The 57,671-nt window shown below is 64.3% G+C and carries 44 protein-coding genes and 5 pseudogenes (1 of these 49 running past the window's edge); 25 read left to right on the forward strand and 24 right to left on the reverse strand.

Going from position 1 to position 57,671, the window contains the following annotated elements; all coding sequences use genetic code 11:
* Positions 1 to 638: GntR family transcriptional regulator (locus MKK49_RS16150; protein ID WP_409565090.1), on the reverse strand; the 638-nt coding region annotated here is incomplete at its 3' end.
* 198 nt (positions 639 to 836) lie between these two features.
* On the opposite strand from MKK49_RS16150, the gene MKK49_RS16155 reads away from it, so the two are divergent.
* The 5 genes from MKK49_RS16155 to MKK49_RS16175 all read left to right on the forward strand — a co-directional run bounded on the left by MKK49_RS16155 (position 837) and on the right by MKK49_RS16175 (position 6,415).
* On the forward strand, positions 837 to 2,012 hold the full coding sequence (locus MKK49_RS16155) for a pyridoxal-phosphate-dependent aminotransferase family protein (RefSeq protein ID WP_244030213.1): 1,176 nt from the start codon (positions 837 to 839) through the stop codon (positions 2,010 to 2,012).
* Positions 2,013 to 2,357: 345 nt separating this feature from the next.
* Positions 2,358 to 3,650: an MFS transporter gene (locus MKK49_RS16160; RefSeq protein ID WP_244030215.1), complete on the forward strand. Its 1,293-nt coding sequence runs from the start codon at positions 2,358 to 2,360 to the stop codon at positions 3,648 to 3,650.
* 188 nt (positions 3,651 to 3,838) lie between these two features.
* The gene (locus MKK49_RS16165; protein ID WP_244030217.1) at positions 3,839 to 5,065 is read left to right on the forward strand and encodes a CaiB/BaiF CoA transferase family protein; all 1,227 of its coding nucleotides are present in this window, start codon (positions 3,839 to 3,841) and stop codon (positions 5,063 to 5,065) included.
* Positions 5,062 to 5,862 (forward strand): enoyl-CoA hydratase, encoded by an 801-nt coding sequence (locus tag MKK49_RS16170; RefSeq protein ID WP_244030218.1) that lies wholly within the window; start codon positions 5,062 to 5,064, stop codon positions 5,860 to 5,862. Before MKK49_RS16165 ends, MKK49_RS16170 begins: the two co-directional genes overlap by 4 nt.
* A gap of 25 nt (positions 5,863 to 5,887) precedes the next feature.
* The gene (locus MKK49_RS16175; protein ID WP_244030220.1) at positions 5,888 to 6,415 is read left to right on the forward strand and encodes a gamma carbonic anhydrase family protein; all 528 of its coding nucleotides are present in this window, start codon (positions 5,888 to 5,890) and stop codon (positions 6,413 to 6,415) included.
* Positions 6,416 to 7,064: 649 nt separating this feature from the next.
* Here MKK49_RS16175 and MKK49_RS16180 read toward each other — a convergent pair.
* Together MKK49_RS16180 and MKK49_RS16185 are read right to left on the reverse strand one after the other, a co-directional pair.
* Complete coding sequence (locus tag MKK49_RS16180) at positions 7,065 to 7,475, reverse strand: FadR/GntR family transcriptional regulator (protein WP_244030222.1); 411 nt, start codon at positions 7,473 to 7,475, stop codon at positions 7,065 to 7,067.
* A gap of 237 nt (positions 7,476 to 7,712) precedes the next feature.
* Positions 7,713 to 7,964: pseudogene (locus MKK49_RS16185) on the reverse strand (IS630 family transposase); the annotation flags it as partial.
* A 249-nt stretch (positions 7,965 to 8,213) separates the two neighbouring features.
* Between MKK49_RS16185 and MKK49_RS16190 the strand changes: the two are divergent.
* Positions 8,214 to 9,290, forward strand: a complete 1,077-nt coding sequence (locus MKK49_RS16190) for a sulfotransferase family protein (protein WP_244030224.1) — start codon at positions 8,214 to 8,216, stop codon at positions 9,288 to 9,290.
* Between the two features lie 15 nt (positions 9,291 to 9,305).
* Here the strand turns inward: MKK49_RS16190 and MKK49_RS16195 are convergent, their stop codons facing one another.
* The 4 genes from MKK49_RS16195 to MKK49_RS16210 form a co-directional block, all read right to left on the reverse strand.
* A complete protein-coding gene (locus tag MKK49_RS16195) occupies positions 9,306 to 10,703 on the reverse strand; it encodes an HlyD family type I secretion periplasmic adaptor subunit (protein WP_244030226.1) in 1,398 nt (465 codons plus the stop codon).
* Between the two features lie 340 nt (positions 10,704 to 11,043).
* Positions 11,044 to 12,783: a type I secretion system permease/ATPase gene (locus MKK49_RS16200; RefSeq protein ID WP_244030229.1), complete on the reverse strand. Its 1,740-nt coding sequence runs from the start codon at positions 12,781 to 12,783 to the stop codon at positions 11,044 to 11,046.
* A gap of 218 nt (positions 12,784 to 13,001) precedes the next feature.
* Positions 13,002 to 14,684, reverse strand: a complete 1,683-nt coding sequence (locus MKK49_RS16205) for a beta strand repeat-containing protein (RefSeq protein WP_244030231.1) — start codon at positions 14,682 to 14,684, stop codon at positions 13,002 to 13,004.
* A gap of 273 nt (positions 14,685 to 14,957) precedes the next feature.
* Complete coding sequence (locus MKK49_RS16210) at positions 14,958 to 16,004, reverse strand: hypothetical protein (protein WP_244030233.1); 1,047 nt, start codon at positions 16,002 to 16,004, stop codon at positions 14,958 to 14,960.
* A 107-nt stretch (positions 16,005 to 16,111) separates the two neighbouring features.
* On the opposite strand from MKK49_RS16210, the gene MKK49_RS16215 reads away from it, so the two are divergent.
* The 5 genes and pseudogenes from MKK49_RS16215 (at position 16,112) to MKK49_RS16235 (ending at position 21,256) form a co-directional block, all read left to right on the forward strand.
* On the forward strand, positions 16,112 to 17,305 hold the full coding sequence (locus MKK49_RS16215; RefSeq protein ID WP_244030235.1) for a glycosyltransferase: 1,194 nt from the start codon (positions 16,112 to 16,114) through the stop codon (positions 17,303 to 17,305).
* Between the two features lie 77 nt (positions 17,306 to 17,382).
* Positions 17,383 to 18,177 (forward strand): 2OG-Fe(II) oxygenase, encoded by a 795-nt coding sequence (locus tag MKK49_RS16220; RefSeq protein ID WP_244030237.1) that lies wholly within the window; start codon positions 17,383 to 17,385, stop codon positions 18,175 to 18,177.
* 214 nt (positions 18,178 to 18,391) lie between these two features.
* On the forward strand, positions 18,392 to 19,036 hold the full coding sequence (locus MKK49_RS16225) for a hypothetical protein (RefSeq protein WP_244030239.1): 645 nt from the start codon (positions 18,392 to 18,394) through the stop codon (positions 19,034 to 19,036).
* A gap of 117 nt (positions 19,037 to 19,153) precedes the next feature.
* Positions 19,154 to 20,239 (forward strand): hypothetical protein, encoded by a 1,086-nt coding sequence (locus MKK49_RS16230; RefSeq protein WP_244030241.1) that lies wholly within the window; start codon positions 19,154 to 19,156, stop codon positions 20,237 to 20,239.
* A gap of 203 nt (positions 20,240 to 20,442) precedes the next feature.
* Positions 20,443 to 21,256: pseudogene (locus tag MKK49_RS16235) on the forward strand (IS5 family transposase).
* A 48-nt stretch (positions 21,257 to 21,304) separates the two neighbouring features.
* Here the strand turns inward: MKK49_RS16235 and MKK49_RS16240 are convergent.
* Positions 21,305 to 22,186 (reverse strand): hypothetical protein, encoded by an 882-nt coding sequence (locus MKK49_RS16240; RefSeq protein ID WP_244030243.1) that lies wholly within the window; start codon positions 22,184 to 22,186, stop codon positions 21,305 to 21,307.
* Positions 22,187 to 23,092: 906 nt separating this feature from the next.
* On the opposite strand from MKK49_RS16240, the gene MKK49_RS16245 reads away from it, so the two are divergent.
* The 7 genes from MKK49_RS16245 (at position 23,093) to MKK49_RS16275 (ending at position 29,880) form a co-directional block, all read left to right on the forward strand.
* On the forward strand, positions 23,093 to 23,326 hold the full coding sequence (locus MKK49_RS16245) for a hypothetical protein (protein ID WP_244030245.1): 234 nt from the start codon (positions 23,093 to 23,095) through the stop codon (positions 23,324 to 23,326).
* A gap of 376 nt (positions 23,327 to 23,702) precedes the next feature.
* Positions 23,703 to 24,380, forward strand: a complete 678-nt coding sequence (locus MKK49_RS16250; RefSeq protein ID WP_244030247.1) for a hypothetical protein — start codon at positions 23,703 to 23,705, stop codon at positions 24,378 to 24,380.
* A gap of 91 nt (positions 24,381 to 24,471) precedes the next feature.
* Positions 24,472 to 26,559, forward strand: coding sequence for an AAA family ATPase (locus MKK49_RS16255; RefSeq protein ID WP_244030250.1), 2,088 nt, complete (start codon positions 24,472 to 24,474; stop codon positions 26,557 to 26,559).
* Between the two features lie 180 nt (positions 26,560 to 26,739).
* Entirely contained in the window at positions 26,740 to 27,060 is a 321-nt protein-coding gene (locus MKK49_RS16260) for a DUF6634 family protein (protein WP_244030252.1), read from the forward strand.
* A gap of 58 nt (positions 27,061 to 27,118) precedes the next feature.
* The gene (locus MKK49_RS16265) at positions 27,119 to 27,910 is read left to right on the forward strand and encodes a 3'-5' exonuclease (protein WP_244030254.1); all 792 of its coding nucleotides are present in this window, start codon (positions 27,119 to 27,121) and stop codon (positions 27,908 to 27,910) included.
* A 299-nt stretch (positions 27,911 to 28,209) separates the two neighbouring features.
* Positions 28,210 to 28,809: a hypothetical protein gene (locus tag MKK49_RS16270; protein ID WP_244030256.1), complete on the forward strand. Its 600-nt coding sequence runs from the start codon at positions 28,210 to 28,212 to the stop codon at positions 28,807 to 28,809.
* Positions 28,810 to 29,244: 435 nt separating this feature from the next.
* Entirely contained in the window at positions 29,245 to 29,880 is a 636-nt protein-coding gene (locus tag MKK49_RS16275; protein WP_244030304.1) for an SAM-dependent methyltransferase, read from the forward strand.
* Between the two features lie 194 nt (positions 29,881 to 30,074).
* Here the strand turns inward: MKK49_RS16275 and MKK49_RS16280 are convergent, their stop codons facing one another.
* Entirely contained in the window at positions 30,075 to 31,436 is a 1,362-nt protein-coding gene (locus MKK49_RS16280) for an APC family permease (RefSeq protein WP_244030258.1), read from the reverse strand.
* Positions 31,437 to 32,083: 647 nt separating this feature from the next.
* On the opposite strand from MKK49_RS16280, the gene MKK49_RS16285 reads away from it, so the two are divergent.
* Both MKK49_RS16285 and MKK49_RS16290 read left to right on the forward strand, forming a co-directional pair.
* Complete coding sequence (locus tag MKK49_RS16285) at positions 32,084 to 32,326, forward strand: hypothetical protein (RefSeq protein WP_244030259.1); 243 nt, start codon at positions 32,084 to 32,086, stop codon at positions 32,324 to 32,326.
* A 20-nt stretch (positions 32,327 to 32,346) separates the two neighbouring features.
* Positions 32,347 to 32,994, forward strand: a complete 648-nt coding sequence (locus tag MKK49_RS16290) for a class I SAM-dependent methyltransferase (protein ID WP_244030262.1) — start codon at positions 32,347 to 32,349, stop codon at positions 32,992 to 32,994.
* Between the two features lie 54 nt (positions 32,995 to 33,048).
* Here MKK49_RS16290 and dinB read toward each other — a convergent pair whose 3' ends face one another.
* On the reverse strand, positions 33,049 to 34,155 hold the full coding sequence (gene dinB, locus MKK49_RS16295; protein WP_244030264.1) for a DNA polymerase IV: 1,107 nt from the start codon (positions 34,153 to 34,155) through the stop codon (positions 33,049 to 33,051).
* A 135-nt stretch (positions 34,156 to 34,290) separates the two neighbouring features.
* Here dinB and MKK49_RS16300 point away from each other — a divergent pair, with 135 nt between their 5' ends.
* Positions 34,291 to 34,536 (forward strand): DUF1005 domain-containing protein, encoded by a 246-nt coding sequence (locus MKK49_RS16300; protein WP_244030265.1) that lies wholly within the window; start codon positions 34,291 to 34,293, stop codon positions 34,534 to 34,536.
* A 91-nt stretch (positions 34,537 to 34,627) separates the two neighbouring features.
* On the opposite strand, the pseudogene istA reads toward MKK49_RS16300, so the two are convergent.
* A pseudogene (gene istA, locus MKK49_RS16305) lies at positions 34,628 to 35,599 on the reverse strand (IS21 family transposase); the annotation flags it as partial.
* A 104-nt stretch (positions 35,600 to 35,703) separates the two neighbouring features.
* Here istA and MKK49_RS16310 point away from each other — a divergent pair.
* Positions 35,704 to 35,907, forward strand: a pseudogene (locus MKK49_RS16310) (IS5/IS1182 family transposase); the annotation flags it as partial.
* Positions 35,908 to 35,938: 31 nt separating this feature from the next.
* Here MKK49_RS16310 and MKK49_RS16315 read toward each other — a convergent pair.
* From MKK49_RS16315 to MKK49_RS16340, 6 genes and pseudogenes are all read right to left on the reverse strand, one after another.
* The gene (locus MKK49_RS16315; protein ID WP_244030267.1) at positions 35,939 to 38,179 is read right to left on the reverse strand and encodes a family 16 glycosylhydrolase; all 2,241 of its coding nucleotides are present in this window, start codon (positions 38,177 to 38,179) and stop codon (positions 35,939 to 35,941) included.
* A 203-nt stretch (positions 38,180 to 38,382) separates the two neighbouring features.
* Positions 38,383 to 39,800: pseudogene (locus tag MKK49_RS24825) on the reverse strand (phosphomannomutase).
* A 261-nt stretch (positions 39,801 to 40,061) separates the two neighbouring features.
* Positions 40,062 to 41,516, reverse strand: a complete 1,455-nt coding sequence (locus MKK49_RS16325) for an oligosaccharide flippase family protein (protein ID WP_244030269.1) — start codon at positions 41,514 to 41,516, stop codon at positions 40,062 to 40,064.
* Positions 41,513 to 42,367 (reverse strand): glycoside hydrolase family 16 protein, encoded by an 855-nt coding sequence (locus MKK49_RS16330; RefSeq protein ID WP_244030273.1) that lies wholly within the window; start codon positions 42,365 to 42,367, stop codon positions 41,513 to 41,515. The genes MKK49_RS16325 and MKK49_RS16330 overlap by 4 nt, the downstream gene beginning before the upstream one ends.
* 24 nt (positions 42,368 to 42,391) lie before the next feature.
* Positions 42,392 to 43,738, reverse strand: coding sequence for a polysaccharide biosynthesis/export family protein (locus MKK49_RS16335; protein WP_244030275.1), 1,347 nt, complete (start codon positions 43,736 to 43,738; stop codon positions 42,392 to 42,394).
* A 16-nt stretch (positions 43,739 to 43,754) separates the two neighbouring features.
* Complete coding sequence (locus MKK49_RS16340; RefSeq protein ID WP_244030277.1) at positions 43,755 to 44,762, reverse strand: glycosyltransferase family 8 protein; 1,008 nt, start codon at positions 44,760 to 44,762, stop codon at positions 43,755 to 43,757.
* Between the two features lie 306 nt (positions 44,763 to 45,068).
* Between MKK49_RS16340 and MKK49_RS16345 the strand changes: the two genes are divergently transcribed.
* Both MKK49_RS16345 and MKK49_RS16350 read left to right on the forward strand, forming a co-directional pair.
* Positions 45,069 to 46,193: a hypothetical protein gene (locus MKK49_RS16345; protein ID WP_244030279.1), complete on the forward strand. Its 1,125-nt coding sequence runs from the start codon at positions 45,069 to 45,071 to the stop codon at positions 46,191 to 46,193.
* Position 46,194: 1 nt separating this feature from the next.
* Complete coding sequence (locus tag MKK49_RS16350; protein WP_244030281.1) at positions 46,195 to 48,852, forward strand: GMC family oxidoreductase; 2,658 nt, start codon at positions 46,195 to 46,197, stop codon at positions 48,850 to 48,852.
* Positions 48,853 to 49,046: 194 nt separating this feature from the next.
* On the opposite strand, the gene MKK49_RS16355 is transcribed toward MKK49_RS16350, so the two are convergent.
* From MKK49_RS16355 to MKK49_RS16385, 7 genes are all read right to left on the reverse strand, one after another.
* On the reverse strand, positions 49,047 to 50,246 hold the full coding sequence (locus MKK49_RS16355; RefSeq protein WP_244030283.1) for an IS256 family transposase: 1,200 nt from the start codon (positions 50,244 to 50,246) through the stop codon (positions 49,047 to 49,049).
* Positions 50,247 to 50,316: 70 nt separating this feature from the next.
* The gene (locus MKK49_RS16360; protein ID WP_244030285.1) at positions 50,317 to 50,994 is read right to left on the reverse strand and encodes a thioesterase domain-containing protein; all 678 of its coding nucleotides are present in this window, start codon (positions 50,992 to 50,994) and stop codon (positions 50,317 to 50,319) included.
* Positions 50,995 to 51,245: 251 nt separating this feature from the next.
* Positions 51,246 to 52,916 carry a tyrosine-protein kinase domain-containing protein gene (locus MKK49_RS16365; protein WP_313899179.1) on the reverse strand — a complete coding sequence of 557 codons (1,671 nt, stop codon included), beginning with the start codon at positions 52,914 to 52,916 and terminating at the stop codon, positions 51,246 to 51,248.
* On the reverse strand, positions 52,913 to 53,899 hold the full coding sequence (locus tag MKK49_RS16370) for a glycosyltransferase family 2 protein (protein WP_244030288.1): 987 nt from the start codon (positions 53,897 to 53,899) through the stop codon (positions 52,913 to 52,915). Before MKK49_RS16370 ends, MKK49_RS16365 begins: the two co-directional genes overlap by 4 nt.
* Before the next feature lies 1 nt (position 53,900).
* Positions 53,901 to 55,121 (reverse strand): glycosyltransferase family 4 protein, encoded by a 1,221-nt coding sequence (locus MKK49_RS16375; RefSeq protein WP_313899180.1) that lies wholly within the window; start codon positions 55,119 to 55,121, stop codon positions 53,901 to 53,903.
* Positions 55,121 to 56,197 carry a glycosyltransferase family 4 protein gene (locus MKK49_RS16380; RefSeq protein ID WP_244030290.1) on the reverse strand — a complete coding sequence of 359 codons (1,077 nt, stop codon included), beginning with the start codon at positions 56,195 to 56,197 and terminating at the stop codon, positions 55,121 to 55,123. Before MKK49_RS16380 ends, MKK49_RS16375 begins: the two co-directional genes overlap by 1 nt.
* A gap of 37 nt (positions 56,198 to 56,234) precedes the next feature.
* Positions 56,235 to 56,927 (reverse strand): sugar transferase, encoded by a 693-nt coding sequence (locus tag MKK49_RS16385; protein WP_244030292.1) that lies wholly within the window; start codon positions 56,925 to 56,927, stop codon positions 56,235 to 56,237.
* Between the two features lie 454 nt (positions 56,928 to 57,381).
* On the opposite strand from MKK49_RS16385, the gene MKK49_RS16390 reads away from it, so the two are divergent.
* Positions 57,382 to 57,671, forward strand: partial view of a glycosyltransferase gene (locus tag MKK49_RS16390; RefSeq protein ID WP_244030294.1) — the beginning only. The gene runs 808 nt beyond the window's last position; 290 of the gene's 1,098 nt are visible here — the first part of the coding sequence; the start codon lies at positions 57,382 to 57,384; its stop codon lies beyond the right edge, outside the window.

The following is a 57,671-nucleotide window of genomic DNA, read 5'->3' on the forward strand; positions in this document are numbered from 1 at the left end:
CCGGCCCGGCGGTGCAGGGCGTCGAGGATTTCCTCGTGCTCGCGCATGGCCTCACCCCAGCGATCCCGGTCCTTGTCGAGGTTGGCGGCGTAGCGCACCCGACGCAAGCGCCCGGCGAAATTGGCGTAGGTCGTCGCCAGGGGCTCGTTGTCGGCTGCCTGGACGATCCGGTCGTGGATGGTTTGGTTGGCGGCGAAGTACCCGTGGAGGTCCCGGCGCAGATACGACGCGTACATGGCGTGGTGCAGGCGCTCGATCTCGGCATAGGCCGTCTCGGTGATTTCCTCGCAAGCGAGCCGGCCGGCCAGGGCCTCAAGGCCGCCCATGACGTCGAAGAGCGCGACCATCTCGCCGGCATCGAGCTGGCGCACCCGGGCGCCGCGATTGGGCAGAAGGTCGATCAGCCCTTCGGAGGCCAGGACCTTGAGGGCTTCCCGCAACGGCGTGCGCGAAATGCCGAAGCGCTCGCACAGGGCCCGCTCAGGCACTCGCGCGCCGGGGGCGAGATTTCCCTCGACGATGTAGTCGCGCAGTTGCGCCAGCAGCGTGCCGTGCAGGGATGCGCTCGCCAACGCAACCGGCGGCGCGACGGCGCTCTCATCGGCCACCGCGGTATCTAGGACGGTATCCAGCATCATCGTTCCACATCTACCAGCCTGCCGAGACCGGGTCGAGCGGCATCGTTCGCAAAATAATGCTTGTGTCGACAAAAAATGAATGCAAATTCTTGGTCGACCAATACAGCGGCGCCATGAATCGCCGACGATCGCACGCGGATCGACGGTAATCGGCCGTCACGCGACGCCACGCTGTAGCCCCATGCCCGCGAGGACCCGATGACGACACGGACCGGACGCCACTTCCTGCACATTCCGGGGCCGAGCCCTGTGCCCGAGCGCGTCCTGCGGGCCATGGACATGCCGGTGATCGATCATCGCGGACCGGATTTCGCCAAGCTCGGCCGGGCCGTGCTGGAGGGGGCGCAGGCCGTGTTTCAGACCCGCGCGCCGGTGATCCTCTATCCGGGCTCGGGCACGGGCGCCTGGGAGGCGGCCATCGTCAACACCCTCTCGGCGGGCGACCGGGTGCTGATGTTCGAGACCGGCCACTTCGCCACCCTGTGGCGGCAGATGGCGGCGCGTTGGGGCATCGAAGTCGAGTTCGTGCCGGGCGACTGGCGCCGCGGCGTCGACCCGGCCAAGGTCGAGGCGATCCTGGCCGAGGACCGCGCGAAGTCGATCAAGGCCGTGATGGTGGTCCACAATGAGACCTCGACGGGCGCGACGAGCAGAATCGCCGAGATCCGCAAGGCCATCGACCGGGCCAATCACCCCGCCCTGTTCCTGGTCGACACCATCTCGGGCCTTGGTTCGGCCGAGTACGCCCACGACGATTGGGGCGTCGACGTTTCGGTGAGCTGCTCGCAGAAGGGCCTGATGCTGCCGCCGGGGCTCGGCCTCGTCGCCCTTTCGGACAAGGCCCTGGCCGCGACGAAGACCGCCACCCTGCCGCGCTCCTACTGGGACTGGCAGGAGATGCTGAAGCCGAACGCTGCCGGTTACTTTCCCTATACGCCGGCCACCAATCTGCTCTACGGCCTGCGCGAGGCCATCGCCATGCTGCTGGAGGAGGGGCTGCCGCAGGTGTTTGCCCGCCACCAGCGCCTGGCCGCTGCCACCCGCGCGGCCGTGGAGGCTTGGGGCCTTGAGATCCTGTGCCAGGAGCCGTCAGAGTATTCGCCCGTGCTCACCGCCGTGGTGATGCCCGAGGACCACGACGCCGACGCCCTGCGCAACCTCATCCTGGAGAAGTACGACCTCTCCCTCGGCACCGGGCTGGCCAAGGTCGCCGGCAAGGTCTTCCGCATCGGCCATCTCGGCGAGTGCAACGACCTGATGCTGATGGGAGCCCTGTCCGGCGTCGAGATGGGCCTCAAGGCGGGGCGCGTTCCGCACAAGCGCGGCGGTGTCCTGGCGGCCATGGACGCCCTGCGCTCCGGGCTGGACGATTGAGAAGGCGTTCTCTCCCCGGTGGATCCTGGGCTTGCCCGAGATCCATCAAGTTGGTTGGGGGGATTGCAGATGACACCCACTGTCAGTCCGGGTCGCCACAGGCGAGCCCAGGCCCGAAGGGGCGCACCGGAGGCGCGTAACCCAGACCGCCGGCAGCGTAAAATCTTGCACGACCTGCGGTTCTGGGGCCCGGGCTCCGCTGCGCGGCCCCGGGATGACGGAGCGCCAAACGCGAGTACCGAAGCGAAACGGACGACCATCGACCCAATACACCCCCACGCGCGCACCCGATGAACTCGGCAATCAGATCGGGCGGGGTGGCGCGTTCAACCGGAGGAAACCCCGATGACGCCTGCCAAAAGACGCGTCTCCGCGTCGAACATGGTGCTGTTCCTGCTCTGCCTGATGTACTTCGTCACCTATCTCGACCGGGTTAACATCGCCACGGCGGGCGGCGAGATCATGAAGGATCTCGGGATGTCGAACACCCAATTCGGCCTGATCCTGTCCGCCTTCGCCTATCCCTACGCCATATTCCAGGTCATCGGCGGCTCGGTCGGCGACAAGTTCGGCGCCCGCCGCACCCTCCTCGTCTGTGGCCTGATCTGGGCCTCGGCGACGATCCTCACCGGGTTCGTGGGCGGGCTGGTCAGCCTGTTCCTCGCCCGTGTGCTGCTAGGCTTCGGCGAGGGCGCGACTTTCCCCACCGCCACCCGTGCCATGCAGAACTGGACGGCGCCGGGCAAGCGCGGCTTCGCGCAGGGCATCACCCATGCCTTCGCGCGGCTGGGCAACGCCGTGGCACCCCCCATCGTCGCCTTCCTGATCTACCATGTCGGCTGGCGCCTGGGCTTCGTCGTCCTCGGCGCGGCGAGCTTTGCCTGGGTCGTGGTCTGGTACCTCTACTTCCGCGACGATCCGAAGGATCACCCCCGCATCACCCCGGAGGAACTCGCGGTCCTGCCGGAGCCGCGCAAGGTCGGCGCCAAGCAGACCATTCCCTGGGGGGGCCTGACCATGCGCATCCTGCCGGTGACGCTGACCTATTTCTGCTACGGCTGGACCCTGTGGCTGTTCCTCGGCTGGCTTCCGAGTTTCTTCAAACTCAATTACGGGCTCGATTTGAAGAGCTCGGCCCTGTTCGCCTCGGGCGTGTTCTTCGCCGGCGTCGTCGGCGACACCCTGGGCGGCGTTTTCAGCGACCGCATCCTCAAGCGCACCGGAAACCTCAAGCTTGCCCGGCTCAGCGTCATCGTCGTGGGCTTCCTCGGGGCGGCGGCGAGCCTCACGGGCGTGTTCTTCACGAAAGACCTGACCCTGGTGGCCTTGCTGCTCAGCTCGGGCTTCTTCTTCGCCGAACTCGTCATCGGCCCGATCTGGTCGGTGCCGATGGACATCGCGCCGAAATATTCGGGCACGGCGGCGGGCCTGATGAACACCGGCTCGGCGGTGGCGGCCATCATCTCGCCGATCGTCTTCGGGATGATCGTCGACATGACGGGGAACTGGACCCTGCCCTTCGTCGGCTCCATCGGCCTCTGCCTGCTGGGCGCCGGGCTGGCCTTCACCATGCACCCGGAGCGCCCCTTCGAGGAGGAGCCGGCGCTGCCGGTCGGGCGGCCCGTTCCCGCGGAGTAGGGCGTGTCCCCCTCCCCCTTGTGGTGAGGGGTCGGGGTTGGGTGGCGCCGCTGACCGCCGCCGCCCTGAGGATCACCCGAATCACCCCCACCGCCAACGCCTCCCCAAAAGCTGGATGGATCTCGGGCCAAGCCCGAGATCCTCTGGGGAGGAGAGCCGCGCGGAGCCCAACACAGGAACCGAGCACGATGGATGAACCCGTGCACGATACGCCCTCCCGTCCGCTTCCCCTCGCCGGCCTGCGCGTCCTCGACGTGACGCAGGTGATGGCCGGCCCCGTCTGCAGCATGCTGCTGGCGGATCTCGGCGCCGACGTCATCAAGGTCGAGCCGCCCGGCACCGGGGACCAGACGCGGGGCGCCATGGGGTTCAAGATGAAGGGCCCCGACAGCATGGGCTTCCTCAACATGAACCGGAACAAGCGCAGCCTCGCCCTGAACCTGAAGAGCCCGGCGGGCCGCGACCTCCTGCTCGACATGGCGCAGGGCGCCGACATCGTGGTCGAGAACTACCGCCCCGGTGTCATGGCCCGGCTCGGCCTCGGCTACGAGGCGATGCGGGCGCGCAACCGGGGCCTGATCTATGCCAGCATCTCGGGCTTCGGCCAGACCGGCCCCTGGGCCAAGCGCCCCGGCTACGACCTGATGGCCCAGGCCATGTCCGGCGTGATGAGCGTGACGGGCCATCCCGGCGGGCCGCCGGTCAAGGCCGGCGTGCCGGTGGCCGATATCGGCTGCGCGCTGTTCGCGGTCTACGGCATCCTCAGCGCGTATATCGGCCGGCAGGCGAGCGGCGAGGGTCAGTATATCGACGCCTCCCTGTTCGATTCGGCGCTGGCCTTCTCGATCTGGGACATCTCCGAATACTGGGGCACGGGGCAAGTGCCGGAGCCGCTGGGCACCGCCAACCGCATGAGCGCGCCCTATCAGGCGGTGCGGGCGGCGGACGGCTACTTCGTGATGGGGGCGACGAACGCGAAGCTCTGGCGCCTGCTCTGCGAGGTGCTCGGCCGCGAAGACCTCATCGCCGACGACCGTTTTCGCGACATCGCCGGGCGTCTGGCTCACCGCGCGGCGCTGATCGCCGAACTGGAGACGAGCTTCGCCGCCAAGGACGCGGAGACCTGGGTCAGCGAGTTGCTCGCCGCCGGCATCCCGGCCGGGCGCATGAACACCTATCCCGAAGCCTTCGAGAGCGCGCATGGCCGCCACCGCGAGATGCGGATCGACGTGCCCCACCCCCATGAGGGGACCGTGCCGAATATCGGCTTTCCGGTGAAGCTCTCGGGCACGCCCGCGCAGGTGCGCCGGCATGCGCCCCTGCTGGGCGAGCATTCGGACGAGATCCTGACGGAGTTCGGCCTCTCGGCCGAGGCCATCGAAGTGCTGCGCCAGGGCGGAGCCTTCGCCGCATGAATCCTCCTGAAGCGATAAGCGCCCGGGACGAGGGCGCGGTCCGCTACCGCGTGGAGGGCGGGGTCGCCCATCTCACCTTCGACCGGCCGGGCGCGCGCAACGCGATGACGTTCGCGATGTACGACGCTCTGGCCGAAGGTCTGGCGCGGATCGAGGCCGATGCCTCCGTGCGCGTCGCTGTTTTGCGCGGCGCCGGCGGCAAGGCCTTCGTGGCGGGCACCGACATCGAGCAGTTCTCCGGCTTCACGGGGGCGGACGGCGTCGCCTACGAGGCCCGCATCGACGCCTACATCGACGGGCTGGAACGATGCCGCGTGCCCACCGTGGCGGTGATCGAGGGGTTCGCCGTCGGCGGGGGGCTCGCCATCGCCAATGCGTGCGATATCCGCATCGCGCAAGCCGGCGCCCGCTTCGGCGTGCCCATCGCCCGCACGCTCGGCAACTGCCTCTCGCCCGCCAACCTGCGCCGGCTGACGGCAACCCTGGGGCCGAGCTTCATGAGCCGCATGCTGCTGCTCGCCGAGATGCCGAGCGCCGAGACCCTGGCTCCGCTGGGCTACCTCGCGACCGTGGCCGAGGCCGGCGCCCTCGACGCCGAAGTCGCCGCGACCTGCGAGCGGCTCCTCGGCCATGCCCCCGTGACGATGCGGGTGACCCGCGCCATGCTGCGCCGCCTCGCCCAGGACAGTCACGCCTCGGCCACGGATCTCATCGCGGAATGCTACGGCAGCCGGGATTTCGCCGCCGGCGTGGAGGCTTTTCTCGCCAAGCGCCCGGCCGTCTGGACGGGCGCCTGACCCCTCGCGCCTTAAGGATGCGTGCATGACCCTCTATGCCCTCGGACCCCACCAGCCGCAGCTCACCGACGCAGCCACAACCTGGATCGCGCCCGGCGCGCATGTGATCGGTCAGGTCCATCTCGGCCGCGACGTCAGCATCTGGTTCGGGGCGGTTCTGCGGGGCGACAACGACACGATCCGGATCGGCGACCGCTGCAACATCCAGGACGGGGCGGTGCTGCACGCCGACCCGGGCTTTCCGCTTGATCTCGGCGCGGACGTCACCATCGGACACCGCGCCATCGTGCATGGCTGTACCATCGGGGCCGGAACCCTGGTGGGCATGGGCGCCACCATCCTCAACGGCGCCCGCATCGGCCGCAACTGCCTCATCGGCGCGAATGCCTTGGTGACGGAGGGCAAGGTGTTTCCCGACAACAGCCTCATCGTCGGCGCGCCCGCGAAGGTGGCGCGATCCCTGGAGCCGGAGGCGGCGGCCAAACTCGCGCGAACGGCGGAGAACTATGTCGCCAATGGGCGACGCTTCGCGGCGGAGTTGCGGGCGCTGTGAGGTGTTTTCCGGCGGGTCGCGAGCCCGCACGGACCAGGATCAAACGTGTCTCCCCCTTGCGGCAGGGCGATCGCATGTCACGTCTCCGGCTGTCAGGAATCCCTTGCCGCTCCGTCATCCCGGGGCCGTAGAGGGGAACCCGAGGTCCAGACACGCAGCGTTCGCAAGGTTTGACGCCGTCGGCGGCTCTGGATTCCGGTCTCGCCTGCGGCGCCCCGGAATGACGGGCGAAACCATTAGCGACTGTCCTGCCTTCGTGGGGCGGAGGGCTCCGGCAGCGCTTCTATTCCGCCGCGCGGGCGCCGGGGGGCCGCGTGCTCAAGAACTCCTTGCGGAACTTCGCGTTGAGGCGCTGCATGAAGTGCTCGGCGCAGCACATGTGCTCGTAGCATCTCGCGGCGCACGGCGTCAGCGTCCTCAGCTCGGAAGGCTGAGAGAAGGGCGCAGCGGCCGGCGAGGTTGTGGGCGCCGAAGGCCTCGTGCTCAGTCAGACTTTCGCTGCGGAATTCCACAAGGTCTCGCAGCAGGCTGTTGAGGAACCAGCACATGAAGGTCAGCAGCGGGTTGTCGCTGGCGTCGAAATGATGTCGTTGAAATCGACCTCGACGATACGGTCGCCCCCGCGCCGGCCCTCCGCGTTGGCGGCTTCTCAGGCGGCGATGTTCGCCTCCGGATGCGCGAAATCGCCCGCGCCGAGGCGCCCGACCACGCTCGCCCCCAGCGCCACCTCCAGGCCCTGGCGCAGGGCGTAGACCTGAGCGAAGTCGAGTTCCTGGAAATGCAAAAAGCGGCGCAGCTGCTGGGCGGCCTTCACTGAGATTGGGCGGATCTCCGGGCCGCCATTGGGGCCGGATGGCGTGGTCACCAGTCCCTGGACCTCCAAGGATTTCAGAGCCTCGCGGATCGTGCCCTTGGCGCGGCCTTTACGCTGCATCAGGGCGCGCGCGTTCGGCAGGCGCTCCCCCGGCGTTAGCCGCTCGCGGGCGATGCGGTGGGAGAGATCCTCGGCGATCTGGTCCGACAGCTTGATCCGCCACATCGGGGCCGGTGTCTCGCTCATCGCAGCGTCCACGCGACGTCGGCGTCGAGGGGGGAAGATTGGGCGGGCGAGCTTTTCAAAGGGGAACAGTCCGTCATCCGAGCTCGTCACGCCTCGGATCGCGTATTCCACCACCGCGCGGGCGATGGGCTCGAGGACGGGCTTGCAATACATCCGTGATTTGAGGATCAGCACGCAGGCTTCCGGCCGGGTCGATGCCGCTGTCCGTGGAGCCGCCGAGATCCCTGGCATGGCCTACGTGCTGCAACGGGGCACACCCAAACCAGCACCGACGCCTCTGGTCGGGCAGATCGCCCCGAAGATGTAGGCGGACTGCGTGCGCCGATCCTTGGGGGCCGAGGGTCGCGGTCGCGTTCCGCGCTTGGCCCAGCGCCGGATGAGCGAGTTCTTGTGGCCGACCCGCGCCTTGTCGAAGAACCAGACCTCTACGGGCTGGCCGCCGACAACCTGCGCGATCTGCGCCAGGTGGTTGGGGAAGTCTTTTTGAAAGCGGTCTTCCCGTCGCTCACTTCCGTGCCTGAGCCACGGTCAACCACAGGCCGCGGTGCTACCAGCGTCTTTCTACCTCGACCGCTGAATAGGCCACAATATGCTCAACTCATGCCCACCGAGAGGCTCAATGAGCCGGGCCGGAAATATGACATAACGCGCGCTCGGGAAGGAACGCTGGGGGATGGTTCAACCGCGCTGGTAGCGATAGACGGTGGTCTGAGGCCCCGACAATGAGGTGAGCGTCGAATGAGTGTGAGGGAATCCGAAAGCGAGAACAATCGGCGGACCCTCGTCCTCGTGATCGGGATGCATCGTAGCGGCACGTCAACCGTTGCCGGGGCGTTGGGGATTTTAGGCGCAACCATGCCGGCAACCGGCCTCGGACTGTCCGAGGACAATCCGAAAGGCCATTTTGAACCGAAAGAGATTGTTTCCTTGCACGATCGGGTGCTGGCCTCCGCTGGCATGCGCTGGTGGGACTGGGACCAATTTCCCGATGCCTGGTACAATACTCCCGCCGCGCAGCCGTTCGTCGACGAGCTCGTCGGGATCGTCCAAGAGGAGTTCGGGGACGCGCCGCTCTTTGTCGTGAAGGACCCGCGGACCTGTAAGCTCATCCCGCTCTGGCGCCGGGTCGGAGAAATCCTCAACCTCGACATCGTCGGTGTTCTACCGTTCCGTCACCCCGATGAGGTGGCGCGCTCGCTTCATGTGCGAGATGGATTTCCCCTGCCGAACAGTCATATGGCGTGGCTGCGCTACATGCTGGAAGCCGAGCGGGAGAGCCGCGGCATGCGCCGCGTGTTCCTCCATTACGAGGACCTTCTCGCCGACGAACGGACGGTGATGAGGCGCGTTGTCGACACCTTGCAGCTCCCCCTGCCCCACCAGGCGGAGGCGGATTTCGCGGCGCTCGAAGCCTTCGTCGACCCGGATCTTCGGCGCAGTCGGGCCGAGTCCGGTAGTCTCAATCATCTCCACGAATGGCTCCGGGACACCATCACAGCCTATGCACGCGGAACGATCCAAGCCCCTGATGGAACGGCGCAGGTCCCGGATTCCGACGTCTTGGACCGGGTCCACGCGGCATTCGAAACGGCATGTGGTGCGTTCGTTCCGGCGCTCGCCGCGACGAACAAGGGGTTCGAGGACGCGCAGGGCCGCAACATGCTGATCCCTGGCCTTGAGGCTGATCTCGCCATGGCGCAGGACGCGCTGCGGCTGCGCGACGAGCGGATTGCCGACCTTGAAAATCAGCTGACAATGGCGGCTCAAAAGAAAACGGCGCCGCTAGGATGGTTGCGGCGCCGTTCGACCGATTGACCCTGAGGCGGGCGCTTAGCGCTCCCGGAGCGCCCCCCGGAGCGAATCGCGCACGGGGGCGGTGACGTAGTCGAGGACCGTGCGTTCGCCGGTGCCGATCATGGCGGTGGCCGACATGCCGGGGTAGAGGCGCACGTGCTTGACGAGATCCTTCAGAGCCTCGGGCTCGATGTTAAGCTCAACGGTGAAGTAGGGCTCGCCCGTGCGCTGGTCCTGCTGGCGGTCGGCCGAGACCTTGGTGACGATGGCGGGAATCGGCGGCAGCTGGCGGGCCTCGTAGGTGGCGAGCTGGATGTGGGCCTTCATGCCCTGCGTCACCTCGTAGGCCTCGTCGGGCTTGAGCTTGGCCTCCACCACCAGGGGCGCGTCGGTGGGGACGATGTCCATGAGGCGCTCGCCGGGGGCGACGACGCCGTTCTTGGTGAACTGGGTGAGGTTGAGGACGTAGCCGTCGTCGGGGGCGCGGACCTCGACCATGTCGAGGGTCTCGCGGGCGGCGTGGAGGCGGGGCATCGTGTCGTTGATCTTGGCCTGGACGTCGCGCAGCGCCTCGGCCACCTCGGAGTTGCGCGTCTGGCGCATACTGGCGATCTGGAACTCGGATTCGCTCATGAGTTCCTTGGTGCGGGCGACCTCGGAGATCTGGGCGCCGCGGTTGCCCACGAGTTCGGCGGCCGAGCGCTCGAGCTGGCGCACTCGGGCTTTGGGCACCAGGGCTTTCTCGTAAAGCGACTGCACGCCGACGAGCTCGTCCTGGATAAGGGCTGACTGGCTTTCGATGGACTTGATGGTGGCATCTAAGCCCGCGAGGCGGGTCTCTGACTGGTCCATGCGCTTCTTCAACACATCGACCTGGCTCTCCAGGGCCGCCTTGCGGGTCTTGAACATATTTTCCTGGTCGCGGATGATCATGGCGACCTCCGGCTCGGACGCGCGCGCCAGGATCTCCTTCGGCAGGGTGATGGTGGCAGCACCATCGCGCTCGGCGTAGAGGCGGGCGCGCTGCACCAGCAGGCCGTCGAGGCCGGAGGCCAGCACTTCGGCCTGGGCGCGGGGTATGGCGTCGTCCATGCGGATGAGCACCTCGCCCTGCTTGACCGTGTCGCCCTCCTTCACGAGGATCTCGCGGACCACGCCGCCGTCGCGCTGCTTGATGGTCTTGCGGCTCGATTCCACCCGGAGGTAGCCGGGGGTGACGATAGCACCGTGCAGGCTCGCCACGGCCGACCACACGAAGGTGCCGAGCACGAACACCACCACCACGGCCATGCCGGCGACGATGGGCTTTCGGACACGCGCTTCGAGTTCGCGCAGGATCTCCGCCTCTTCGGCGGCGGGCGCCAGGGCGAAGGCCGACATCTTGGCGGGCACGATGCGGCCGAGGGTCTGGCCGATTGGGGCGGGGAGTTTCATCGCGGTGCCTCGTTGGGCGCAAGTCTGATTCGTGTGGTGCGGCCGGTCTGCGGCCGATGTTGGGCGGGCGCGGGGTTCCCCTCTCCCCGCTTGCGGGGAGAGGACCGGAGGCACCTTGCTGTGCCTCCGGTGAGCGGAGGCGTGAGCCGAAGCGAAGGTAAGGGGGCGCCTCCGGAAGAGCCTCGAACGGAGACGCCTCCTCACCTTCGGCTGCCGCCTTGGCCCACGCCGACGACGAGGTCGTCGCGGCCCTCTCCCCACCATTCTCGGGCTTGCCCAAGATTGGCAGGAAAAATCGAAATCGGGCAGGCCTGATTTCGGTCGGGGAGAGGGAATGCGCTCAGCCCTGCGCCGCCGCCGCAGGCGGCGCCGCGCGGGTTTCGGCGGTGCCCGGCACCGTGGCGGGGGCCATGAGCTGGGCCAGGATCACGTCGCGCTCGCCAAAGGACTGGACCTCGCCGCCGCGCACGAACAGGATTTTGTCGACGTGGCGGAACACGCTCGCCCGGTGGGAGACGATGACCACGGTGACGCCCCGGGCCTTGAGAGCGCCGAGCACGTCGAGGAGTGCCGCTTCGCCCTCGGTGTCGAGGTTGGCGTTGGGCTCGTCCAAAACAACGAGGCTGGGGTCGCCCAGCAGGGCGCGGGCGAGGCCGAGGCGCTGGCGCTGGCCCACCGAGAACACCGTGGTGCCGGAGGCGCCGAGTTCGCTCTCGTAGCCCTTCTCCAGGCGGACGATGAGGTCGTGGATGCCGGCATCCTGGGCGGCGCGGGTCACTGCCTCGTCGGAGACGTCGGTGCGGAACCTGGCGATGTTGTCGCGCACCGTGCCGGTGAACAGCTCCGTGTCCTGGGGCAGGTAGCCGACATGGCGTCCGAAGGCGGCGCGGTCCCAGGCATGGACCTCCATGCCGTCGAAGCGGACATGGCCCTCCGTCGGCTTCCAGATGCCGATGAGCATCCGCGTCAGGGTCGATTTGCCGGCACCCGAGGGGCCGATGATGCCCAGCGCTTCGCCGGGCTGAAGCGTGAAGGACATGTTTTTAAGAAGCGGCTCCTTGGCGTTTGGCAGCGAGAAGGTGAGGCTTTGGACCTCAACCAAGCCTGTCGGACGCGGCATCGCTGTGAAGACAGGGTTTGGCTCATAGCCGTCGAGAAGATTCGTCAGGCGTTTGTAAATTTGCTGCGCTTCGACAAGGCTCTGCCAGGAGCCAGCAACACGTTCGAACGGCGCAAGGGCCTTCGATGACAGGATCATGTTGGCGAAAAGTACGCCGGGTCCGATGACTTGCTTAAGAACAAGAAACGCACCAAGCGCTAGTACCAAGACTTGGATTAACATGCGCGTGAATTTAATTAATTCGCCGATTTTTCCTGCAACTTCACTCGCGTGAGCCTGTCCCTCAATCATCGTCAGGCGATCTACCTGCCAACGCTTCGTCAAAGCAGGCAGCATACCAAGAGCCTTGACAACCTCGGCGTTGCGAAGAGCCATATCGGTGAACTGATAACCTCGAATGGCGGCACTATTCACATGGTTCAGAGCCGTGCGCGATACGCGATCCTGCAAGATTGCCAAGCCCAGCAAAATGAGACCACCGACGAGGCACAGGAGGCCGACCCAAGGATCAATGAGAAATAAGGCGCCCATGAAAATCGGCAGCCAAGGAAGATCGAAAAAGACGGCCATGCCACTGCCCGTCAACGTCTGACGGAACACGTCGAGGTCCCGCACAACTTGGCTTTGACCAGCGTTGCTTTTTAGCTCTGCAGCGAAGAGTGCACCAAATACATGGCGTGAAAGCAAGCGATCAAATAAAACACCAAAGTGAATCAAGAGGCTTGACCTATAATGGTCAACAATCGCTGAAATTAGAAATGCGCCTGTAACACTGGCTGCCATAATCACAAGCGTTGCGATGCTTTGGCTTGCAAAGACGCGACCGTACAACTGCACCATATAAAGCGGCAGGGAAAGATAAAGAATATTGATAATAAGACTGAATAGAAAAGCATACCCTAACGGCTTAAATGAAGCCCGCAAAGCTTGATCAAGCAGATTTGGCTTTGGTTTTGACATGGTAGCTTCCGGGCAGAGCCATTGTGTGCGTCTTAGTGTCAAGCTATGTGCGGCGCTCGACCAACACGGGATTCACTCTCAATTACTAATGCGGCCAAATTCGGCATCGCCGCGATGCCTCAGATCAAACAATCTGCCAGATTATCGGAGTACTATACGCAGAAAAAATGGGCAGCTTTCGCTGCCCATCCTTAAAAAAGCTTCAGAGGTTGTCGGGTTTAGACGACCACGATATTCGCGGCGACCGTGGCTGCATCGGTCACGCCAGTGAGCTTGATGGCGAGATCGCTGTTAGCCTGGAAGCCCGAAGCAGTGTCGTTGCTGACGACGACGTAGGTGTCGCCATTGAAAGCCACGACCGAAACCGTTCCAGCCGCCGCAGTGCCGTTCGCCGCATTGCCCGTTGCGTTGTTGGCAGCGAGATCCAATGCCTGCTGGAGAGAACCGCCAGCGGCGACGTTAGAAACCGTTACGGTCGCCGCTGCCGTGGTGCCGTTGTTGACCTTCAGGACATCAACGCCGACGGTGAAGTCAGTGATCGTGATGCCGGTGCCAGAGCCCTGAGCAGAGACAGTGGCAGTGGCAGAGTTCGTGTTCGAACCGATCGTGAAGGTATCGCTACCTGCACCGCCGGTGACGGTCTGAGTACCGGTGGCGGCGGTGAGGCCGTTACCCGTGTTCAGAATGTTGATCGAGTCGTTACCATTGCCGAGGAAGACCGTGGTGTTGCTCGACGAGCTGGCCGTAGCAGCCGCGCCATTGTTGGCGGTTGCAGTGCCAGCGGCATCAATGAAGGTACCGGTGGTGTTGATCACAACCGAGTCGTCACCGCCACCCGCATAGATGGTCGCAGTGCCCTGACCCGAGTAGGTGATCACGTCGGCGTTGTCATTCGAGTCAGCAGCAGCAGTGCCGCCGTAGATAACCGTCGTGCCGGTGGTGCCCGTCACGCTGATCGAGTCGGCATTGGCCGTGCCGGGAGTGTTCTCGTCGCCGTAAGCAACGACAGTCGCAGCGACGTTGTTGACCTTGATCGCGATGTTGTCGGAGCCAATGCCGCCGTGAACGGTGACGTTAGCGGTGCTGTCGAGACCGTTGCCGGCCGCACCGAAGTTGCCAAGGGTGACGACGTCGTTGCCAGCGTTAGCGAAGATGCTCACGGTGCCGCCACCGTTGAAGGCGATCGAGTCCGCGAGATCGGTCGAATCAGCCGCGCCCTGGCCACCGAAGATGGCGGTGTTGGCGGAGGTGCCCGTGTTGAAGATGTTGATCGAGTCGGTACCCTCACCGCCGTAGATCGCCATCTTGGCGCCGGAGTTGGAGGTATTGGCGAGAAGGATCGAGTCGTTGCCGAGGTCGTTCTTGCCGCCGAAGACAGTCACGAAGCTCGTGGAGTCGAAGGCGTTGCCGCCCGTGGCAACAGTTCCCGTACCGGCAACACCCTGAGAAATGATGTCGGCGCCCGCGTTGCCATAAACGAGGAAGCTGCCCTTGCCGCCAATCTGGATCGAATCAGCACCATCCACCGAGTCTGACCGGCCGAGGCCACCGAAGATCGCATGAACGCTGTTTGCAGTATAAGCACCCGTACCCGTCAGCGGAGCGGTTGCAATAGCGTTAGTGCCATTGAAGAAGAGGCCGTTCTGACCAGCCGTCACCGCGTCAACATTTGCGCCGGTAGCGAACGTACCATTGGCAAGAGACACGCCGGGCAGGTTGGTGGTGTTGTCGCCGAGGGTCGTGCCTGTGACAGTGATGGTGTTGCCGTTGCTGTAGGTCAGAACGACATTGGAGCCGACCTGCGCTTCACTGACGAATAGAGCGGGGTTGGCGGTAATGAACACGTTGTCGGCCTTGGCGGCGGTGACGCTCGCCGAGCCGTCGAAGATAAAGCTAGCCATAAAGCTCTCCTGGGGTCTTCTGCAGAAATTCGCTTCGTGACCCGGCTATTGTTGCCAGTGTCGCGACACCCACCGTGGCGGTTCCCCCTCAAGGAAGAAGCCCCGTTCAAGGTTGGTGACTTTTTTCAGGAAATCCGACGCGGTGCAACCGGATTCTGGGGCATCCGCACAGGCCTCTGAAATCCTTAAATTCGTGTGGTGGAAGTATCACAGGGTTCCGCCGGAACGGGACAGATCGGCAAGGGACAAGCCCCTGAGGAGACTTGTTTTTCCCTAGTAATGAATCTTCCACTCGTCGTAGCGCTCGTCGAGGGCTGCGAGGTCCTCGAATCGGTAACGGTAGCGGTGCTGGTTGGCCCCGCTCTTCGCGTAGTGTGTGTGGAACTCCACCGTGTTCACGTTCTCCGTATCGCACTGGCACGACGAGAACGGACAGGGGGCGGGGCCGTCGCGGAGCGTCAGCTCCGGCGAATCGGCGAGGTTGCCGAGCGAGCCATGGTACTTGCCCATGCCGCAGGGGGTGACGACGCCCATGGGGTCGATGAAGATCGCCCGGTAGCCGGCGTTGCAGGCGCCGGGGCGCTTGGCGTTCAGCAGGTACTCGTAATCGTGCCGCGAGTAGATCATCGCCTTGATGGTCTCGCGCTCGGCCTCGGTGTAGGCCTGCGGGTACCACTCCTCTTTGTGCGGGCCCACGAAGGGCTGGATGAACACGTCGACGCCTCGTTCGTTAAGGCGGGCCTTGTGGGCGGCAATCTCGGTGAGCGACTCGGGGAACGCCACCATGATGACAGCGAAATCGTAGCGGCGGCTGAACGTGGCCGCCTTGTCGAACCAGTCGGCGTGGTCCTTGATCTGCTCGGGGTGGAAGCTCGCCACCATGGCTATTTTCGATTCGTCGAAGCCGACGAAGGTCTTCTCGAACTGCGCCACCGACAGGGTGAGGTTGGTGATGAGGTTAAGCGCCTGGAGGTTCGGGCTCTGCGACAGCACGCGGGCGCCGTCCACGAGGTCTTTTGATACAAAGAACTCGCCCCCCACCCCGATGCGGATGTTCACGGCGTAGGGGAGTTGCGCGACGTTGGCCATGACGCGGCGGTAGCGGGCGGGGTCCCAGCGCGAGGTCGGCGGTTTCTGGAACGTGGTGCCGTGGCCGGCGACGCAGTAGGAGCAGGCGAGGTTGCAGGTGGGGTAGTCGGTGTAATAGCGGATGTTGAGGGGCGGCAGGGCGGTCGCGGTGGTTTTCGCCACCACGGGGGCCTCGGCCGGCACCAGCTTGCCGGCGGGTTTCGCGAGGAAGCGCGAAAACAGGTGTTGCATCGTCCTCGGCGCCCCTCGTTCGTTTCGCGTCGCTACAGGCCGCAATGGCCGAGAATGTGGCGGTGCGCTATAGGGCGCGTCGATTGTGCCATCGTGAAAGTCCGCGCGTGTCGAAAAAGCCCGTCCTCGCCTTCGTGCATCAGAACATCCCGGGGCAGTTCCGCAACCTCGCCCCGGCGATGGCGGCGGCGGGGCACGACGTCTACTTCATCACCGCCGGGCAGGGCGAATCGAAGGGCACGACGCGGGTCCAGTACCAGATCGACGTGAAGAACGAGATGCCGGTGATGGCGCACTTCACCTACGCGCAGAAGGTGACGAAGGCGCTGCTCCACCTCCAGACCGAGCTCAAGGTGGTGCCCGACCTCATCATCGGGCACGTGGGCTGGGGCGAGCTCCTCTACGTCAAGGACCTCTACCCGAAGGTGCCGGTGCTCGGCTATTTCGAGTGGTACCTGCGCGCCAAGCCGCTCGCCGACTTCGAGCCGAGCGAGCCCGTGGACCGCGACGCGCCGTTCGTGTTCCGGATGAAGAACACCGCCAACGTGATGTCGGCCGATCTGTGCGACGCCGGCCTGACGCCGATGCATTATCAGTATGCGAGCTACCCGGCCTCGATCCAGAAGAAGCTCAACGTGATCCACGACGGGATCGATACGGTGTCGATCCGCCGCCCGGCGCGGGGCAAGCTCACCCTCCCCGACGGGCGCGTGCTCACGAGCGCCGACGAGGTGGTGACCTATGTCGGGCGCGGGCTCGAGCCCCTGCGCGGCTTTCCCACCGCGATCCGGGCCATCGCCGAATTGTGCAAGACCCGGCCGAAGGCGCATTTCGTGATCATCGGGGCCGACGAGCCGGCCTACGGCAACCCGCTGCCCAACGGCGAGACCCACCGCCAGCGCCTGCTCGCCGAGCTGGAGATCGACGCGACCCGCGTCCACTTCCTCGGGCGGGTGCCCTACACCACCTTCCTCGACGTGCTCTACGTGAGCGCGGCGCACATCTATCTGACCTACCCGTACTTCCTGTCCTGGTCGATGCTGGAGGCCATGGCGGCGGAGTGCCTCGTCATCGGCTCGCGCACGCCCCCGGTAGAGGAGGTGATCGTCGACGGCCACAACGGCCTGCTCGTCGACTTCCACGACGCCCACGCGCTCGCCGAGCGGGTCCGCGCCGTGCTGGAACGCCCGCGCGACTACGACGCCATCCGGCTGGAGGCGCGCCGCACCATCCTGGAGCGCTACGACCTCCACGGCCATTGCCTGCCGCGCCAGAAGGCGCTCATCGCCTCCCTCTTATGAGTCGCCACGATTCCGCCACGGCGCGGACCGACATCGCAAACCCCGGCCCGAGCGCCCGATCCAGAGACGTTGCGTCGATGCTGAACCTCTTCAAGCGAGCGGCCCCGGCTCCCCTCCCCCCACTGGGCGAGCCCTTCTTCAAGTTCGAGGACGCGTTCCTCCAGGAGAAGGCGGCGCACTACGCCCCCGGCTACAACGGCGCGCACCCCTTCCCGCACGTGGTGATCGACAACTTCCTGCCCGCGGACGTGGCCGAGCGCATCCACGCGGCCTATCCGGGGGTGGACGACCCGGTGTGGTTCGACTGGAAGGCGGGCGACACAGTGAACCAGCCGAAGAAGCTCGGCGTGCGCCACGCCTCGCGCATGGAGGGCGCGCCGCCGCTCATCCACAACATGTGCTACGCCTTTAACTCCTACACGTTCCTGCACTTCCTGGAGACGCTGACGGGTCTCAAGGACCTCATCTCCGATCCGTGCCTCAACGGCGGCGGCATGCACCAGATCCTGCCCGGCGGGAAACTGCGGGTCCACGCCGACTTCAACATGATCGAGCCGTTCGGGCTCTACCGGAAGCTCAACGCGATCCTCTACCTTAACAAGGACTGGGACGAGTCCTGGGGCGGCGACCTCCAGCTGTGGAACCGCGACGCCACGCAATGCGAAGCCCGGGTGATGCCGCACTTCAATCGGCTCGCCGTCTTCAGCACCCTCTCGACCTCCCATCACGGTCACCCCGAGCCGCTGGCCTGCCCGGAAGGGCGCACCCGCAAGTCGCTCGCGTTCTTCTACTACTCGCGCCACCCGGAAGAGGGCGACGCGACGCCCCGCACGGTGCAGTGGAAGAAGCTCGAGGAGACGAACCCTGTCTGAGGCCCTGCCGCCGCTCACGGGGCGCTATCCGGAGTTCCTGCTAGCCGAGCGCGCCCGCGCCGCCGCCTCGACGGACCTGCGCGAGCGGGCGCGCTACGACGTCGAGACCCGGCCGTTCTACCTGTTCGGCCTGCTGACGGCGGCGGACGTCGCGCGCTTCAGCGGCATCGACCACGTCGCCGCCATCGAGTTCGGCGTCGCCGAGGGAGCCGGCTTGCGTGCCCTCTCGGAGCTCGCCGCCAAGGTCACCGCGCTGACCGGCGTCCGCTTCACCATCTACGGCTTCGACACCGGGGCGGGCCTGCCGCCCCTGGTCGATGTCCGCGACCATCCCGAGATCTGGCAGGCCGGCGACTTCCCGACCCGCGACCCCGACGCGCTGTCCGAACACGCCACCATGGTGTGGGGCGACATCGCCGAGACCCTGCCGGGCTTCATTGCGGAGCTGACGCCGGACATGCCGGTCGGCTTCGTCAGCGTCGATGTCGACATCTACCGCTCCAGCGTCGACTGCTTGCGGCTGTTCTCAGGGGCGAAGGCCGACTGCCTGCTCCCCGTGGTGCCGTGCTACTTCGACGACACCATCGGCGGCCCGGCCCGCATTGGTAGCCTGTTCCGCAACCGCTGGTGCGGGCAGCTTCTCGCCATCGACGAATTCAATGCCGACGCGTCGATGTCGCGGAAAATCGATATCCTTAGAACGCTGCGCTATCGCCGACCGTTCACCGACGAGCCCTGGCTCGAACAGATGTACGGTCTCCACGTCCTCGATCATCCCCTGCGCCAGCCCGGTGCGACCCGCCGGGCGCTCAGTATCGGCGGCCATGCGGCCGAGGATCGGATGACCTGGCCACTTTAGGGACGTTCCCATCCTCTCCGCAGACGGCCGCAAGCGGGGTTCGACCCGAGTCTTTTGGGATGGCCTATGATCTGCGTGGAGTCCGAACTTCAACGACTAAAAAGGAACCTCTGAGGCGTGTCGCATCCCTTTTCCCGACGCCCCGACTGGACGGGATTGTGCGACGAGCTTTTCGGGTTCGGGACAGGCACCGGTCTCGATGAAGTCGCGGGTGCTCGACTTCGCGGTTACGTCCAAGGCTTGGGGCCTGCCGCGCGCAATGATGACTCGATCTGGAGCGACTACGCCGGTCTCTACGGCGAGAGCCTCGCCCAACTTGCGAGCGACGACGCGGTCGCCGCCGCGCAACTCGTGGAACGGCTCTACGCGACGCCGTTGACCCATGGATTTTTGCAGGGCCATCTCGTCCACGAATCCCTGACGACCAATCCTGCGGCGCGCCTTCATGTCGGGCGAATCATTCTCGACCGTTTCGTACGACTTTCGGAAGCCGTCGGTGCCGGGCGGGTGCAGAGCCGCGAGCACGGACAGACCCACTTCGTCATCGAGGCCCTCGACGTCCTGATGGCGGCGATTGAGAAACGGATCGGATTCGATCTGGCGCCACCCCAGCAAGCCGGCGATCTATTCGGCTTGCGTCTGGCGAAGGGGATCTACTCCGACCGCCACTTCGACGGAATTTACGGAGCTTGGCGGGCGCACCGAATCGCACGCGATTTCGGTTTCGAATCACCTTCGCTGCTAGAAATCGGCGGCGGGTCGGGTCACCTTGCCTACTACGCCACGTGCATGGGCTGTAACCGCTTCGCCATCGTCGATCTTCCCCCGGTCCTGGTGCCGCAATACATCTTGCTCTCCACAGCCTTCGGACCTGATGCGGTCAGCTTCGGCTATCGCACGGAGCCCGGAATCACCCTCGCAAACGCCTATGGCGAAGACGTGGGCCGATTCATGGACTGGGACGTGGTGATTAACATCGACAGCATGCCCGAGATGGCGCCGGCGGATGCGGGGCGCTACCTCGACCGCATCCGGCGGGGCGGCCTGTTTCTCAGCATCAACCAGGAATCCGCTGTCCAGAACGGCGATCATCGTCAAAACGTCGTCGCCGACCTCGCCCGCGAACGTGGGTTCCGCTGCCACACTCGCATGGCGGCTTGGCTTCGTACTGGATGGGTCGAGGAAGTGTTTCAGGCTCCTTGACTTACATTTCCCCTCATCGAAATCTCTTCGGTTTTTTCAGTAGTCGTGTTCGCCGTCATCGTCTTTTTTTTCACGAGTTTTGTCCCGCCCCTTGAGATAGATCGTAGACCCCGTTTCATAATAGGCAGAATAGTTTAGTTTTTGGGTGAGCGGCGAGCATCGCGAGCGTTGGGAGAGTGTCTGACGCTGACTTAGGAACCCCGATGTGGACGCCCACTGCCCGCGCCGAGCTTGCGCGCGAGAGCCTGCCTGACGCACCCAGCCTCAGCGATGCCGGGTAGGCGGTGCTTGCGCCGCTTCTGCCTGCGCCGTCGAGCATAGGCCGCCCACGGCGCCGGCCCCTGCGCGCGGTCTTCGACGACATCCTGTACGTGCTGCGGACAGGATGCGCGTGGCGACATCTGCCGCTGGATTTCCCGCCGTAGAGCACGGTGTATTGCTGGTTCTTGCGCCTCTTGCAGACAAGCGTGTTCGAGCGCCTCGCCCATACCCTCACGATGGCCGACCGTGAGGGTATGGGCGAGGCAAGCCCGATCGGCTGTGTCGTCGATGCGCAAGCCGCCCGCTCGGGTGGCGTGGGGGTGGCAGGCGAGCGCGGTTACGATCTGGCTCGGCGGGTCGTCGGGGGCAAACGCCACGCGCTTACGGACACGGACGGCCGCCTCCTCGTGGCTGCGGTCTCACCCGCTGACGTGCACGACAGCCACGGCGCGATTGCTACTTCGAGCCTCGCGTGGACTGTTCCCCTTCCTGGCCTACTGCTTTGCCGATCGTGCCAATCGAGGCGAGCGCGTTGGCGCGGCCACGACCATCACGGTCGAAATCGTCGAACCCGAGGAGGGCCAGAAAGGCTTTGCAGTGCAGCCCAGGCGGTGGGTCATCGAGCGGAGCTTCGGCTGGATCGCCCGCAGCCGCAGGCTGGCCCGCGACCATGAGGCTACTCCATCTTCTGCGCTCGCCTTCTTCGTCCTCGCCGCAGCCATGATCCTCGTCAGACGGATGGCCCGACCCTTATGAAACAGGGTCTTAGAAAAAATTTTTATTATAAGAATATCTTTTGAACAATTATGAAATATTCAATGTATGGAACACATCTGGAGACCAAGCCAAGCTACTTGCGTTGCGTCGACATTGATCAAAGTATTGATTTAATTGGTTTATCTGAGATTGGTCTGTAATGTATGAATCGCCAAGCATATAATTTTCAATTTCTCCTACAATAATTTCGTCATTTGTACCTCGCGATCCTCTAATTATCAGGCGGGGTATAATTTCCATATACTCTAATGACCGCTTAGCCGCATTAATAGAGACATTTCCAAGCTCAATTTCATTTACTATAGATGGAATTAAGCCGACTAAATGACCACGAATTCGTTCAATTTGTAAAGATCTTATAATCTCAATCTGAATATCATTTAAGCGTTTTTTAATAAACTTTGCAGGAACACCGCCATAGATGCTGAATGCTTGAGTTCTTTTCTCAACAACCGCACCTGCGGCTAATAAAGTGCCGTCACCTATATCAGCGGCGTCAAGGACGCAGCAGTTTGCAGAAATGATGACGCCGTTTCCTAATATAACACCACTTGTTTTGATTTCCAACAGATTCTTATCCGATTCATCTAATTGGCTAGTAAGTAACTTGCCATATACTCCTACAGAGTGATTGAAACTAAGTAAATTATTGTGTTCTCCGCCTACAATAATTTTCGATGAGTGATGCGATTCGCAAAAGGCACCTGATTTAAATAATAAAGTCGGACTCTTTGGATTGCTAGCCAAAAAAATAATTCTTTTTAAAAGACCTACGGAGTATCGACCGAATAAAAGCACTGAGTTATCAATTTTAAATTCGATTTCATAAGGAAATAAGATTTCACCAACTAGATGCTCAGTCCCCGGACCCAAGTTAAAATTGTAAAAGATCTTACCTGATAGCCTCATAGTAGACGCCTCTCCAATGAATCAGAATTTTCGACTCTAAATTATAAGACATAATAAACAAAAACTATCGGTTGACCGTTAGTTTTTTTAAATTTAAAAACATTAAACTAAGAAAACTATTGCTATGCTATGTATGCGATAGCGAAGAGCCCTGCTGAGTCTTTTCGTTTCAAGTCACTCATGTGAATTACGCCAATATTACGCGTCTGATTATTAAAAATAATCTATATCGATTATTTGTATTACGATATTATCATCTCGAATTTATTACGGAATTATAACCGTTGATTTAATCTAATATATCGTTTTTGGTCATATACAGATATTAAATATCTTTTTTACTAAGGATTATCCAAACGTTATATAGCATTAATTTTTGATAATTATTTTTTCGTTTTATAAAAACTGTGTATACTGATGCAGATTTTTTAATCCTCTATTTTTTGTCGCTATTAACATAAATTTAGATCGAATTATATTTCTTATCGCTTCGCCACGCGTATGGCAGACATCTTTCGCATCTAGAGGAAGCCTTACAAACCGATAAAAACGGACTGATCACTTTAACGTTTCATTAACCCTGTTTGGATTGTACGGCGGTTGGGCGCGAATATTTGAGTTGCAGCCCTTGTCGTTGCCAACCCGGTGACGCATCTTGCACTCATCGGGAGTTGCAAGCCCCGGTGTCAGGTCTCGTCCTTGCAATTGGCTGGTTTCCGCCGAGACGTCTTTGCCCCCTTGCCGGGGGGCGGCCATCAACGCAGTTGCCGCCGCATTGACAGCCTGGCCACGCACTCACTGTTCGAGGCAGAGAGCACAATGGTTACCTCCTTCTACGGCGAGGCTTCGTCCTCGCGCAACGGCTCCGCACGCGTTTTCCCCGTCGCCGGTCCTGACCGCGACCCGGTGCGTTCCGAGACCGCCCTCCCCCGCCCCCTCGACACCCGTCGCATCCTGCTCCGCGCCCTTGCCGGCGGGAATGCGGTCGAGCTCGGCGCCCTCGTGGACCTCCTTCCCGACCATCCCCAGCCGATTTCGGCCGTTTTCGACCTTGTCGATGCCGGCGAGGCGCTGATCGACATCGACGCCGGTTTCGATGGGTCGATGCGCGTCTGGCTCTGCCCGGCGCCCCTCGCCTGAAGTCTGTGCCAGCGCGCCGTCCGGGCCCATTCGGACGCCGGATCGCATGTTGGTCGAGGCTCGCGTCGCGTCCGCTCCGAAGGTGTGGCTGTCTCCGCATTCGCCCTCATGGCATCGCCGATTGACGGCGCCGTCAGCGCGATGACGGCCTGGGTTTCAGCGTTCCGATGCCGCAGCTGAATGTTGCGGTCGAGCGACGATCCCCCTCGCCGGGCGCATGGCCACCGGGCCTGTCGAAGGATGTTGGCTCGCCGCCGATAGTCCTGACAAGCAACTCATCGCGCTCCGGGGCATCGCTCCGGGCCCCCGCTCCCCCTGTCCTTCGATCCCCCCCCTCGCGTCGCCCCTGGGCGAACGCTCGCAGGAGATTGCTGCCATGATTCGTCACTTCCACGAGACGACCGTTTTCCCCCCGACCGCCCTGCCCGCGGGTCAGGAAATGGACGAGCGCATTCCGCCCCGTTCCGGCGCATTCGGGGCTGCCGCGTCCGAATCGACGCCCCTCGCCCGGCGCTTCGACTGGCTCCTCAATGCCCTGCCGGTCGAACGCATGCCCCTTGACCGGTCCCTCCTGCGGGCGGTCCGCCGGTTCGATCCCGACCGGCACCTCGTCCTGCGCCGTATTCGCTGCACCGACGGCGCGGTGTTCGACCTCGTCGCTCTCCCGCGGGACAGCGAGGCACACCCGGCCCGCCTGTACGGGCTGCGTAAGCTGCGCGCCCGCCGCCATCGCCTCGGGCGCCCCATGCGCCTGATCCGTGAGGCCGTCGTCGACCGCGAGCCGCGGCTGTCGAATGCCCGCCTCATCGACGAATGCGCCGGGTACCACCCTTCGGCCTGCGCCACCGAGCGGCTGATCCGGCGCCTCGACAGGGAGGGCGGATCGGCCCGCCTCGAAGCCTGCCTCCCCGCGTTGCGCGGGGCGTTCGATCCGGCCTGCACCCTCCTCGCTTTGGTCGGATCGAAGGTGGTGGCCATCGATCTCGAACAGCCCCTTGGGCCGGACAGCCGGGTGAGCCTGATGCCGCGACGCGTCGACTTCGCCTTCGCCTGAGATGGACCGAACGGCGTGTCCGAAGGACCCGCCGTTCCCCCATCCGCGCCGCGACCACGTCCCGCTCCCCCCGATTCCGAAAGGCTCCCCCATGCCCACTTCCCTCGACCAGGATGCCGCGAACGCCCCTGCGACCGACACTCCGTCCCCGCCCCGCTCCACGCCGGACACGATCGATTCGGGCGCCGCGCCGGAGACCGATGAGACCCCCGCAGCCGAAGAGGCCGACGCTTACCTCGACCCGTTCTTCGACCTCAGGGCGGAGGGCGAGCCGCGGGGCGGCCGAACCCGCACCGGGGCCGGCTTTCCGAATGCGAATCCCGCCAACCTCCTCGCCGAACTCGTCCTTGCCCGGGCACTCGGACCCGCCGGCCTTCGGCGCATGCGCTCGGGGCCCAACGAGGTCGTTCTTCTCGTCGTGCCGGATGCCCGCTGGGTGGCGCCCGTCGAGAGCGTGATCCATCGCGATATGCGCAACTCCAGCGTGATGCGGGTCCAGACGGAGCGGCTGCGCGAGCGGCCGAATGTCGTCGCCGACACGATGATCGGCTTGGCGCAGGGGCGTCTCGTCGTGATGCTGACAACGGCGCTCGACGCCGTCCCGCTTGCCCTGCGCACGGCCGCCGACCGCGTCGTCACCCTCATGGTGCCGAACGCGGCCGTGGTGACCAAGGCGATCGGGATCCTCACGGGCCGGCGACCGAGATCCCGCATCCTGGCGTCCGATCTGGCCGGGCTCAGCCTCGACGATGTCGCGTCGGCCATGCGGCCACGCTCGACCCCCGACGCGATCGTGCGGCGCCTGCGTCGGAGCGCGACCCGCCTGGCCGAGGCCTTCGATCTCGAAGACGCCCCGGAGCTCGCCACCCTCGCGGGCTACGGAACCGCGAAGGACTGGGCGCTCGGTCTCGTGGAGGACGTGGCGCGGTTCCGGGCCGGGGAACTCGACGGCGCCGAGCTGGAGAGCGCGATTTTCTCGGGGCCCCCGGGTACGGGCAAGACCCAGCTCGCCCGGGCGGTGGCCCGCGCGACCAGGCTGCCCCTCATCGAGACGAGCATCGGGGACTGGATCTCGGATTCAAGTTTCCTCGACGGCGTGCTGAAGAAGCAGAACGGGTTTTTTGACGCCGTTCTCGCCCAAGCGCCCTGCATCGGATTCATCGACGAGCTGGATGCCCTACCGAGCCGCGACCGCGTGTCGCAGCGCAACGCCGATTGGTGGAACGTCGTCCTCACCAACCAATTGCTTCGGTGCGCCCAGGTGAGATCGTCCGGCACGGGTGCGATTCTGCTCGGCGCCACGAACCACGCCGAGCGCATCGATCCGGCCCTGCGCCGTCCCGGACGGTTCGACCGCATCTTCGTCATCGCCCCGCCCGACGCGGCCGCGCTCGCCGCGATCCTGCGCGCCCATCTCGGATCCGACCTCGACGGCGTCGACCTGTCGGACGTCGCCCGCCTCGGGCAAGGTTGCACTGGCGCCGATGCGCTTGGCTGGATCCGCAATGCCCGCCAAACGGCCCGGCGGGCGAACCGCGCCCTGCGCCTCGACGACCTCCTCGCCGTCGTGCGCCCCGAGGACGCGCGGCCGCCCGAATTTGTGTGGGCCGTCGCCCTGCACGAGGCCGGTCATGCCGTGGCGGCACTGCGACTCGGTATCCCCGTCGAGCGCGTCTCAATCGAGCCCCGCGGCGCCGCGGCGGGCTGGACCGAGCTCAGGCGCAGCCACGTGGTGCCGACCCGGGCGCGCATCGAGGCGGAGATCATCGAGATCCTGGGCGGACGCGCGGCGGACATCACGCTGGGATCGGGCCCGCATGCCGGTGCCGGTCACGACCTTCGGCTCGCGACCGCACAGCTGACGGCCCTCCATACGGCGCACGGCCTCGGCGATACCCTGCTCTTTCGTGGCGAGCCGGACGGGGCCGCCGGTCTCGTACTCGCGGATGCCAGCCTCGCGCTGCGCCTCGAACGCGATCTCCAGCGCCTGATGCAGGCGAGCCTTCGGCTCATCACGAAGAACCGGGGGGCGGTGCTGGCGCTGGCCGAGGCCCTGATCCGGCGTCGGGTGGTGACCGGCGCCGAGGTGGCGGCCATCGTCTCGAGCACCCCGGAGACCGGCCGGTCACCGCCGCGACCGTCGCACGATATGTCCGAACGAACGGCGCGCGGCGCCTGATCCGAGGCATGGGGGCTTCCCCCATCGCCAAGCGATTTCGCCCGCTGGCGATCCCGCGATTGCCGGTGTCCCGGCCGGTCGCGGCATCGCCAGTGCGGGACAAACGCCCAAGCCAACGTGCCGTACCCCGCCGGCTCCCGTCGAACCCGCATCCCCCGCCCGCAAAAAAGGACCTTCGACATGAACCAGTCCCGTTCTCTCGAACTCTTCCTGCCCGTCGACGACGCCGTGCGCCTCGAATCGGCGTTGGCTGCCTTCGACCGGCTCACCGCTGGCGCCGCGCCCGACCGACATGAGCTGTCCGCGGCGCCGATCCTGTCGGGATGGCGCCGCAGCCTGATGCCGGCCGTCGAACCGGTCCTCCTCGGGACCGTCTCGGGGCATCCGCACCTCTCCGGTCGGCGTGACGTTGCGACGTCGCGGCTCCTCGCCCTCGACCCCGTCGACGGTTGGGCCCGAACGCTCAGCCGCTGGTATCGCCTTGGCGCCCCGGCAGAATAGGGCCCCGTTCCCGCCCCCGCCCCACCCCTCAGCTCACCACGTAAAGGGTATCTCTCCCATGCTGACCGATCTCCCGCAGCCTCTTCCACGCCGCCGCGCTCCGCCCCCGGCGGTCGCACCCACGCCCGAGCGTACGATCCTGGTCTTCGACCTCGAAACGGTACCCGATCTTGAGGGCCTCGCCCGGATGTACGGGCTTCCGTCTCACGACATGGCCGGCGCGGAGGCCCGCCTCAACGGCAAGTTCGCAAAGCTTCCGTTCCACCGCATCGTCTGCGTCGGAGCGCTGGCGGCGCGCCGGGACGGGGGCGTCTGGCAGGTCGAGGCGATCAGGGCGCCCCATTGCGGTGATCATGACGAAGCCGGTCTCATCCGGGACTTCGACGCCCGCGTCGCGACTGCCGCCCCGCAGATCGTTACTTTCAACGGAAACAGCTTCGATCTGCCGGTCCTGCGGTATCGCGCCCTCGTCAATCGGGTCGCGATGCCGGGGCTGGCTCGCCGCGCCTACTTCCAGCGGTATTCCGATGCGGCGCTCGACCTGTGCGATGTGCTGTCGAATTTTCAGCCGGGCGGCAAGGCTGGCCTCGATGCCCTGTGTCGCGCCCTCGACGTGCCCGGTAAGCCCGAGGGAATCGATGGCTCCCGGGTCTTCGAGTTCCTGCGCGCTGGCCGCATCGCGGAGATCGCCGCCTATTGCCGGGCGGACGTCGCGGCGACCTACCGGTTGTTTCTCGCCCTGCAGCACATGCGCGGCGCCATCGGGTCCGATGAGTACCGAGCGAGCGAGGCCAACCTCGACCGGTTCCTGTCCGGGGCGCCGTCGGACTGCGTGACCGGCGCGGCGTAAGCCTCGCCCGCCTGTCCCGTCCTCTGCCACTTGGTGCGGGCGACGCCCTCCCCTGCCCGTGCGGCGCGGCGCTGGCGTCCGTCGCCGAATCCCGAGTTTCCGCCGCGAGATCGAGGCGGCCATCCAGTCTTGGCCCGCAATCGATTCCGTCCTGTCCTCGAACCGACGGGAGTTCAAACCCATGCCTGAAATCGAGGCGTGACCGACCGTCCGGTCCGCCTTCGCCCCTGCCTGACGCGCCGTGGCCAAAGCCCCCCGTCCCCGCAAGTCGTTCGTCTTCCCAGCTTCGGAGTACCCGCATGACCATGATCCTGCCCTCCATCCTGCACGAGTTCCGCCTCGCGACGCAGATGTCGTGTCCGACCCCGGGCACCAGCCTGCGCCTCGTCACCGACCGCCTCTCCGGTCAGCAGGCGCTCGCTGCCGACTGGAAGGACCTCGGCCACGTCTGCGCCTGGCTCAATCGCAACAGGCGCAGCGGCGCCTACCTGCTCGTCGGGCATCAGGACGGCCGCAGGCGCGTCCGGGTTGGCGAGGGCGTCAAGCTCTGGCGCCGCCTGCCGGATCACCGGGCGGATGCGAGTCTGGGCTTTGTCGACGAGATCTACCTCCTCCTCTCCACGGGCTTCAACAAGAGCGCCACCGTGTATCTCCAAGAGCAGCTCTCCGAGATCGTCGAGGGCGAGGCGGAAGTCGACTGGCACAAGGGCTGCCGTCACCTTCAGGATTTCCCCCTGAGCGAGGAGGATCGCAAGATGCTCGACCTCGCCCTCCTCCTCGGTTTAAACCTTCTCAACGCCGCCGGACTGCGCCTCCTGCGGCCCGAGCAAAGCCGGCTTGCCGGACAGGTGATGGCCCTGCTCACGACGCCGGGTCAGCTGGCGCGCGCCCGGGCCTGAAGCCCCCGGAACTGAACTCAGGGAACGGCCGATTCTCACGAGGTCCTTGGCCGTTCCCGTCCTCGCCGGCCGGCATGGTGGCTGGAATCCACCCACCAACCCTAGCGGGTGACGTGCTGGACGACGCGCATCAAGTCACCGACGGCTACCAGCCGGCCAGGCAAATCCGAATGCGAGGCGGCACCGCGTCCCACAGGGTCATACGTCCCCGTGTCGGAAGGGGACCACGAGCGCCGCAAGATCGGCTTCCGAAGCGTCCGATTTAGCTAGAGGGGGGCCTATCGCTCGTCCCGTACCGGGCTTTGGAACACACCCTACCGCATCAAGTTCATCCTTTTGACGGCAGTGGAACCGGCGAGGCTGAACGTGACCGGCAGCAAACGACCTTCACGCCGCCTCCTGCTTCAATTTGGGGGCGGCGTCGCCGTGCACATGATGACGGATATCGCGCGAGCCGCCGACGCCGAGCCGGGGTCCGCTGCACCGACGGGTCGCAGACCGAAGACCCTTGATACGGACTACTTCAAGGGCATGTACGCCACCGAATCAGACCCCTGGCGTTTCGCCACCAGCCCCTACGAGCGTGACAAGTACGCGGCCACCCTCGCGGCCTTGCCCCGAGAGCGCTACGCCTCAGCCTTGGAAGTCGGGTGTTCCATTGGCGTGTTCACGCGTCAGTTGTGCCCCCGCTGTGACCATCTCGTCGGGCTCGACGTGGTCCCCACCGTGCTGGAAGCCGCGCGTGCCCGGTGCGCCGATTGCCCGGATGCGACGTTCGCATTGGCCGCCGTTCCGGGCGCATGGCCGGACGGCAAGTTCGATCTGATTCTGATATCCGAGGTGGCCTACTACCTCGACCGACCGGATCTCGCGCGTCTCGTCAAGCGTGTCGAGGGGGCTTTGATACCCGGCGCGGACATCGTGCTGGTTCACTGGCTCGGCGAGACCCATTATCCGCTCTCGGGTGACGAGGCCGCCGAAGGTTTTATTGAGGGCGCACGCGGTTTCGCGCATGTCGTCAAGCAATCACGCACCGCAGAGTATCGGCTCGACGTCCTGCAAGCAACCTAGCTCGGATCATTGGCAGTTCGATCGTTTGGGGGGCGGCTCGGGTCACCGATCGAATACGGACCGCTGCCGCATCCGACGGCGCGGTCGAGGGCGGATCGCGCCGCCGAACCATATCACGGCTGTCCCACGGAGTGGTCGATCCCGCTATTGCCGGCCGGAGCCTCGAAGCCAGAGGCGTCCTTCGGCCTTGCAAATCAATCGGAGGAACGGTCCTCTGCCTTCGCCGCCGAGCGACCCTTTCGACGTGTCTGCGCCATTGCGAAGCGGTAGAGCACCACACCGGCGGCCATCAGTATCACGCCGGCAAGCGATTGGGCCGGACGGACGGCGATAAGGTGGATCATCATGAGTAGGGTGACGGACAGAAAGATCACCGGCGTGATCGGGTAGCCCCAGGTTCGACAGGGCCGAGGCAGGTCCGAATCCCAAATCCGAAGCTTGATCAATCCAAGGACAGTCAGGAACGAACAGAAGATCAGGCTGAACTGGACGAAATCCAGCACCGCCTCGAAGCTCTGCGTTAGGAGCAGGAGGCTGGCAATGGCGCATTGCAGCAGGAGGGCTGTCCGGGGCACGCCGCGGCGGGAGTGGCGCGCGAACAGTCCCAGCATGGGCACGTCCTCGCCCATCGCGACCGTGACCCGCGGACCGATCCACATCATGGCGCTGATCGTGGGAATAAGGCCGGCGCAGATGAGTCCGCCGACGAAGCGGCCGCCCTGTTCTCCGAAGATGTGACGGCCGGCGATCAGAGCGACATCCACTTGGCCGGCGAGCTCCGACAGGGGCGTGGTGTAGAGGAACACCGCGTTCAGGGCGACGTAGAGCACCACCACGAGACCGGTTCCGACGAAGAGTGCGCGCGGCAGGCTGCGCGGCGGGTCGGCAAGCTCGCCGACGATGTAGGTAGCGGCGTTCCAGCCCGAATAAGCGTACATGACGAAAACGAGGCTCACGGCGAAGTTGGCGCTGACGATCTGCGTGGGGACGAAACCATCGGGCGAAAAACTGATTGATTCGCTTCCACCTTTGGCGAAGCCCCAGCCGATGAACGTCACGATTAGCCCGAGTTTCAATAGCGTGGCGCTGACCTGAAGGACGCTGCTCTGGCGTGTTCCCCGCAGGTGAACGTAGGTCACGCCCCAGATCACCGCGAGGCCAAGGGGGAGCGGTGGGACAGCAGGCAGGATCGTTTTGGCGTATTGCCCAAACGCCATGCCGGCGAGGGCGACCGGGGCGCTGAATCCAACCGTGGCCGAAAGCCAGCCCGCCATGAACCCCACCGCCGGACCGTACATCCGCGTGAGGAAATTGTACTCCCCGCTGGAGCGGGGAAACATCGTGGCGAGTTCTGCATAACAGAACGCCCCACACAGGGCGACGATTCCACCGACGAACCACAACAGCAGTAGCGAGAAGCCGGATTGGATGTCGGTGACTTGGAAGCCGAGGCTGGTGAAGACGCCGACGCCGATCATGTCGGCGACGACGATGGATGTCGCCGTCAGGGTCGACACCGCAGGGGTGGTGCGGCCTGGGTCTGAATTACCGGTCATTGCATCCTGCCGGTGGGGCCTTCTGGCACGATAGCTTGCCCACGAACGCCGTCGACTGGATATCCTGAAGTGGCGACATGCCAATGGCCCTTAGAATAGCGCATGGTGATGTTGTCGTCGTGAACCGATTTCCCGCACTTGGGTGAGCGGTTCGGGCGCCGCTTCTGCGACCCATCATCGCCACTTGATGATCTCCTCACCAAACTGCCTGTTCGCCGCTCCATTCATGCCAATTCGTGGTCGGTGAGGTGGACCATACTGGGCTTACGTTCGAAATCACGCCAATTCCCTGGACAAGGGCCGGCAACGATGGACCGTGCGCGAGCCCGAGGGCGCCGGTGAGGTGGGGGATCAGCGGCCCGTCGCGACCCGTTATGACCGCCTGTCCTGCAACGACCTGGCCGCCTGTGTCCTCGTTTCCTGTGTCATCGGTGTCAGCGCACGGACCTGCACGGACCTGAAGGAATCCCCTACTCAGCGCTCCGTCACCGAATCTCCCAGACTGCGGTTCAGGTGGCGACGCGCCCTATGGTCAAAATTCGTATCACGCGAGTTTGCCCCATGCTGCCATTCCTTCAGCGTCCCGATGCGGCATCATGGCGACAGGACATGCAGAACCCGAGTTCGCATCGGCCGGTTGGATCGCCATGACCCAGAAACAGTCTGATCCCGCCCTGCAAATCGTCGAGGCCCGGCGTCGTGAGATGGCCATCGAGCACCTGCTGTTCGGGACCATCCGCTTCGTGTCGCAGCACCACCCTGAGCTCCTCGATGAACTCGACGCCAGCCTCGACCATCTTTGGGATAAGGGGCCGGATGATGAGCGCGACGACGAGGCCGTGCGGGAGGTCGCGCGCCGCTTCATCGGGAGCCTTCGGGTCGAGCGGTGACTCAGCCGGCAAAGCCCATCATGGGCGGCCTTCCCGACTTGCCGCCCGAGGCTTTCGCCAAGCAGGATCGCGCGCCGGACACGCTGTTCTACGCGCACCCGCGCTTCGTCACCCATATCGACGACGCGGCCATCGAGGCCGTGACCGACCTGTACCGCAAACTGCTGCCGCCCGGTGGCCGCATCCTCGACCTGATGTCGAGTTGGATCAGTCACCTGCCTGCGGAGGTCGCTTACGGGGCTGTGATTGGCCATGGCCTCAACGCCCGGGAGCTTGCCGCGAACCCGCGCCTGACGCGGCACTTCGTGCAGGATCTCAACGCCGACCCCCTCCTGCCCCTCGAAGATACCAGCATCGATGCCGCCTTGATCTGCGTCGGGGTGCAGTACCTACAGGATCCCGTGGCCGTCCTGCGTGAGGTCGCGCGGGTGCTGGTGCCGGGCGCGCCCGTGGTCATCACCTTCTCGAACCGCTGCTTTCCAACCAAGGCGGTGGCCATCTGGCAAGCAGTCGGCGGCGACGATCATGCTCGGCTCATCGCGCTCTACCTGCGGCATGCCGGGTTCTCGGTCGTCGAGGCCAGGGTGCTCCTACCGGACGGTGGACCCACTGACCCGCTGCGGGCGATGATCGGACGAACCCCGACGCCGATAGTGGACGCACAGTAGCGCAGGCGGGCGGGCTGCGGAGGCCATAGCGGCAGCTGTCTCAGGCCCCCTCAGCTACAGGGCAAGGCCAAGCTGACGTGGCTCTTCCCCTGCTCCATGTTGGAGGCCGGAAACAGAGACCCCTATCAGGCGCACGCTTCGGCGCAGGGGAAATACGTCGCGCATGAGGCCGAGGCTGATCTGTGCGAGCGATTCGCGGCTCTCCACCGGTCGGGTGAGAGAACGCGCCCGGGTGATCTGCTCGAAGTCCGAGAATTTCACCTTCAGGGTGACGGTGCGGCCCGTGATGCCCTTGCTCGTGCAGACCGCCCAGACTTTGTCGAGGATCGGCTGCAACCGCTCGCTGAGAACGGCGAACTCGGTCGTGTCCTCCGAGAAGGTGTTCTCCGCCCCCACCGACTTGCGGATGCGATGTGCCCGTACCGGACGCGCGTCGATGCCCCGCGCGACGCCGTAGTAGTAGCTGCTCGAACTGCCGAAGATGGCCTGCAACTCTGCGAGCGAGCGTGCCTTGAGGTCGCCACCGGTGAGGATGCCGAGGCGCTTCATCCTGGCCTCCGTCACCGGCCCGACGCCGTGGAAGCGTCCGATGGGCAGGGCTTCGACGAAGGCCGGTCCCATGGCCGGGGTGATGACGAACAGGGCGTCGGGCTTTTTGTAGTCGGAGGCGACCTTCGACAGGAACTTGTTGTAGGAGACGCCCGCCGAGGCCACGAGGCCGGTGCGAGCCAGGATCTCCGCCCGAATGGCGCGGGCGACCTCCGTGGCGGTAGCCAAACCCCGGAGGTTCTCGGTGACGTCGAGGTAGGCCTCATCCAAGGATACCGGCTCGATGATCGGGGTATGCTCGGCGAACACCGCCTGAATCTCGGCGGAGATCGCCTTGTAGACCTCGAAGCGCGGCTTCGCGAAAATGAGGTCAGGGCAGAGCCGACGGGCCGTGACCGCGGGCATCGCCGAGCGCACGCCGAACACCCGCGCCTCGTAGCTCGCCGCCGCGACGACGCCGCGTTCCCGTGATCCGCCGACCGCCAGGGGGCGCCCGCGCAGGGCCGGGTCATCGCGCTGCTCGACGGAGGCGTAGAACGCATCCATGTCGATGTGGATGATTTTCCGAGCAACAGCGGCGGGTTTGGTCGTGACTGCTGACTCGCTCGGCATTCCAGCCCCTGAACCACCATGCGACGGGCTGCGCACCGACACGCCGCCTTGCCCTTTTCCACCAGCTGTCCTCATATAGAACATAACGCGAACTGAGACGTTTCCGGAAGCTGCCGCGAAGGGGATTTGCACATCATGGCTCGCTACCGCTTTCACGCCACCAATGGATACGCCTTCGTCCTCGACGCCGTCGGTCGGGATGTGCGTCGCCCCGAACGCCTGACGCGTCGGGCCGTCGAGGTCGCTGAAAGCGTGATGGACGAACTCGACGATCAGGAGGACTGGTCGGAGTGGAGCGTCACCGTGCACGATCTCAAGGGTCGTCGGGTGCTGGTGCAGCCCTTCGTAACGCGGGCCGGTGGCGCCTTTCACGCGGCCTGAGACCGGCGCGCGTTGGCCATGCCCGCCCCGAACACTGGCCGCACGCTGTTCTTCTTCGAAAAGCTCTCGGCGATGCGTCAGCTCCAGCGGTTCTTCCGCTCACCAGCGCGGTCGAGGAGACGCGCCCGGCCCGCTTCTCGCACGGCTCCAGCGGCACGGCCGGTAGGGCACGCAGGACGGCGCGATCGGCGAGCAATCGCGTCCCGATGGTCTCTGCATGCCGTCCGGCCCGGTCCTCTTGCCGCGCTCGGTAGCGTCGCTCCAGATCGGCGTTCAGCGCCTCGAAGGAGGCCGCCTCCGGGGCCGGGGTCATGAAGTTGGACCGGGCGTATTTGACCAGCCCCTCGACCTTGCCCATGTCGTTGCCCCTGCCCGCACGCTCGAACCGATCCCGGAACAGGTAATGGCTCACCAACTCGGTGAAGCCACGCGTTCGCTGACGTTGCCCGTCGCCGCAGATCTTGGCCACCGCGATCCTGGTGTTGTCGTACAGGATCAACAGCGGCACGCCCGCGAAGAAGGCGAAGGCGGCGACGTGCCCGTCGAGGAAGGCCTCGGTGGTCTCCCGCGGATACGCCTTCACGAAGCAGGCGTCGGAGTGCGGCAGGTCCATGCAGAAGAAGTGGATCTTCCGGCGCACGCCGCCGATCGTGGCCACCGCCTCGCCGAAGTCGACCTGGGCGTGACCGGGCGGGTGGGCCAGCGGCACGAAGGTCTCCTGCCCCTGCGCCCGGCAGATTCGCACGTCATCCTTCACCACCGTGTAGCCGCCAGCATAGCCGTGCTCGTCGCGCAGGGGCTCGAGGATCCGCTTGGCCGTATGCCGTTGCTTGACCATTGCGATCCGGTCCGCATCCAGGATCGCCGCGATCACCGGCAGCAGCGGCCCGAGCTTCGGCTTCTCGACCGGCTTCGAGCGTGTGTAGCCCGGCGGTAGCGAGAACCGACACATCTTGGTGATCGTCTCTCGGCTCAACCCGAACACCCGAGCCGCCTCACGCCGAGAGTTGCCGTCGATGAACACGAACTCCCGAACGGCCGCGTAGACTTCCGCGACGAACATCCTCGGCCCCTCTCGAAAGAGAAGCCTCTCCACTGGCCGGCTTTTATACCGCCCGCATCAGCACTGCACCGACGCTCCAGTGGATGGTTTTGTCACCGCCCTGCACAGTCGAGATCGTTGAACACAAGGAGGGACAGAAGGGCTTCGTGGTGCAGCCTAGGCAGTGGGTCAGCGAGCGGAGCTTCGGCTGGATCGCCCGCTGCCGCACGCTGGCCCGCGATCACGAAGCCAATTCGTCCTCTGCGCTCGCCTTCTTCGTCCTCGCTGCAGCCATGATCCTCGTCGGACGGATGGCCCGGGCCTTATGACACAGCGTCTTGAAGGTAGTTGTCATAAGATTTAAATCATAGAAAGATGTGATAGTATTCCCGCTACATCGGTGATTCCGGTGAGCTTTATGGCTTGGTCGACGGCGCTATCGAAAATGGAATCTCCCGTACTTTCTAGAACCACATAGCTATCGCCTCCGAACGAGACGACGGCTGCTTTATTAGTTCCGGCCTGGGCCGATGCTGCATCGAGCGCTTGTTTCAGGGTCTGTTGGAAGCCTAAGGTTACCTGAGGCCTCCCAGTTCCCATGCCGTTGATGACGAGCGTATCGCCACCGCCGATTGCGAAATCGTCGATCGAGATCGTCTGGCCAGTTCCCTTCGTGATGATGAACGCGTCCGCGCCGTCGTCCCCCACAAGCGTCAGTCGCTGCGCGCCGTCGGCTTGGGCGTCGACGCTGATCGAATCGTCGCCGCCGCCGCCATACACGCGCACGCGGGTGGCCGCATCCGTTCCCGTAGCCCCGACATGGATCGCATCGGCCCCACCATTGGCCATGACGAGAATCATGCCGGTGTTGGTGCCCGTGAGGGTGATGGTGTCCGCGCCGTCCGCCCGGTCAGCCTGACCGATCCCGCCATAGATCGTCAGGGATCCGCCATTGCCGCTGGCTTGGATTTCGTCCCCGTCCTCGCCACCGAAGATCGTGAGACTGGATTCCCCCGAAGTCCCGGCATGGGTCAGGGTGATGCTGTCGCTGCCCCGTCCCCCGTAGATCGTCGCGGTGGTGGCATCCTGGAGGCCCCGGGCGGAAATGGTGTCGTTGCCGGCATTGCCGAAGATCGTGACCGTGCCGCCGCTCCCGTCGACGATGATCGTGTCGTCGCCATCCAGGAGGTCGGCGGCCCCTTGCCCACCGAAGATGATCGTCGATGCATTGGGCCCCGTATTGATCACCGTGATCGAGTCGATCCCGCCATTGGCGGCGCTTGAGGGACCATTCTCCCCGCCGTAGACGGCAAAATGCGCGTCGCGGTTGCCGGCGTTCCCCAAGGAGATGCTGTCGCCGTCCTTGCCCCCGAAGACGGACGCGTAGGTCGCGGCGTCGAAGGCGCGTGCACCCTGGACGATGGTGTCGGCGCCCGCATTGCCCCAGATCCCCCAGCTGCCGGTCCCGGAGAAACCGATGCTGTCGGCCCCGTCCCCCGGATCGGCTGCGCCCTGCCCGCCGTAGACCAGCGTCAACCCGGTGTTGGCAACCTGGATGGTGTCGCTTCCCGCGCCTCCGTAAACCGTCAGGATCGCGCCGGTATTTGGACCGGTCAGGGTGATGACGTCGTTGCCGGCGCCGCCGGACGCGGTGGCGACCGCCCCCGCGGCGAACACGTCGTTGCCCTGACCGATGATGTCGTCACCGGCGCCGCCATGAACCTCCCAGGGTACACCGCCGCCGGGCCCCGGGTTTGCCGCGACGGTGGCGCCGTAGGACCCCGGATCCCGGTTGTCGGGCGCCGACACGACATCCTGGTGAATCGCAGCCGCGTCCGGGGCGTTCGAGTAGGCCCTGATGTAGTCGATCTCCATGGTGATCGGGACATTGGCGAGATCGGCGTTGTTGGTGCCCGATCCCTGGGTCGTAAGGTTGGCAAGCATGTACATCGAGCCATGCATGTCCGACGGCGTCGGCTTCGAACCCATGAACTGCCCATCGAAGTAGAAGCTGATGGTGTCCTTCTGCCAGTTCATGCCGTAGGTGTGAAAACCGCTGGTCTGCGAGGGATTGTTGCTGAAAACCTGCAGATCAGAATTGGGGTTCTGGTTCGGCCCCGGATCCGTGGTGTGGATCCACCGGTATGACCCCTGGTTGTAATCACCATAATGCTCGATTACGTCGAGTTCCTGCCAGCCCGGCAGGTGGCCCGGGTTGGGGGCGGGCTTGGTCGGCAGGAGCCAGAAGGCGTCCCAGGCGCCCACTTTATCGGCGAGGTTCGCCCGCATCTCGAAATAACCGTAGGTCTGGGAGAACCCACCCTGTGTGGTGATGAGGCCAGATTCCCAACTGCCTTTGAAGCCGTAGGGCGTCTGATCGGGGATCGCCGTGATCGCGAGTGTTCCGCCCTTGACCACGAACGGATCGTACCCGGACGCGGGATCGACGAAGGAGGAATGCCCGAACCCGATATCCGAGTTGGCATCAAACCGCCATTCGGAGCGAATATCCGCCCACGTCGTGCCGGTCCCGTTCTGCGAAATGCTGCGCGTATTGAATTCGTCGGAGAATGTCAGCTTGTAGCCGGTGAGATCAAGCACGTCCGAGTCCTCCGTACACGGGGGAACCGTTGCTCGAATTCCTTGATTATCTGTGAAGCCAACGCATCGACTTCAGGAATACGGCCGATGTTTCGATCGGATGTTCGTTTCGCCATTGATTGGTCGCAGGCGCGCGGGGGACGTCAGCGCGCCCCGGCTGCAAGCCTGAAGGGCCATGGGAACGAAGGAGGCGGACGACCGAATCACCCCCCCATCGCGTCCGCCGCGGCCGCCAGCCCCCAGCGAACGAGGGTTTCCGCATCCACGGCCGATGTCGCCTCGGCGTAGCAGCGCAGTTCGGGGGCGTTGCCGGATGCGCGGAAGTGGATCGTGCGGCCGTCCGCGAGCGCGATCCGGACCCCATCCTGCGTATCGACGGCGTGCGGCGTGCCGATGGGCTCCAGGAACTTCGTTCGGAAAGACACCGTGCCAAGCCGCTCCAGCAGGGCGGTGCTGCGTTCGGCGGGACTATCGGGCAAGCCGCCCGCTTGCGGTTTCGCCCATGTTGAGGCTCGCGCCGAGGGCAGCCAGGGACATCCCGGCCCCGCGGGTGGCCGCGAGCGTCGCAAGGATGGGCAGCATCGCATCGCGGGTCGGCAGGGCCGACAGGGTGTCGCCAGCCAGGCAAAGGTCGGAGCCGAGGAGAAATCCGCCATTGGCCTCGAAGCCGACGACGGCTTTGAATCCGTCGCGCTTCGCCTGTCCCATGCCGGCGACCACGAAGGGCGATCCGACCCTGGTGCGGATGACCCGCTGGAATCCACCGGCCCGCTCGATGGCGGAGCCTGCGGTCACAGGTACGACCACGGTTTCGGCGCCGAGATACCGGGCCGTGATGAGCCCGAGCACATCCCCGCGCAGGATTCGACCGGTGGCGTCCGCGACGAGCGGACGGTCGGCGTCGCCGTCCGTCGTCACGAGGGCGTCGAAATCCCCGGAGGCCATGGTGTCGCGGATGAAGGCGATGTCCTCGTCCCGGTGGGCTTCCGTGTCGATGGGCACGAAGGGCTCGGAACGGCCGGTGGGCACGGCGTCTGCGCCGAGACACCCGTGAAGGTCGACGAGGAGGTCCCGCGCGACGGAACTCTGCTGATAGCCGGCGATCCGCAGACCGCTGAGGAGATCGGGCAGAAAGGCGTCGAGATAGCGGCGGCGAAACCGTATGGCGGCGTCGGGATCGGCCATGGCGGGCCTGTCCGGCGCCACGACGCCCACCTCAGTCAGCGCCCCGAAGGCGGAGAGGATCGCCGCCTCGTCGGCCTTCGTGATCTCGCCGTCGGGACGATAGAACTTCAGGCCGTTGCGGTCCTGCGGGATGTGGCTGCCCGTCACCATGACGGCACAGGCCCCGCGCCGCATCGCTTCGAGGGCGAGGGCCGGTGTCGGGAGGGAGCACGCAATCGATGGCCCGGAACCCCGCCGCCGCCGCCGCGCTGGCCACGGTCGCGGCGAACCCCGCGCTGCTGTCGCGCAAATCCCGCCCAATGACGATCGCCCCGTCGCCGCCGGTCGCGGCGGCGACGGACCGAAGGAAAACGGTGGTTTAGGCGTAGCTCGGCCCCCCGACAAGATCGCTGACGAGTCCGCGCAGGCCGCTCGTGTCGAACTTCAAATGTTCTATTCCGTCTCCTTAAACCGCGTTCACCTAACCACGCGGTGTGCGCAGGAAGATTGTCGCGGATTGGCCAGCTCGGTTCAGATCAGTTTCCCGAAGAGCCGATTTTGGCCTATGCCGGGCGGCCTTAATCGGGTCCAAGATCTGCAATCCCCAGCGATCCGTAATCCCACCGGCCTCATAAACGAGCCGGGTATGCGGTCTCAGTCCGACACGGCCGAAGCCCAACCAGCCCGAGCACGGTGATAGCCGACATACCGGGTGCTTCTAGGATTCCCGGGTAGTCAAGCGTCGAAGCGTATAGGCCATCGCCAAAAGTTGGCGGTGTTCGAGGGCCAGCAGTACTGCAAGATACACGCCTGCGCCGGCCGTAAGCGACAGGATAGTCCGCATGAGGGAGACAGATTGCCCGTCGATCGTCCCGAGATAGACCAGGGCGGCGAGGACGCTGGCAAGTGTCGGAACGGCAAGGCATTTCAACAGGGTCGTCGGACTTGATCCCGTGGTGAGGCCCAGTGCGACGAACATCGCGATGGCGTAGGCAACGTTCGCGGCCCCTACACCGAAGGCCACGGCGTCCACCCCGATCCACGGACCGGCGAGCACCGCAAGCAAGCGTCCGGCGCTTAGCCCGCTCAAGGTCCAGAACATCGCTCCCCCACGGCCGTTGGCTAGGAGAATAGCACCGCACTGCCCTGCCACAGCGTTGAGCGCGTAGAACGGAAGCAGGATCTGGATCAGACCCGTGGCAGCGATCCATTTTGGCCCGAACGCGAGGGCGAATACCTGGGGCGCGGACGCGGTCAGCAGAGCCGCGGCCGGGAAAAGCACCAGGGCAAGGAGATGGGTCAGCCGCGCGTGAACCGGTTCGACCTCGCGGGGATCCTCGCGCAGGGCATGTGCGTAGAGCGCCCCCCAGAGCGGATTGCCCGCTGCCTCGCACAGGAAGCGCGGGATTTGGTTGGCGAGAGTGTAGGCGCCAAGGGCCGCCGGGCCGAAGGTCTGGCCGTAGAGCAGGTTCTCGATGGCGCGTCCGACAAACTCCGCTAGGCGGCTGCCGATGACCGATCCGCCCGTCGTCACATGGGGCCAGATCGCCGAGAACGCGAAGGCAAAGGTCGGTCGCTCGAAGGCGGCGACGTTGAAAATCACCGCCCGGACAATGAACCCGACAACATACTGGGCGGCGAGACTCCATGCGCCCGCGCCCTTCACAGCTAGAATGACCGCTACCCCGGCGCCCACGGTCGTAGAGATGAGATCCCCTGCCGAGTGGAGGACGAGGTTGCCTCGCCGCACGAGCCGCGCCGCCGGCAGGGCGGAGACCGCCATGAGCAGGAAGCTCACCGACAACAGTGCGACGATGCCCGGCAGGCGTGGTTGGTCCGAGACCGCCCCGAGTACGAAGCCGAGTCCGGTGACTATGGCGGCGATGATGCTGCAGGTCCCGAGCAACAACCAGAAGGCAGTGGACCAGACGAGCGTGGAGGCTTCGCGCTCGCGGGCAAGGGACAGTCCGATTCCGCCATCCGCCAGCACCGTGAAGAACGCCACCGTGGGCAGGGCAAGCGCGTAGAGGCCGTACTCCTCCGGTCCAAGCAGGCGTGCCATAATGGGAAGCAGTGCTAGCTGGATCCCAATCTTCGCTAGGCTGGCAAACCCGCCCGCCGCGGCGTTGAGGACGAACAGTCTTCGTCCGTCGGTTGGAAGCCGGATCCTCACCGAGCGAGCTCTGGGCCCGATGACGGTCCGGGCGGAAGCCGCTTGTCCCGCCACACCCGGACATAGTCGACTTTCATGACCGCCGGCGAGGCGAGGTCCTTTATCGGCCAGCCCCCGCCGAGTGCGAGGTTCAGGAGCACGTACATCGGCTGGTGATATTCCGGCTGGGTCGGCGTATCCCAGATCTCCTCGCGATTGAGGTAAAACCGCGTCCGGTCGGGTGCGATAAGGACACCGAATGTATTGAACTTTGATGTGAAGAATCCCGGTTCTATATCAGTGATGTGCTGAAGATTGAGCCGATCTTTTCCATTATCCCAAATATGCTGGACGGTGTGAAATCCTTTCGGGAAGGCACCGTAATACTCAAAAACATCAATCTCGACCGAATACTTATCCTTGTTTTTGCCAATCAGCCAGAAGGCCGGCCACACGCCCGGCCCGTCTGGAAGCTGCGTCCTGATCTCAAAGTATCCGTATTGCTGCGAGAAGCCCGATTGTTTTGGACCGTCCTTGTCAACCGAGGAGAGCAGTCCCGACGACCAGCGGCCGTCTGCTCCCTTTTGAGCGGTAATGGTCAACCCGTTCGGGCCGGCTGCGAACGGACCAAGGGGCCCCGGATCGGCAAAACGCGCATCCCCGAAGTCTCCGTTCCAGGGCGTATGCGCGGTCCAGCGTGTACCGGGACCGTGGGCCGACACATCGAGATACTTAAAATCGTCCTCAAAGGTTACGACGAAGTCGGTCAGGTCGAGGGGCGCCGCACCAACGCCCGCAGCGGCAAGCATCCAGAATAGCACGGCTGTGGAAACCCGGGGGATGGTGCAAGCCAGGACTTGGGAAGCGCTCATGCGTGTACCTTTCCTCGAAGTCACTCAGCGGACATCCGCGGCGGCCTGGGCGTTGCCGGTAACCGCGGGCGGAGCGCGCCGTGGCACCGTGATACGCACCACGTCGCCGGGCTCGACCGTGTCGCTCTCGGACACGATGCGGGTCTCGGTCGCCTCGCCGACGCGCCGCGTCAACGCATAGACCGGCTGCTCGGCGCCACCGAGATCGGCGACGGACATCGGCGAGCGTACCTCGGCCTGGTAGATGAGACTGGCCGCTGTCTCCGTCCGCTCAGCCACCGAGGCAAGCTTCGCACGTACCTCGCCGGCCTCAGTCAAGGCCTCGTTGCGACGCTTTGCCTGTAGATCCAGGCTTTCGCGCTCGATCCGGGACAGGTCCTGCTGGGCCCGGAGGCGTCCGACCTGGATATCGATCCGGTTGCCTTCGTAGGCCGCCACGCTCTGCTCGATGGCGAACTGACGGGGGGCTACGGCAAGACCCTTGGTAACGAGGCCGCTGACCTGCGTGAGCTCCTTGCGGATCAAGTCGATTTGCCGCGACAGCGCCTCATCCTTGCTGTCGAGAGACGCCAGTTCCTGGGTCAACAACATTCGGGCCTTGCCGAGTGCGCCGACCTGAGCTTTCAGGGCATTGCGGCGCGCCTCGAATAGCAGCGTTTCTTCCCGGATGGCGCGCGACGCGTCGAGGCCTGTCCCTGACGTCCGCGTCTCGGCCGGGTAGGTGACGGTTTCCGCCTCGGAGATCTCGGCCGTAAGGCGCGCTTGCCGGATCAGTAATCCCTGCCTGTCCGCTGCAAGCATGCGCAGATCGCCGCGCTGGGAGAGGGCCTCGCGCTCGAAGCCGAGCAAGGCGCCGTCTCGGGGACGCATGAGACCACCTGCGATGGCGGCGGACTGGAGTACGGTGAGGCCCGGGCGGTACTCATATTCCCCCGGCTTATCGACAGCACCCGTGATGTAGAACGGCCGGTACTTCACAACTTGAACAGCGGCCGAGGGAAGTTGGGCAAGGCCCACCTTCGTTTGGACGCGGGCAGCGAGTGCGCGGGCAAGATCGGCCGTTGTCCCGCCCCCAGCCTGCATCTCGCCCAGAAGCGGTAATGAGACGTTGCCGGCCGCATCGACTACGAACTCGCCGTCGAACGCACCCCATTGGTGGGCCTCGCCCGTCCCGGTTCGCAGGTCGTGAACCCGGACCTCCAGTTTGTCCTGGGGGCCAAGTCGATAGTCGCCGGCTAAAGCGCGCACGGTGAAGGCCGGGGTTGCGAGCAGTAGGACAGACAAAAGAGCCGAGAGGCCGTGACGCGGCATGGTGGTATCCTTATGGTCGATCCGGGCGCGGTCGCGAACGGACGGGATGGGCCGGGTCATGCATCCAAGAGCGTGCCTAGACAGGGGCGCTCGCCTCCAAGGCGTCGATGCGTGTCCGGACTCCGGCGGCTCCCCAGATCCGTGATTCGCGGTATCGCTTGACATGTTGCTGCACCACGTAACGGCCGTACCGATGTAAGGGCAGCGAGCGTAACGTTGGAGCGAGGTCGGGGTGGCTCGCAGCGAGTGCCGCGTAGGGTTTATGCCAAGCCCGCCCCCAGGGGAGGAAGGCTCCCTGCCAGGGACGCGGATTCGACATGAAATGATAGAGGCGCGGGTGGATCGTCTCCTGCGCATTGAAATTCATGAAGAATGGCGGGAAGTTCCAGCGGAAGGAAACAAGATCGCAGCGTTCGCCCACGACGAGGTTGAGGGCATCCTGATCGCGGAACTCATAATCTGCTCCGTTGCGGCGGCACAGGTCGAGGCAGTCGCGGCTCACCGCGTCCCAGTCGGACAGTTGGAAGCGCATCACTCCGGAGTTGAAGTAACGCTCATGTGCACCATCATGGAGGCCGATACCGCGAAAATAGGCGCGCCGGGCCGGCCAGGGACCGTCGGCGTTCGCGATCATCACCGCCATCGGGTCTGGGACCGCTAAGACCCGGCCTTCTACTGTGGGATGGGTGAGAAGCGGCTCAAGGGATCCTGCAACCTGCGTATCGCCGTCAACGTACAGAACGTCCCGGTACTCTCTCCCAAGGAGCCGGGGTAAGAAGAACCGAGCGCAAATCATCGGGTTGCCGTCGAGGGCAGTGACTGGGACGAGCCGAAAATCGACGCCCTTCGCGACGCAGAGTCCCATTGCGGCCCGCGTGATATCGCTGGGCGATCCGAAGCAGAAGACCACCACGTCGGCAATTTTGGCCGGTAGTGCACTGCGAAGCTGGAACGCACTCAGCAGCGTCGGCAGCAGATAGCCCTCGTCGATGGTATAGCAGCATGCTCGGTTAGGCGCAGCATCGGTCGCAACGCCATCATAGACGTACGGCAACTCAGAATCAGGTGCGAAGCTGAGCGTCATACGGTTAAGATTTTCCGGTTCGGATCAAAATGTCCCAGGAAGGACACGGTCGAAGCACTGCGCTTCGTCGCTGTACGACCTGCTGAAGACGTTGTACACAAAACATGAGGTATCGATTTATTAATTGTAAAATTAATTGTTGAGATATCGTATGCTCTTCACAATTATCGCCCTGACGACTAGAGATGTGGTCGGTTTTGCCCCGGCCGTTCGCCTTAAATCCACATCAGTGATGTGTCCAAATCGGCCGTCACGTTGTAACTTTTGCCGAGGAGCTCGACGATCCGCGATCTTATCTCGACCCTGATGGTGCTCGACCAAGCAGAGGACGCCTCGCTGTTCCCACAGGTGGGTCTGGATTCGTCGACTGAGACCTTCCAGAGCGTCTACTGGCGTTGCATCGTGTGCTTTTTCGCGACGTCTACGCGCCAGAACCCGACGGCCCGACACGTTCTCTTCACAACTGCCGTGCGGTTGCCCGAACTGGACGGACTCGATCTCGCCGATTTTTTTGCGGAAGTCGGCGTCGAGGTGGTCGTCCTACCCATCACCCATCGGCTTGGATCCGATAGGGTCAAGGCTTGGAATAATGTCTTCTACATCCTCGATATAATCGCTTACCTTCATCGAATAGACAAATTCGACCGGGTGGTCGTGATGGATTCGGACTGCCTTTGGGTCAGACCGGCCGATGGCTTGATGTCGGATATTGGGCGCCAGGGTGTCTTGTCTATGTCGATCCCCTATGCTTACGACGAGAAGCTGAACGGAGCGTCTCGGCGCGATATGGTCCGCGCGGGCCGGCTCCTTGCCGGCCAAGACTTCCAGTTCGTGCCTAATTTTTCCGGCGGGGAGCTGTTCGCCGCGACGCGCGCCGGTATCTTCGACGTTCACAGGGTTTGCGCGGGAATGTGGCAGAGGTTGATCTCCGTACCGCCGGGCGAAGTCGCTGTCTATACGGAGGAACATTTGCTCAGCCTTGCCTACGCAATCCTGAATGTACCGACCGGGACCGGCGATCCGCACATCCGTCGAATGTGGACGGCGCTGAGACTTAACAACGTCACGGCGGAGGACGTCGACAGTGGTCGGTGCGCGTGGCATCTGCCGATGGAGAAGAAGACCGGCTTCGTGGACCTGTACGCCCTGATCCGCGACCGCACCTCGTGGTTCTGGTCACTACCGCCCGAGGATCTGCGATTGCGTCTTGCCGGCGTGATGGGAATCCCCCGGCGTTCGCCGCGCCAATGGATGAAGCAAGTCGGGAGCCGCCTAAAGTTCATCGTCTCCAAAAGGCTGTCGTTCCGCCATGATCAGACGCTCAGCGGCAAGTTACCGTCGCACAAAAACGGGAACAATACGGAGGAAGCAATTCCCGAGACCGGCGTGATTGCGGGGTCCGAGGCCGCTCCGCCCATCGGAGACCGGTGAGATGCCGACGCTGGACCTCGACAAGGGTGGATATGCCCCCGGGCTTGAGGTCTGTGACATATGCCTCGTGGGCTCCGGCCCGGCGGGCAGCGTCCTAGCGCGCGAACTTTCGGGGACGGCCCTACGAATCACGCTGCTTGAGAGCGGCGGCACTGCCCGTAGCGACGCGGCGGACGCCCTTAATGAGGTCGAGAACGTCGGCTACCCGCGCATCGCTGACCAGTGGTTCGTTCGCAACCGCATCCTCGGTGGAAGCTCCCATACCTGGGGCGGGCGCTGCGCACCCTTTGACGATGAGGATTTGGAAGCGCGTTCCTGGGTGCCGCGGTCGGGCTGGCCGTTGCGGATCGACGACATCGCGCCCTTCCTCGACCGCAGTGCCACCCATCTCGGCCTCGCCGCGGGACGCTGGTCCAGCGACGCGCGTTTCTGGGCCACCACGAAGCGCGAGGCTCCAGGACCGTTGCCGGACGCCCGCCTGCTGCGGCCGTTCCTCTGGCAGTACAGTCGCGACGCCGGCGAGGCCTATCGGTACGAGTATGCCCGCTTCGGCCGACACCTGACGGAACTTGTCGGCGAGAACGTCACGGTGGTATCCGCAGCGACAGTACTTCGGATTGATCCAGTGCCGTCCGGCGACGCGGTGCGGTGCGTCGTGTTTGCCGGGCCGGACGGGCGTCGGCGAGTCCTTGCCGCCCCGACCGTGGTTCTATGTTCCGGTGGGATTGAGAACGCCCGGCTCCTGCTGTCGTCCGACACGGTGACGCCGGGTGGCCTCGGCAACGACCGCGACCTCGTCGGCCGTTACTTCATGGACCACTTGCGCGGCTCCGTCGGCGCATTCGCCGTGGCCGATGCGGCGCTGCTGCAGCGACGTCTTGGACGTTACAATGTGCACGGCCACCTGTTCCGGGCTGGCTTGCGCCTCAGCCCGGAGATCCAGCGGAACGAAGCCCTTCTCAACGCGGCGGTCTGGCTCGGCGAAGAGGTGGCACCCGACGATCCCTGGAACGCCCTGCGGCGGCTTCGCAAGGGTGAACCGGGGCGGATGGCCGACATCGGTACGGTGTTATCAAACACTCGCTTGGTTGCCCGCGGCATCGAAATTTATCTCGTCGCGCGCAATGGCGTGCCGCGTAAGTATGCGGGGCTGACACTCGACGGCATGTGCGAGCAGCTGCCCGACCGCGACAGCCGCGTGACCCTGTCGGATCGGCGTGACCGCTTCGACATGCTGCTGCCGCGAATCGATTGGCGGATCCATGCCGACGAGGCGCGCACGCTGCGTAGGGTGGCGCAGCTCGTCATGGAAGAATCCGCCCGTATGGAACTGCCAGCCCCGGTTCTTGCCGATTGGGTTCGCGATGGGGGTGACATCCCGACGTCTTTTACTGATGTGGCCCATCCGACTGGGACGACTCGCATGGCCTCGTCCCCAGCGCACGGCGTGGTCGACGCCGCATGCCAAGTTCATGGTGTCTCCGGACTGTACGTGACGGGAAGCTCGGTCTTCCCAACCGCCGGCCACTGCAACCCGACACAGATGATCGTCGCTTTGGCCATCCGGCTCGCCGATCACCTTAAGGAGAAAGCCGCGCTGCGCGACCGAGCGGTTGTGCTCTCGCAAAGAGCCGCCACCCGCACCATTGCCGCGGAGGCCCGGACGCGCGTGCTGGTGACTGGTGCAACCGGGCGTATCGGGCGCGTGGTCGTCGCCGATCTGCTCGAACGCGGCTACCTCGTCCGGGCCACGACCTCAAAGTCGCTCTCCGTGACAGCGAGGGTCGCCGACACAGTAGAGTGGCACCACTTCGACCTCCAGGAAGCCGGTGACTACGATGGGCTCGTGGCAGGATGCGGGGCCGTTCTGCATATCGCCGCAGAGATGGCCGAACCTGCGCGCATGGATCGAGCGAACGTCGAAGCGACTGGGTTACTCGCCGCGGCAGCCGAGCGCGCTGGCGTGAGAGTATTCTGTTATACGAGCTCGATTGCGGTCTATGGCAGCGGACGTAGCCGCACGGCCGCGGAGGATGCACCTGTCCTCACCGTCGATCGGGATATTCCCTCAGAGTACTGGGCCGTCGATCAGACGCGCGCCTATGGCCGGACGAAGTTGGGCGGCGAACATGCCTTGCACCGGTCGGCCCGGTCAGTCCGCTACGTCGTAGTACGTCCGGCGGTCGTGGTCAGTGTGGCGCAGATCATCGAGATCCGGGACTGGAGCCCGATTAAACGCGCGCTGACCGCGCACCGGCACGCGCATCAGGTGTATGTCGGTGACGTATCCGATGCGATCCTATGGTTGATGGAGCGTGCCCTCGCGGGTGCAGGGGCCCCGGGCGGCGTCGAAACCTTCAACATCTCCGAAGATGAGTTCGAGGAGCCAACCCACGCCGATTTCCTGCGCAAGGCCTTGGCGGCGAGCGGGGACCGGCGCTTCAGGGTCCTCCCCGTGCCGTGGATTGCCGACTGGCTTCGCGACTTCCTGCGATTCCGGCGCTCGCCCCTGCGCCATCCCGGCTGGCGGATGCGTTTTCCCAATGATCGCCTCCGCGCGGCAGGGTACCGTTTCCGATTCGGTATGGCCAAGGCGCAAAACCTCGCCGTCGCCGCCCTTCGCGACGAGTCAGCTTCGCCCCGCCCGATTGGGGAGTAGGCATCCGCGTTACCTCCCTACGAGGTCGACCGCTGGAGGAATGAGGAGACCGTCCTGACTGATGTCATCGAGCTGCGCCCGGATCGCATTCGCGACATCCGTTCGCCCGGGTAAGCGCAAGATATTGGGTCGTGTCCCTGGGCGTGGTGTAGCTCGATGAGGGCCACCGCGATCACCGGCTTGGGCCGGGACGATCAGGCTGCCAGGGTGGGCAGGCTGACGAGGGGATCATCGCCGATCGGGGCGATGCTTTCCAGGGTCATGTAGCGCGACCGCTGGACGGCCCATTCGTCGTTTTGTTCGAGCAGGATCGCGCCGACGAGGCGGGTGATGGCAGCCTCGTTGGGGAAGATGCCGACCACCTCGGTTCGGCGCTTAATCTCGCCGTTCAGGCGCTCCAACGGATTGGTCGAGTGCAGCTTGACCCGGTGGGCGGCTGGGAAGCCCATATAGGCCAGCACGTCGGGCTCGGCAGCGTCCATCAGGGCGGCGAGCTTGGGTACCTTGGGGCGGAGCTGGTCGGCCACCCGCCGCCATTGCTGACGGGCGGCCTCGGCATCATCCTGGGCGAAGGCGGTGGCGATAAAGGCCGACACGACGCGCCGCCCGCTGCGGCCGGCATGGGCGAGCACGTTCCTCATGAACCGCACCCGGCAACGCTGCCAGGTGGCGTTCATCACCTTGACCACCGAGGCCTTGATGCCCTCGTGCGCATCCGAGATCACCAGCTTGACCCCTCGCAAACCGCGCCGGGCGAGCTTGCGCAGGAAGGCGGTCCAGAACGTCTCGGCCTCGGAGGGCCCGACGTCCATGCCCAACACCTCGCGCCGGCCGTCGTTGTTCACGCCCACCGCCACGATGACGGCGACCGAGACGATGCGGCCCTCGCTCCTAACCTTCACGTAGGTCGCGTCGATCCAGAGATACGGCCACTCGCCTTCGATGGGTCGGTCGAGGAACGCGCCGACCCGTTCGTCGATCTCCTGGCACAGGCGCGAGACCTGGCTCTTCGACACGCCCGTGCCGCCCATGGCCTGGACCAGATCATCCACGGAGCGGGTCGAGATGCCCTGGATGTAGGCCTCCTGGATCACCGCCGTCAGCGCTTTCTCGGCCATCCGGCGCGGCTCCAGGAAGCCGGGGAAGTACGAGCCTTTGCGCAGCTTCGGGATGCGCAGTTCGACCGTGCCGGCCCGCGTCTGCCAGTCCCGGTCACGGTAGCCGTTGCGCTGGACCAGTCGCTCGGCGCTCTTCTCGCCGTGGGCCGCGCCGGTCAGGCCGCCCACCTCTAGCTCCATCAATCGCTCGGCTGCAAAACCGATCATCTCGCGCAGCAGATCGGCGTCGGCACTCTTCTCCATCAGCCCGCGCAGGGCCATGATCTCGTTGGTCATCGGGGGGCTCTCGGGTTCGGGGTTGGTCGTCGCAACCCGACCCTACCCGGCAACCGCCGATGACCACCCCTCAGCTACACCACCGCCTGGGACACGACCAGATGTTGATGTGGCTGCCGGCTATGGTCACCTGGCGAATCCGTGGACACAGGTCCGCCCACCCCTTCGATACCACGGGCGCAAGCTGATGGGACACGATGTGGAGCACCTTGACGCCAGTCGTGCGGGGCGCCCAGGTGCGCCGGGCATAGACGCGAAGATCGTAAAGAATTCGACGAGTCAGCTTCTTTCGTATTTTATTAGGCAGCAAAAGAGCCAAGAAAATTAGGAATGTGCGGATCGGGCGAAGGGCGTAGATGATCGTTGGAGCCGATGCATGCGTAACTTGATGCGCGGGAAGGTTTCCAAGGAGACGAAATGAAGTGTTCGGTAGAGCTGGATCGATGAGGATCAGTTGTACAACGTCCCCGCCCTGAGCGAAAAGGCATTGGGCAACTTCGTAGGCCAGATTACCGCCGTAACTGTAACCGATCAGGACGAGGGACAACGTCGGTGAGGGGACCGTCATCCGGGATGCAATCCCGACGGCAGTGGTCCGTAGGTCCATGAGAAGATCGGATGCGGCGAGGGGGCCGGGATAGCGTATCGTTTCGAAATCGCGATTCGGAATGGCCGCAGCCATTGTTTCCATGAACAGCCGATCCTCGCCGGCGATTCCTGGAAACACGACCACACGAACCTGCCGCATGATTGGACTTTCTCGTTTCGACTGGCCGTGAACGCGCCTTTTGCCGATGACATGTCGGCGAGAAGACCGTCTCCGCCGGGTGGACGGCGTCGGCAAGAATTTTCGTAACTCGTGCGCCCCGAGGCTTGGCCGTAGCATGGCCGAGGCGAAACAGCTTTACCGTTCAGGTCGCATGCCGTCAGAACCGGGAAGAACTCTTGCAAACGGCGAGCGGACGCAGTCTCGGCGGTGGTTCCACGACGTAGCATCATTCATCGCAAACGCGGCTGCGTACGTGGCTCCCGCCTGGCTTTGTTCAGGATCACCCCGACGATACGACCGTGCGAAGCCTGGAGAAGCCGTACCGCCTCGACGGCCTCCTCGATCGTGGTGCGGCCCGCCTCGACGACGAGGACAATACCGTCAAGGTGCGGACAGAGTACCCGTGATTCCGATCCTGCCGCCAGGGGCGGAAGATCGAGTACGACATCGCGCGTTGCGCAGAGCCCCCCCAAGATCGTCCGCATCTGTTCGGAGCCGAGACTGAGGTTGGGGTCAACCTCACCCCTTGCGCTCACCGCTGGAATGAAGCCCAGAACTGCCGAGAGGGGCATCGAGATGCCCTCCGGTGCTGCAGCACCGTCGAGAAGCACCTCGCTTAAACCCGATGGCGCGTCGGGGGCAAGGGCCGCCGAAAGGGTTGGATTGTGCAAGTCCGCATCGATGAGTTCGACGGTGTCGTTCGGCACGGACAGAAGGAAAGCGAGATTAGCCGCTACGGTGCTGCGGCCCTCACAATAAGTCCAAGATGCGATTCCGATTGATCGCGGGCGATGAGGCTGGGCCAGGAGGATGCCCGCACGGACATTCCGCATGCCAAAGGCGAACGATGAGTTGGGCTGATCCATCGCCATTCGGGCGAGGGGAAGAATTCCGTTTCGCTTAGCCTCACGGCCCCTATTTATTTTGGGGAGGACGCCGAGGCAATCCAGGCCGAGTGACTCTTGGACTTGGCGCCGAGTATTGAGTGTGCGGTCGAGGGCGTGGCGCACGGCAACCGCAAGGAGGCCTGTGACCAGACCGAAGGTCAGCGCAAAAGCGAGGATCAACCCGTTCTTCGGGTAGGACTTGTTGAGCGGAGGCAGGGCTGCGCCTATGATGCGGGCATCGGCATCCGAGAACAGCATGTCGGGGATGCGCCCCTCTCGGACTCCCTCAGAGGCGGCACGCTGTTCGGCCTCAATATTGATGATCCGCCCGCGTAGATACTCCGTGCCCTGTAGGGCCGCAGCGGCCTTCACGTCGATCTGGGCTTTGATGTACTGCACTGCCGTCGCATTGGCGATGCGTGCGGCCTGCTCCGCGCTTCCAGCCTGATATGAGACTTCAAGGACATAGGACTGGCCGAGCCGTCGTACGCCAACGCGATCGGTGAAGGCCTGGAAGGCGCGCGCCCGCGCATCGGTGGGGTTCTCGGGCGCGGAGTCCACAAACCCCAGCGCCGCAGCGACCCGCTCGCGCAGGCCCGGGCCGTGGGCGACGAACTCCGGAGCCTCTTGGAGGTTAAGGACGTCGAACACGCTCGCCAGGATGCGTTCGGAGCGGATGACTTGAATCTGGCTCTCGGCCTGCGCGACATCGAGTGCCTGAGCTGCGGTGGTCTGTGATGCGGGCGGTGGAGACCCCAAGGCCTGTCGCGGCTCCAGGATCACCATCGTGGCGGCGGTGAAGGTGATCGGCGCAACACTCAGGTACCAGGAAGCGAGAGCCAGGCAGAGGGCGAGCCAAATACCCAGGGGCAGGCGTCTGCGCATGACGGTCTCTGCAACCTCCCTGAGGTCGAAGGACGGGGCATGGCGATAATTCGGTGTGGCCGCCGTATGCACCAGCCCGGCTGGGGACGCGACGGGCTGCGGCCAGGTTCGGGACGGTTCGATCGTCACAGGGTAGCCGCCTTTTCTGGTGTGACCCGGCCGCGGGCGAGGTCGAGAAAACCCAAGATGTTGCCGCGGAGCCGGCCAGCCCGGTCGATGAAGGGTTCCGGCCGGAGGGTCCTAACGAGGTTACTCGCGACGTTGCCGAAGATGTGCCGAACCACGAGTGCCGTGCGCATCGTCCCCTTGCGGTTAAGGTAGACCGGATTGACCACCTGCGAGTAGCCGAGTTGGACGCCGGACGAGCGCCCACCTTTAACGCCCATGTGAACGCCGAGGGCTGTCCCCACCTTCACGCAACGTCCGCCGCGGCTTGTCAGTGCGGCACCAAAATCGCGATCCTCGAGCCAACCGTAGAGCACCAGCCGCTCATCGAAAGTCGCCTGCCCGATCATTGTACGGCGAAACGCCATGTTGCATCCATAGGGGCTGAAGGGCTCGGCGACCCAATTCGTATGGCTTTCGGGGGGGGCTTCGATGCGAGTGAAGGCTTCTTCAACCGAAAGCCCCGGCCCCTTAATACCATCGGCCAGTAGGTTGCCCGTTACCGCGCCCACCTCAGGTCGTGCCGCGAACACCCCCAGCACCGTCTCGATCCAGAGGGGATGAGGCACGAAATCGTCGTCGAAAAACACGATGACATCAGTGTTAGCGGGTATCGCGGCAAGGGCGAGATTGCGTTGCCGACATGATCCCTTCGGACCGATAACGACTTGCACCTCAGCCTGATCCACGAGGGCGCCTGCATCGCTCTCCCGGACGCAGGAGACGATCACAGAGGCGGGCCTGATGGTCTGCTGCCTTACCATCTCGTAGGTTTGAGACAATGTCTCGGGACGTCCATAGGTCGCGTAAATCAAGCAGACTTCCATACGCCTCCCCTCGTCCGCGGATTGATGCAAATCGCGCCCGATGGAGTTGGTGAGGTTGACCGGAGATTTCGTCGCGCTGGTGCCGGCAATGAATGCGCCCGCATTCGCAGAGTTCAACATGTCAGCTTCTCCGATCCCCATCGACCGGGGAGGCCCGATATTCCGACATGGATTTTGGTTGAGACTGTCGACGCCCGGATTGAAGGCATTCTGCGTAGACTGCCAGGGTTTCGCGGGCGACGCGGGCGATACAAAGGTGCTCGATGTTGTGCTGGCTGTTGCGCTTCCACAAGACAAGCTTCTCCGGGTTGGTCACCAGCGCCAGGATCGCGTCGCCGAGTTGCGTCGGATCACCTGGTGGCACCAGAATCCCGGCACGGCCATTCTCAAGGAGCTCTGGAATACCGTCGACCGCCGTCGCGACGACGGCGCAGCCTGCCGCACGGGCCTCTGAGATAACGAGGGGCGCTGGGTCGGCGAGGGAGGGAAGGATGAAGATGTCGGCGGCGGCGAGGAACGGTCGCGGATCGGACTGACCGCCAGAGAACGTCACGGCCGACGCCCCGGCCATGCGGGCAACCCGCTCTTTGTAAGCGTCCGCGTGCGGTCCCTCCCCTACGATGGTGAGGCAGGTATCGGGACGGGTCGCATGGACGCGCTCGAACGCGTCAAGGAGATCCGCCACCCCTTTTCGCGGATGGAGGCCTCCGATGAAGAGGAGGTTCGGCGCTCTCGCACCCGGCACCGCTGCCGGCCCGTCGACACCCCCGTCCATCTCGGCATCGATCAACGACGCTCTAAACGGGGGGGGCGGTGGAGGTACCTGCGAATCCAATCGGGCCGAACCGATGGTCCCATTGAGGACGACGCGCAGTCGCCGGGCGGGAATTCCACGGTCCGCCATCGAACGGCCGACCGCCGCGCTCACGGCAATCACCCGCCGCCCTACTCCCATTGCCACGGCGCTCCGCTCGAAGGCGTTGTGAACCGTGGTAATGAGTGGCGTGCCGTGGAGGATGCATCCGGGCCATGCCAGCAACGCGCTCGTCATCATATGCGCGTGAACGATGTCGACGGTGCAGGCTTGCCGAGAGAGGGCCAGGAGCGCGCGGGCTATGACCAGGGGACGCCGAAACTGATCAATGCGAATGACATCGACCCCATTTTCGCGGAGCAGATCATCGAAGCTGCCGCCACCGCTGCAGACTAGGACAGTATGGCCGAGCCGGGCTTGAGCGCAGGCGAGATCGACGGCGGCATGGACATGGCCGTTCAATCGATAGGTGTGATTCAGGACGTGGAGGATGCGCATCCGATTGGGATCCGCGCGTTCGCCCGCCATCAGGACAGCCTTCCGCAGAGGTCGAGGTAGCCGCGTGCCGTCGTGTTCCATGAGTACCGGGCGGCCTGGATCCGACCCCGCCCACGCAAGTCGTCGCGCAGGGCCGTTGAGCCAGCCAAGGCGGCGAGGTGCGCGGTCCAAGTCTCGGGGTCGTTCGGGGATGCCATCAAGGCCGCGCCTCCGCATATCTCGGGGAGGCTGCTCCGATCCGACGAGACCACCGGGCAGCCGGACGCCATCGCCTCCAGGACGGGAAGGCCGAACCCCTCGGTGAACGATGGAAAGGCGAGGCAGATCGCCCGCGAGAACAGGAGCGCGAGATCATCGTCGGAGACTCGGCCCAGCATGCGGATGTTCGCCGCCCGGACGGTCTCGATCCCAGTGAAAATACCGCCGTCGCCGCCTGCGACCAAGAGGTCGACGCCGAGGGCGTCCAGTGTATCGGCGAGCCCCAGGATCAGGCCGATATTCTTATGACGGGCGCGGCTGCCGAGGAGCAAGACAAACGGGCGGTCTTGCGGTTTTTCGGAAAACACCCGCGCAGCGGCCGCGTTCCAGCGCAGGGCATGCTCGTGCCCGTTCGGCAGGATTTCCACATCGCGCAGGGCGATGGGCAGGTGTTCGGCCAGTTGCCGGGCCGCGTCGTGGGACACCGTGGCGATCCGGGCCGCGCGACGGACAATCATCGGTTGCAGGGTCCGATACAGCGCCCGAAAGCGCCATCCGTAGCTGTCCGGCATTCGGAACACGTTAGCATCGTGGATGCAAACGACCTGCGAGGCTCTCATAACGGGGGCCGTGTTGCACAGGTTGAGCAGGGGGCCGCGCCAGTTTATCGGCAGGACCGCTTGCTCCCACAGGTGGCCACCGGGCGACCGAGTGATGCTCACATCAATGGCATCCAGGCGCGGAATCGCCGATGGTTTGGGCGGTGCGACCAGCGTGGACCGCTGCCGTGTTGCAGCGAGGCTCCGGTCCAGGGCGCCCAGCACCTCCCGGGCGTAGCGTTGTACGCCAGTGAGCGGTTGCGTGAGAAAACGTCCATTAATGGCGTACGCGGAGGGATCCGTCGTCATCGCCACCAACCCTGGGCGGGGATCCGCCGAACTGCGATCAATAGCTGCCTCTGGCCGCCAGCACCGCCGGGAACGTCTGGATGAGGATAGTGAGATCTCGGCGAAAACTCCGCGTCGCCACGTATTCGCAGTCAAGGGCGACCCTCTGAGCATACGAGGTGTCGTTTCGACCGCTGATCTGCCACGCCCCGGTCATACCCGGGCGAACCTGCTCGTAGTATCCCATCGAACTGCCGTAATGACGGACCTCGGCGGAAACGATTGGTCGCGGGCCGACGAGACTCATCTCACCGCGGAGCACGTTGATGAGCTGCGGGAGTTCATCGAGGCTGCTTTTGCGCAGGACGTGCCCGAACGCCGTAACTCGCGGATCGAGCTTCAGTTTGCGGGTCGCTTCCCACTCCGCCCGGGCTTCGGCGTTTAAGGCAAGGTGCTCCTTCAGTTTGGCGTCGGCGTCGACAACCATGGTGCGGAATTTGAGACATGGGAACATCCGCCCCCGGTGTCCGACGCGGGGATGCTGGATGAAGAACGGTCGTCCCTGAAACAGCAGCGCTACGAGGATGATCAAGAAGAGGGGCAGGAACGCGATAATGATGCCCGTCGCAAGGGTAACATCGAAGCCACGCTTCAGCCGATCCTGCGTTTCCCGTCCGTTTGCCGATGCATCATGTGCGATTGGCCGATACGCCCCTGCAACGACCGATTGCGGGTTCGAATTGCTCATCATGGCGGCATTTCCCTTCCTGGGACAGGCTGACCGCGCGCTCTTCGCAGTGCGGTATTCATTCGTTAACGAAACCCTAACGCGAAAAAAAGATGTCCGGCCCGATTAATCTCCAAATTAATTTAAACCATTGCGCATTCCCGTGCGTTCCTAGTTTGATTGACAAGCTCAAAATGCCGTTGTGCGAGGGCATATCGACGTTCGGTTGATGAGACATCAAACAAATCATCCGGTCTTTTGATGTTTTTCGGATAGCGATTTGTGGCTTTGGGTCACGTAAAAGTGAAGCGCACGCTATGTTTCGTTCATTTCTTCGAGAGACGAGCTGACTTTGAGTAACAAAACTTTGTCGGAGACAAATGGCGATCCGGTCAGCGGGCGGCTTCGTGGAGCTTCCGGCGGCGGGACCGCAGGTTCTGCCTCGGCAGCTGTCTCGCATGTGCGAAAGCCGCGCGAAATGCGTGTCGCTATCGTTCACTATTGGTTTGTCGGGATGCGCGGCGGCGAGAAAGTCGTCGAGGCACTGTGCGACCTGTATCCGCAGGCGGACATTTTTACTCACATCTACGTGCCTGAAGCGGTCTCGGAGAAGATCCGGGCCCACCGGGTTACGACATCCTTTATCGCCTCCCTGCCCAGGGCGGCGCAAAACTACAAGTCCTACCTGACACTGATGCCGCTGGCCTTGGAGCAACTGGATCTGCGCGGCTATGATCTTGTGATCAGCAGCGAATCGGGACCGGCGAA

The organism is Methylobacterium sp. J-090, assembly GCF_022829345.1.
Taxonomy (GTDB): Bacteria; Pseudomonadota; Alphaproteobacteria; order Rhizobiales; family Beijerinckiaceae; genus Methylobacterium.

What these genes read in the sequence shown, in the direction of transcription:
- MKK49_RS16300 (WP_244030265.1), top strand. Translation starts at nt 34,291, where the DNA reads ATGGCTCGCTACCGCTTTCACGCCACCAATGGATACGCCTTCGTCCTC.
- MKK49_RS16290 (WP_244030262.1), top strand. Translation starts at nt 32,347, where the DNA reads ATGGGCGGCCTTCCCGACTTGCCGCCCGAGGCTTTCGCCAAGCAGGAT.
- MKK49_RS16155 (WP_244030213.1), top strand. Translation starts at nt 837, where the DNA reads ATGACGACACGGACCGGACGCCACTTCCTGCACATTCCGGGGCCGAGC.
- MKK49_RS16345 (WP_244030279.1), top strand. Translation starts at nt 45,069, where the DNA reads ATGGTGCTCGACCAAGCAGAGGACGCCTCGCTGTTCCCACAGGTGGGT.
- MKK49_RS16165 (WP_244030217.1), top strand. Translation starts at nt 3,839, where the DNA reads ATGGATGAACCCGTGCACGATACGCCCTCCCGTCCGCTTCCCCTCGCC.
- MKK49_RS16265 (WP_244030254.1), top strand. Translation starts at nt 27,119, where the DNA reads ATGCTGACCGATCTCCCGCAGCCTCTTCCACGCCGCCGCGCTCCGCCC.
- MKK49_RS16280 (WP_244030258.1), bottom strand. Translation starts at nt 31,436, where the DNA reads ATGACCGGTAATTCAGACCCAGGCCGCACCACCCCTGCGGTGTCGACC.
- MKK49_RS16370 (WP_244030288.1), bottom strand. Translation starts at nt 53,899, where the DNA reads ATGTTGAACTCTGCGAATGCGGGCGCATTCATTGCCGGCACCAGCGCG.
- MKK49_RS16355 (WP_244030283.1), bottom strand. Translation starts at nt 50,246, where the DNA reads ATGACCAACGAGATCATGGCCCTGCGCGGGCTGATGGAGAAGAGTGCC.
- MKK49_RS16195 (WP_244030226.1), bottom strand. Translation starts at nt 10,703, where the DNA reads ATGAAACTCCCCGCCCCAATCGGCCAGACCCTCGGCCGCATCGTGCCC.
- MKK49_RS16175 (WP_244030220.1), top strand. Translation starts at nt 5,888, where the DNA reads ATGACCCTCTATGCCCTCGGACCCCACCAGCCGCAGCTCACCGACGCA.
- MKK49_RS16270 (WP_244030256.1), top strand. Translation starts at nt 28,210, where the DNA reads ATGACCATGATCCTGCCCTCCATCCTGCACGAGTTCCGCCTCGCGACG.
- MKK49_RS16350 (WP_244030281.1), top strand. Translation starts at nt 46,195, where the DNA reads ATGCCGACGCTGGACCTCGACAAGGGTGGATATGCCCCCGGGCTTGAG.
- MKK49_RS16335 (WP_244030275.1), bottom strand. Translation starts at nt 43,738, where the DNA reads ATGACCCGGCCCATCCCGTCCGTTCGCGACCGCGCCCGGATCGACCAT.
- MKK49_RS16380 (WP_244030290.1), bottom strand. Translation starts at nt 56,197, where the DNA reads ATGACGACGGATCCCTCCGCGTACGCCATTAATGGACGTTTTCTCACG.
- MKK49_RS16180 (WP_244030222.1), bottom strand. Translation starts at nt 7,475, where the DNA reads ATGAGCGAGACACCGGCCCCGATGTGGCGGATCAAGCTGTCGGACCAG.
- MKK49_RS16220 (WP_244030237.1), top strand. Translation starts at nt 17,383, where the DNA reads ATGCTGAACCTCTTCAAGCGAGCGGCCCCGGCTCCCCTCCCCCCACTG.
- MKK49_RS16260 (WP_244030252.1), top strand. Translation starts at nt 26,740, where the DNA reads ATGAACCAGTCCCGTTCTCTCGAACTCTTCCTGCCCGTCGACGACGCC.
- MKK49_RS16360 (WP_244030285.1), bottom strand. Translation starts at nt 50,994, where the DNA reads ATGCGGCAGGTTCGTGTGGTCGTGTTTCCAGGAATCGCCGGCGAGGAT.
- MKK49_RS16330 (WP_244030273.1), bottom strand. Translation starts at nt 42,367, where the DNA reads ATGAGCGCTTCCCAAGTCCTGGCTTGCACCATCCCCCGGGTTTCCACA.
- MKK49_RS16240 (WP_244030243.1), bottom strand. Translation starts at nt 22,186, where the DNA reads ATGAGGCTATCAGGTAAGATCTTTTACAATTTTAACTTGGGTCCGGGG.
- MKK49_RS16275 (WP_244030304.1), top strand. Translation starts at nt 29,245, where the DNA reads ATGACGGATATCGCGCGAGCCGCCGACGCCGAGCCGGGGTCCGCTGCA.
- MKK49_RS16210 (WP_244030233.1), bottom strand. Translation starts at nt 16,004, where the DNA reads ATGCAACACCTGTTTTCGCGCTTCCTCGCGAAACCCGCCGGCAAGCTG.
- MKK49_RS16205 (WP_244030231.1), bottom strand. Translation starts at nt 14,684, where the DNA reads ATGGCTAGCTTTATCTTCGACGGCTCGGCGAGCGTCACCGCCGCCAAG.
- MKK49_RS16375 (WP_313899180.1), bottom strand. Translation starts at nt 55,121, where the DNA reads ATGGCGGGCGAACGCGCGGATCCCAATCGGATGCGCATCCTCCACGTC.
- MKK49_RS16385 (WP_244030292.1), bottom strand. Translation starts at nt 56,927, where the DNA reads ATGATGAGCAATTCGAACCCGCAATCGGTCGTTGCAGGGGCGTATCGG.
- MKK49_RS16255 (WP_244030250.1), top strand. Translation starts at nt 24,472, where the DNA reads ATGCCCACTTCCCTCGACCAGGATGCCGCGAACGCCCCTGCGACCGAC.
- dinB (WP_244030264.1), bottom strand. Translation starts at nt 34,155, where the DNA reads ATGCCGAGCGAGTCAGCAGTCACGACCAAACCCGCCGCTGTTGCTCGG.
- MKK49_RS16250 (WP_244030247.1), top strand. Translation starts at nt 23,703, where the DNA reads ATGATTCGTCACTTCCACGAGACGACCGTTTTCCCCCCGACCGCCCTG.
- MKK49_RS16170 (WP_244030218.1), top strand. Translation starts at nt 5,062, where the DNA reads ATGAATCCTCCTGAAGCGATAAGCGCCCGGGACGAGGGCGCGGTCCGC.
- MKK49_RS16160 (WP_244030215.1), top strand. Translation starts at nt 2,358, where the DNA reads ATGACGCCTGCCAAAAGACGCGTCTCCGCGTCGAACATGGTGCTGTTC.
- MKK49_RS16190 (WP_244030224.1), top strand. Translation starts at nt 8,214, where the DNA reads ATGAGTGTGAGGGAATCCGAAAGCGAGAACAATCGGCGGACCCTCGTC.
- MKK49_RS16200 (WP_244030229.1), bottom strand. Translation starts at nt 12,783, where the DNA reads ATGTCAAAACCAAAGCCAAATCTGCTTGATCAAGCTTTGCGGGCTTCA.
- MKK49_RS16340 (WP_244030277.1), bottom strand. Translation starts at nt 44,762, where the DNA reads ATGACGCTCAGCTTCGCACCTGATTCTGAGTTGCCGTACGTCTATGAT.
- MKK49_RS16285 (WP_244030259.1), top strand. Translation starts at nt 32,084, where the DNA reads ATGACCCAGAAACAGTCTGATCCCGCCCTGCAAATCGTCGAGGCCCGG.